Origin of the sequence: Cohnella phaseoli (assembly GCF_003386235.1) — a bacterium.
Classification (GTDB): Bacteria; Bacillota; Bacilli; order Paenibacillales; family Paenibacillaceae; genus Cohnella; species Cohnella phaseoli.
Window position 1 is genome coordinate 1 of sequence record NZ_QRDZ01000048.1, and the last position, 55,394, is coordinate 55,394.

Annotated in this window: 32 protein-coding genes and 3 CRISPR repeat arrays; of the genes, 7 read left to right on the forward strand and 25 right to left on the reverse strand. The window is 52.2% G+C overall.

What is annotated here, in order from left to right; all coding sequences use genetic code 11:
* Nucleotides 1-255 precede the first annotated feature (255 nt).
* From DFP98_RS35760 to DFP98_RS35795, 8 genes are all read right to left on the reverse strand, one after another.
* A complete protein-coding gene (locus DFP98_RS35760; RefSeq protein ID WP_116065431.1) occupies nt 256-1,602 on the reverse strand; it encodes a GH1 family beta-glucosidase in 1,347 nt (448 codons plus the stop codon).
* Between the two features lie 98 nt (nt 1,603-1,700).
* Complete coding sequence (locus tag DFP98_RS35765) at nt 1,701-2,738, reverse strand: hypothetical protein (RefSeq protein WP_116065432.1); 1,038 nt, start codon at nt 2,736-2,738, stop codon at nt 1,701-1,703.
* A gap of 755 nt (nt 2,739-3,493) precedes the next feature.
* A complete protein-coding gene (locus DFP98_RS35770) occupies nt 3,494-8,416 on the reverse strand; it encodes an S-layer homology domain-containing protein (RefSeq protein ID WP_181918152.1) in 4,923 nt (1,640 codons plus the stop codon).
* 56 nt (nt 8,417-8,472) lie between these two features.
* Nucleotides 8,473-9,420: a DUF1861 family protein gene (locus DFP98_RS35775; protein WP_116065434.1), complete on the reverse strand. Its 948-nt coding sequence runs from the start codon at nt 9,418-9,420 to the stop codon at nt 8,473-8,475.
* Nucleotides 9,421-9,436: 16 nt separating this feature from the next.
* The gene (locus DFP98_RS35780) at nt 9,437-11,164 is read right to left on the reverse strand and encodes a DUF3502 domain-containing protein (protein WP_116065435.1); all 1,728 of its coding nucleotides are present in this window, start codon (nt 11,162-11,164) and stop codon (nt 9,437-9,439) included.
* Nucleotides 11,165-11,225: 61 nt separating this feature from the next.
* A complete protein-coding gene (locus DFP98_RS35785; RefSeq protein WP_116065436.1) occupies nt 11,226-12,119 on the reverse strand; it encodes a carbohydrate ABC transporter permease in 894 nt (297 codons plus the stop codon).
* A gap of 73 nt (nt 12,120-12,192) precedes the next feature.
* Nucleotides 12,193-13,104 (reverse strand): ABC transporter permease, encoded by a 912-nt coding sequence (locus DFP98_RS35790; protein WP_116065437.1) that lies wholly within the window; start codon nt 13,102-13,104, stop codon nt 12,193-12,195.
* 12 nt (nt 13,105-13,116) lie between these two features.
* A complete protein-coding gene (locus tag DFP98_RS35795; protein ID WP_116065438.1) occupies nt 13,117-14,187 on the reverse strand; it encodes a glycoside hydrolase family 130 protein in 1,071 nt (356 codons plus the stop codon).
* Nucleotides 14,188-14,551: 364 nt separating this feature from the next.
* Here DFP98_RS35795 and DFP98_RS35800 point away from each other — a divergent pair, with 364 nt between their 5' ends.
* The 4 genes from DFP98_RS35800 (at nt 14,552) to DFP98_RS35815 (ending at nt 17,109) form a co-directional block, all read left to right on the forward strand.
* Nucleotides 14,552-15,565, forward strand: a complete 1,014-nt coding sequence (locus tag DFP98_RS35800) for a substrate-binding domain-containing protein (protein ID WP_116065439.1) — start codon at nt 14,552-14,554, stop codon at nt 15,563-15,565.
* A 351-nt stretch (nt 15,566-15,916) separates the two neighbouring features.
* Nucleotides 15,917-16,234 carry a PadR family transcriptional regulator gene (locus DFP98_RS35805; protein ID WP_116065440.1) on the forward strand — a complete coding sequence of 106 codons (318 nt, stop codon included), beginning with the start codon at nt 15,917-15,919 and terminating at the stop codon, nt 16,232-16,234.
* Nucleotides 16,235-16,244: 10 nt separating this feature from the next.
* Complete coding sequence (locus DFP98_RS35810) at nt 16,245-16,883, forward strand: DUF2812 domain-containing protein (protein WP_116065441.1); 639 nt, start codon at nt 16,245-16,247, stop codon at nt 16,881-16,883.
* A complete protein-coding gene (locus DFP98_RS35815; RefSeq protein WP_116065442.1) occupies nt 16,867-17,109 on the forward strand; it encodes a hypothetical protein in 243 nt (80 codons plus the stop codon). Before DFP98_RS35810 ends, DFP98_RS35815 begins: the two co-directional genes overlap by 17 nt.
* Nucleotides 17,110-17,190: 81 nt before the next feature.
* Here the strand turns inward: DFP98_RS35815 and DFP98_RS35820 are convergent, their stop codons facing one another.
* The 9 genes from DFP98_RS35820 to DFP98_RS35860 all read right to left on the reverse strand — a co-directional run bounded on the left by DFP98_RS35820 (nt 17,191) and on the right by DFP98_RS35860 (nt 34,736).
* Complete coding sequence (locus tag DFP98_RS35820) at nt 17,191-18,897, reverse strand: Imm51 family immunity protein (RefSeq protein ID WP_116065443.1); 1,707 nt, start codon at nt 18,895-18,897, stop codon at nt 17,191-17,193.
* Between the two features lie 241 nt (nt 18,898-19,138).
* Nucleotides 19,139-20,173 (reverse strand): LacI family DNA-binding transcriptional regulator, encoded by a 1,035-nt coding sequence (locus DFP98_RS35825; protein ID WP_116065444.1) that lies wholly within the window; start codon nt 20,171-20,173, stop codon nt 19,139-19,141.
* Between the two features lie 35 nt (nt 20,174-20,208).
* Nucleotides 20,209-22,926 (reverse strand): alpha-L-rhamnosidase, encoded by a 2,718-nt coding sequence (locus DFP98_RS35830; RefSeq protein ID WP_181918153.1) that lies wholly within the window; start codon nt 22,924-22,926, stop codon nt 20,209-20,211.
* A 106-nt stretch (nt 22,927-23,032) separates the two neighbouring features.
* Nucleotides 23,033-26,743: a hypothetical protein gene (locus DFP98_RS35835; RefSeq protein ID WP_220377221.1), complete on the reverse strand. Its 3,711-nt coding sequence runs from the start codon at nt 26,741-26,743 to the stop codon at nt 23,033-23,035.
* Between the two features lie 117 nt (nt 26,744-26,860).
* Nucleotides 26,861-28,747 carry an MGH1-like glycoside hydrolase domain-containing protein gene (locus DFP98_RS35840; RefSeq protein ID WP_220377222.1) on the reverse strand — a complete coding sequence of 629 codons (1,887 nt, stop codon included), beginning with the start codon at nt 28,745-28,747 and terminating at the stop codon, nt 26,861-26,863.
* A gap of 5 nt (nt 28,748-28,752) precedes the next feature.
* Nucleotides 28,753-31,467, reverse strand: a complete 2,715-nt coding sequence (locus tag DFP98_RS35845; protein WP_116065448.1) for an alpha-mannosidase — start codon at nt 31,465-31,467, stop codon at nt 28,753-28,755.
* A 24-nt stretch (nt 31,468-31,491) separates the two neighbouring features.
* On the reverse strand, nt 31,492-32,313 hold the full coding sequence (locus tag DFP98_RS35850; RefSeq protein ID WP_116065449.1) for a carbohydrate ABC transporter permease: 822 nt from the start codon (nt 32,311-32,313) through the stop codon (nt 31,492-31,494).
* A gap of 5 nt (nt 32,314-32,318) precedes the next feature.
* Entirely contained in the window at nt 32,319-33,203 is an 885-nt protein-coding gene (locus DFP98_RS35855) for a carbohydrate ABC transporter permease (RefSeq protein WP_116065450.1), read from the reverse strand.
* Nucleotides 33,204-33,287: 84 nt separating this feature from the next.
* Nucleotides 33,288-34,736 (reverse strand): ABC transporter substrate-binding protein, encoded by a 1,449-nt coding sequence (locus DFP98_RS35860; RefSeq protein WP_116065451.1) that lies wholly within the window; start codon nt 34,734-34,736, stop codon nt 33,288-33,290.
* Between the two features lie 317 nt (nt 34,737-35,053).
* Between DFP98_RS35860 and DFP98_RS35865 the strand changes: the two genes are divergently transcribed.
* The gene (locus DFP98_RS35865) at nt 35,054-36,070 is read left to right on the forward strand and encodes a LacI family DNA-binding transcriptional regulator (protein ID WP_116065452.1); all 1,017 of its coding nucleotides are present in this window, start codon (nt 35,054-35,056) and stop codon (nt 36,068-36,070) included.
* A 99-nt stretch (nt 36,071-36,169) separates the two neighbouring features.
* On the opposite strand, the gene DFP98_RS35870 is transcribed toward DFP98_RS35865, so the two are convergent.
* Both DFP98_RS35870 and DFP98_RS35875 read right to left on the reverse strand, forming a co-directional pair.
* On the reverse strand, nt 36,170-37,546 hold the full coding sequence (locus tag DFP98_RS35870) for a DUF4179 domain-containing protein (RefSeq protein WP_116065453.1): 1,377 nt from the start codon (nt 37,544-37,546) through the stop codon (nt 36,170-36,172).
* The gene (locus DFP98_RS35875; protein ID WP_116065454.1) at nt 37,518-38,090 is read right to left on the reverse strand and encodes an RNA polymerase sigma factor; all 573 of its coding nucleotides are present in this window, start codon (nt 38,088-38,090) and stop codon (nt 37,518-37,520) included. The genes DFP98_RS35870 and DFP98_RS35875 overlap by 29 nt, the downstream gene beginning before the upstream one ends.
* A 396-nt stretch (nt 38,091-38,486) precedes the next feature.
* Nucleotides 38,487-39,964: direct repeats of the CRISPR family, unit length 32 nt; unit sequence GTCGCTCCCGGTACGGGAGTGTGGATTGAAAC.
* A 402-nt stretch (nt 39,965-40,366) separates the two neighbouring features.
* Between DFP98_RS35875 and DFP98_RS35880 the strand changes: the two genes are divergently transcribed.
* Nucleotides 40,367-41,092, forward strand: a complete 726-nt coding sequence (locus DFP98_RS35880) for a Fic family protein (RefSeq protein WP_116065455.1) — start codon at nt 40,367-40,369, stop codon at nt 41,090-41,092.
* Nucleotides 41,093-41,259: 167 nt separating this feature from the next.
* Nucleotides 41,260-42,477: direct repeats of the CRISPR family, unit length 32 nt; unit sequence GTCACTCCCTATGCGGGAGTGTGGATTGAAAC.
* Nucleotides 42,478-43,137: 660 nt separating this feature from the next.
* Here DFP98_RS35880 and DFP98_RS35885 read toward each other — a convergent pair.
* From DFP98_RS35885 to DFP98_RS35910, 6 genes are all read right to left on the reverse strand, one after another.
* Nucleotides 43,138-45,543, reverse strand: coding sequence for a hypothetical protein (locus tag DFP98_RS35885; RefSeq protein WP_116065456.1), 2,406 nt, complete (start codon nt 45,541-45,543; stop codon nt 43,138-43,140).
* Nucleotides 45,544-45,605: 62 nt separating this feature from the next.
* Nucleotides 45,606-47,219 (reverse strand): extracellular solute-binding protein, encoded by a 1,614-nt coding sequence (locus tag DFP98_RS35890; protein ID WP_116065457.1) that lies wholly within the window; start codon nt 47,217-47,219, stop codon nt 45,606-45,608.
* 47 nt (nt 47,220-47,266) lie between these two features.
* The gene (locus tag DFP98_RS35895; protein ID WP_116065458.1) at nt 47,267-48,163 is read right to left on the reverse strand and encodes a carbohydrate ABC transporter permease; all 897 of its coding nucleotides are present in this window, start codon (nt 48,161-48,163) and stop codon (nt 47,267-47,269) included.
* Nucleotides 48,164-48,187: 24 nt separating this feature from the next.
* Nucleotides 48,188-49,132, reverse strand: a complete 945-nt coding sequence (locus DFP98_RS35900; protein ID WP_116065459.1) for an ABC transporter permease — start codon at nt 49,130-49,132, stop codon at nt 48,188-48,190.
* A gap of 155 nt (nt 49,133-49,287) precedes the next feature.
* Nucleotides 49,288-51,006 carry a sensor histidine kinase gene (locus DFP98_RS35905; RefSeq protein ID WP_116065460.1) on the reverse strand — a complete coding sequence of 573 codons (1,719 nt, stop codon included), beginning with the start codon at nt 51,004-51,006 and terminating at the stop codon, nt 49,288-49,290.
* Nucleotides 51,007-51,009: 3 nt separating this feature from the next.
* Entirely contained in the window at nt 51,010-52,545 is a 1,536-nt protein-coding gene (locus DFP98_RS35910) for a response regulator transcription factor (RefSeq protein WP_116065461.1), read from the reverse strand.
* Between the two features lie 841 nt (nt 52,546-53,386).
* A CRISPR array of direct repeats spans nt 53,387-54,731; the repeat unit is 33 nt; unit sequence GTCACTCCTTTTACGGGAGTGTGGATTGAAACT.
* 172 nt (nt 54,732-54,903) lie between these two features.
* On the opposite strand from DFP98_RS35910, the gene DFP98_RS35915 reads away from it, so the two are divergent.
* Nucleotides 54,904-55,134, forward strand: a complete 231-nt coding sequence (locus tag DFP98_RS35915; RefSeq protein WP_116065462.1) for a DUF3951 domain-containing protein — start codon at nt 54,904-54,906, stop codon at nt 55,132-55,134.
* Nucleotides 55,135-55,394: the final 260 nt, after the last annotated feature.

Genomic DNA, 55,394 nt, shown 5'->3' on the forward strand with positions numbered 1-55,394 from the left:
TTAAAATCCAAACGGATTTTTGGGGCGGGGGGTCTTTTTTTGTCCAAAATCCGTTACAACGCGCGTTTAAAGGTAGTCCGAATTTTCGTATTAAATCGTACAAAGCAGCTCGAACCAGGCTTTAATGATGGACGTTTGTTCGAAGAATCGTACAAAGTAGCTCGAACCAGGCTTTAATGATGGACGTTTGTAGGTCGCCGGGAGGTGCATCCCCCTTGCTTTATTTCTCAATGATCTCCAGCTTGCATTCGCATCTTAGACGTCGAATCCATTCTTCCCAATGACATCCTGAATAAAATAGTAGCTGATCTTCGGATGGCGCTCCAGCGTCTCGTAGTTCGTATAGACGATGCCGAAGCGTTTGCGGTAGCCTTCCGCCCACTCGAAGTTGTCGAGCAAAGACCAGGCGAAGTAGCCCTTCAGCGGCACACCGGAACCGATCAAGCGATGACACTGGATAAAATGCTTGCGATAATAGTCGGTACGCTGGACGTCATGCACGCGGTTGTCAGCGGTCAGTTCGTCCTCGTAACAGGCGCCGTTCTCGGTGATGTAGATCGGCGTATCGCCGTATTCCTCATGCACCCAGCTCAGCACCTTGTACAGTCCGTCCGCATAGACGTTCCAGTCCATATACGTCTTATCGAAGCCGATTTGCACTTCCTCGCAGTCGAACAGACCCTCGCCTTCCTTATAACGTCCGAAGCCGCCGCTGTAGTAGTTGACCCCGATAAAATCGATCTTCTGCGCGATCGTCTCCATATCTCCCGGAAGGATCGGCACCGTCGCCCCTTTGGTTTTGAACCAATCGACCATAAACTGCGGATAGCTGCCTTTGAACGTCGGATCCATAAACCATTCGTTGTTAAACGCGCGGTTGCGGCGAGCTGCCTCGATGTCTTGGGGCGAAGTCGTATACGGCTCAAACCAGTACAAGTTGTGCGTCGTGCCGATTTCTCCCGAAATACCGAGCTCGCGGAACTTCCTGACCGCCTCGCCATGCGCGACCATGCAGTGGTGGGCGACGTTGATCGCCAACTGAAGATCACGGTTGCCCGGAGCATGGGCGCCGATATAGTTGGACAGGAACGATACGCACCACGTTTCGTTAAACGTAATCCACTGCTTGATCTTGCCGTCGAATGCCTTGAACATGACTTCCGCGTAGTTCACGAACGCGTCGATCGTCTCGCGGTTGTCCCAGCCGCCTTTGTCCTGCAGCGCCTGCGGCAAATCCCAGTGATACAGCGTGGCGCAAGGCTCGATGCCCGCGGCAAGCAAGGCGTCCACGACCTTCCGGTAATACTCCAGCCCCTTCTCGTTCACGTCGCCCGTCCCTTGCGGGAAAATGCGGGGCCAGGCGATCGAGAAGCGATACGCCTTCACCCCCAACTTTTTCAACAGAGCCACGTCTTCCTCATACCGATGATAGCTGTCGCACGCCACGTCGCCGTTGTCGTCGTTGAACACCTTGCCCGGCGTATGGGAGAACGTGTCCCAGATCGACAGCCCTCGCCCGTCCTCTTGATATGCGCCCTCGATCTGATAAGAAGCCGTTGCCGTCCCCCAGACGAAATCCTGTGGAAATTGAATGTTGGCCATAAAAAATCCCTCCGTGCCCGCTTAGAATAGAAAACGTTTTCTAAGATGTGATTTCGACGGAGGGGAGAGCAATTCCTGTATGCGATTTTGGCGTGTCTTTATTGCTTTTTAGCGGTGGGCAGCTTGGAGACGGCTTCATCCTGCAGCTTGTCGCGAAATTTCTTGACGGCCGGCACGTCCGTCTGCTCTCCGTTTTTGCCTTTGATGAATACTTGATCCTTAGATTCCGCAAGAATGTCCAGGAACTCCTTGGCGTATTGGCCCGCGATCGTTCCTGAATGAGAAGTTGCCATCCGCTCGTATTCACTCTTCAGCTCGGGCAGCACGGCGAACGTCTCGTAATCGAAAATCGGCGTATTGTCAAGTCCAATAAAATAAAAGCTCAAGTAGCGGACGTAGTAGTCCTCTGCTTGTTTTCTCTCGGGGGTGTCCGGAAACGTAACGATGTAGCTCTCGCTCGCCAACACTCTCGTCGCCAGCTCATCCCAGGAAATCACCAGTCCCGCATCCTTCGCGGACGGCGCATCGGATTCCTTCGCCATCAGCTCCAGGTAAGCTTTCATGGCTACCGAAACTTTATCCCCGAAAGCCGTCAGCTTGCCGTAATCCACGATGGGAAAATAGTAGCCCTCCGCGGTGTCGATTTTGTAGCCTCCGGCTATCGTATTCTCGACGAGTTGGCGGACGTCATCGTCCTTCAGCCCTGCGATCGCTTCATCCGTCAGCGGCCAATCCAGCTTGGACAACGCTTGCTGCACCTTTGCATCTTCGAAGCTTTTTTCGGCTTTCGGCAGATCCTTCTTGTAGAAGGCTTCCAACGCGCGAATCAGCTCATCCGCTTGAGCGGGTTCTAGCGAATCCTGCCCGATCGCTTGTTTGAGCCCGGCGTACAGCTCGTTGGCCGGTTTACTGGCAAGCGTCATAGCGCGATACTCGCTCACGATCCGCTCGCCCATCTCCTGCGTCGATTCCTCAGGCGCTGCCGAACCTGAAGGTACAGGCTCAGTCGCCGTTGGGGACGGCGTCGAGGTCGCGGTAGGCGTATCGGGTGCGTTATTTTTGGTCCCGCATGCGGATAGCGCAATGGACAAAACCAGCACAGATGCGGCAAATTTAATTCTTTTGTTCGTACTCATGGGTATGACCTCCCGTAAAAATGCAATGTGTCTAGTGGAGCGATTCAGCGGATTTCCGGTCGCTCTCCTGGTTATTACAACGTTTTAGGGGGCAACGATGTTGCAAAGGATTGGCGAGAGCGGAAGAATGGGCCTATTCTTGCGCCATGATCTCCCTACTATTAAACTTGTGAGGCTAAAGTGGAAACAGGACGCTCTCCGCGAACCTTAAGCTCACACCATTTTCCCGGGAGGTTCACGCAAAATGCCGGATTCGATCCTCGCGAGCTGCTTACACAATTGAAACAAACCGGACGAACAGTCGAGGATATACAACTCCGAATTCTCGAGTTAGTTAACCTGGAACGAGCCGCAAGCAAAAGCGCCTTCGGCGTACCATAGGCGCTGAAGCAATGCGCATTGCTCAAATTTACTGGGACAGAGTGTTCGACTCGATCCGCTCAGGCAAAGCCTAAACGACTTGTTAGTCTAAGGCGGAAAAGCCGCGTTAAAAGTGCTGCCGCACTTTTTTGGAGGCGAATAAGACGGGTTATCCGCTTTAAATCCGCAAAATCGCTTATTCTGAAAAGATAAGCCCGATTTTCCTTCTTAAATCGCTTGTTTTCGCTCATTTTGGAGAATTACGGTGGATTTTCCGCTTTAATTTTCTGACTCGGTTGGCCGCCCGCACTCAGCGAATTTTATCCTAACTGAATCGTCAAAAAAAAGCCTGCGATGCCCCTTTGACCAAGGAGCTATCGCAGGCTTTTCTGCTGTTATCGCAGCTTCGCAATGTCCATTAGTTTCACCAACACGATCGCCGCTTCGGCACGGGTCAGCTTATCGTTAGGGCGAAGACGATTCCGATCGTCGCCTTGCAGCAATCCCGCTCCCACGGCTCGGCTCAGGCTGTTCGCGAACAAATCGGGAATGTCGGATTGATCCGCGAAATCCGCCGTCGCCCGGGCCCCCGTCGGCACTTGGACCGCCGTCTGCTTCAGCGCCCGCATTAACATAGCCGCCAACTCCGCCCTGGTGATCGTCTCCGTCGGAGCGAACCGCTCCTTCGATCTGCCCGAGACGATGCCCGCTTCGACCGCTGCCGCAACTTCATTCGCATACCAGCTTCGGGCATCTACGTCGGAGAAGCCAGTCTCCGACACGGAAACGTCGCCGCCCTTAATTCCCAAAGCCCTAACCAGCAAGGAGGTCATCTCCGCCCGGCTTACCGCCAAGTTTTTGCCGAAATCGGCTTCCGATATGCCGTTGACGATTCTCCTGGCCGCCAGTTCGGTGATTGCCGAATAGGCCCAATGAGAAGCCGGAACGTCGCGGAAAGCTCTGACGTATTCCAGCACGCCATAAACGCTAAAGTGATTCAGGTCCGCAACGACGAGCCCGCCGGGTTCGCTCCGGCCTCCCTCGTACTCCAGACTCCTGCCGTTCAGATAATAAATGCCGGACCAGCCAGGATTCACGTCCCTCCCGCTCTGCAGAACGATCCGCACGGGCTTGCCGAAGGTTCTAAGCGGCAAAGCTTCCCCGTCGGGCCTAGAGAGCGAGAGCTTCAGTTCGTAGAAATCGCTTCCCCGCTTCAGCTTCGCGTTAACGGACGAAGCGGCATCCTTCAACATCGCATCCGCGTCTCCATCCGCCAACCGTACGACCTCAAGGTCGAAGGCCCACTCCTTCATCCCCGCCGTTCTGGCTTGCTCGATCAGATCCGCAGCAAAGTCAGCAGGAAACGTCAGGCCGATCCCCTGCCCCGCGAACTCGATCGGACCGGACGCCAGCTCTTCCAAGAGCTTTTGCGGAATTCGAATCTCGTTCGTTCCTTCAGGAATTACGATCCGGGTGCCTCCTCCCTGACGAGGAAGCAGATGCGCCTTAGTGACTTCAAGCCTTCCGTCCGCGTTCGGCTCGGAAACCGGCGCAGAGCCTCCGCCTCCGCTCCCGCCGGAAGACCCGCTTCCGGAACTCCGGATCACTTCGAAGCCGACGCTCGCTTCGCCCGATGCGGTCGATGCTTTCGCACGATAGGCTCCCGGCGCGGTAGCGGCCGGGATGTCGAGCACCGCCGCGAATCGGCCATCGGCATCCGTCTTGGCCGACGCACTCCCGCCAAGCGCGGATACCGTTACGTTCTCACCTGCGACAGACGTTCCGCTGCCCGCCTGCGTCACCGTCCCCGCAAGCCGCAAGGCGGAGCCCGCGACTATGGCGGCCGTCGGCGAATCCAGCAAGATCGTTTGTCTGCCGTCCACCTGCGCCGCGGCGCCGACCGCCAGCGTTCCGGATAGACTGTCGCGCAGCGCCTTCGCCGATCCGCCGCCCGGCAACGTATACGTCGCATAAGAGATCGCCGGATACAATATAATCGCATCGATATCGGCAGGAACGGACTCATCGGGATTTTCCAGAACCAACGTCGCCACGCCTTGCGCCAGCTCTACCGAATCGATCCGCCGAATCTGCACGACATCGTTGCCCGTACCCTTGAGAGCTGCCGTCTTCGGTTCAAGCGCGTTAAAGCCGACATTCACCTTGGCGTTCGGATTCGCGATATAGCTCAGCATGACGTCGTATTTCCCGGCTTCGGGCACCTCGATATCGAAGCTTCTCCGTTGCCCGGAAGGGATCTGTACGTAACTCGACCCGGACAGATCGGTGTTCGAGTACCGGATCTCCGGCACGCTCATCCGGTAAAGCTTGCCTTCCGTGACCATCGCGTAGCCTTCATGCGGAGGGTTCTTCGTCGAAACGACATCGAAGCGGATTTCCAGCTTCGTCGTCCCCTCCGGAATTTTGGCGACCGGCGTCGTCTTCACCGAACTCGATCCGGCATACCACGTACGCGGATGATACTTCATGTCGTTCGCGTCCGCGACGCGGACTCTGTCTCCGTTAGGCAGTACCGCGTACACCTCGGCCTTCAACGACGTATCGAATTCCACCCTCGCCGCGAATTCCAGCTTGACCGCATCCCCGGCTTGGAATCCTCCTGTAGCTCCGCCAACCGGAAGCTCGGTTTTGAGCCAGCTTCCATTAAACAGACGCAGATTGTTATAACCCGTCGCGGCGACAAACAACGCCTTCGATCCCGTCCAACCGGGATAAACCTCCCGCTCTCCCGTCAGAGCTTGAACGTCCTCGTAGATTTTCGCTTCGTCCGTCCCCGAGTCCGCATCCTGCTTAACGAGCGCAGCGTTCGGATCGTTCAGATCGCCGTTCGGGAATACCAATCTTTCGTCCGGAGGGGCCGCTCGTTGGTACAACGCCTCCGCCTCCAGCGTCAATGCCGGATTGCCCGCCGTCTTGCGGGCGTACAGATAGGCTTCCGCGATCGGATTTTCCAGCACTCGGGCCAAGCCGCGTATGGCTTCGTCCAGCGATTCGGCTCCGCTGTTGATGTTGACCTCGCTGTCGTAGAAGCCGTCGTACGCATAGCCTTGCGTCTCATTGAACATCGGGAATCCGCGCTCGTTGTTCCCCGTCCACCACGATGCCGCGATTCCGGCTAGCTCCGCGTATTTCGCTTGGCCCGTTACTTCGTAGAGCGCAAGCAGGTTGTCGACGTAGCTGGCCGTTCCGTAGTTGATCTGCGGATACGGCTTCTTGTTCGGATGCATCGTCTCCGCTCGGCCGGAGATCAGCAGGTCGGACAGGAAGCTGTCCGCCGCGTGCTCGGCCGCTTCGATCCAGGCCGGAACGCCGACGATCCGGCCGGCATAAGCCATCGCCCGAATCTGAACGCTGCCCCACTCGTCCCAATTGTAGATTCCCGGCATGCCTTCGTAGCGGTGCATGTATCCGCCGTAAGGGTACTCCCGGAAATCCCCGGCCCGAGTGGCCGCGACCGCTTCGCCCAGCTTGCGAACGGATTCCTGGATCGCGGACTTCGTCGCGGCGTTGTCGGCTACTTTGTCATGCTCCGCCAACGCGTTGATCGCCGCCGATGTGAGCCAGGAATCTCCGTAGAGCAGCCATTTGGCCGTCCGGATTCCGCTGACATCGCCGTATTGGCCGTAATACGGGTCGGTCATCTCCTTAAGACGTTTCAAGCAAAGCGCAAGACGGTCCTTCACCCGGCCGGCCAACGCGGCATCGTCCGCTTGGAGCAGCGGCAAGGCCGTCGCGAACGCTTCGTAAGAGCGTACCGCCCACCAGCTGAAGCTTTTACGCGAAGAAGCGCTATCCTTCGGCCGAATCGTGCCGTCCGGATCCTGAACGACGAAGTTGTCGAAGTCTCCGTCCTCGTGCTGCATCCACATGAGGAACTCGAGTCCTCGTTTGATCTTGTCGTAGCTGAGCGCATCGCCGTACAGACCGAAGTGTTCCGCGTAAGCGATGACCGCGCGCGAAACGTCGTCCACCGCGGCGAAGCCTTCCTGGGGATCGCCTACCCAGGCGTACCCTTTGGAAGGGTCGCTCCGGTCGATCGGCTCGGAATACAGGTGCGTGACCATCATCGGCACGCCGTCGATCTCGACATTCTCGTTCATGAAATTAAAGTGCTTCAGGTTCAGATAGAATTCTTCCCCGATGCGAAGACCGAATTTCTTGAAATAAACGAGATCCTTGGCGGTCAATTGTCCGTCCTCGTCGAAGTCCCCGGCAGAATCGAACGTACCGCCGGCGATGCGTTCTTCGAGCCAAACTCCGTCCGCCTCGTCAACCGTTCCGTCGCGGTTCAAGTCGTAGACCGAGGCCGCGGATCTTTCCGCCGTTAACGTTAACCCCTTCAACCGGACGGGAACGTTCGTATCGTTGTGAAGCTCGATCCAGAGCTCCGTCGATGCCGCATCGATCATGCCCTCCGCCGCGATCACCCGGCCTGCGGCCGAGAACCATCGACCGCGCGGAGTCCCGGCGATGTCGTCGATATCTCGAAGCGTGTTGCTTCCGGCGTTTAAGCGAACGAACACACTGTCCGTACGGTTAACCGCCGTCGGGACGAACAGGTTCGCCTTGACGCCGACCTTGTCTCCGGCTTGCGGCAAAGCCGGCAAGTTGCCGATCGGAAGGCTGCGCCAAGCCGCCGCCCCGGGCTCCAGATAGACGCCGGTGCTTACGGAGACCTTGTCGTTATACTCCCAGTTGCCGGTCAGCGGCCCGGAGAAATCCCCGTTCGGAACCGCGTACGGCTTGACCCGGTCAGCGGCGTCTATCCCCCACGCTTCGACTCGCGTTACCTCGATTGTTCCCGCCGTATCGTTGTGCAGCTCAATCCAGAGCTGATCTTGACCTGGAGGAATCCTGCCGTTTAATTCCTTGGCTTGGGAGAGCAGTTCGACCGGCGCCTCTCGCGGCACGCCGGCCAGACTGCTCGCCTCCGCCAATTGCCCTCCCGCAACCAATCGCACCGTTACGTTGTCGTCCGTCGTAACGTCGCTGCTCAGTATCGCATACACCTTTGCGTAGACAGCGTCGCTTACACTAGGCCCATCTGCGTCGTTCGTGACGGATATCGGCTGCCAGACGGCCGCTCCCGGCTCCAGAATCAACGTCCGCTCGGCCCTGATTTTATCCGTCGCGCCGGGCGAATTGTTGTTGTCCCACCCGGTCAAGCCTTGGCTGAAATCGCCGTTATTCAGCGCGTATGAAACTTGAATCGTATCCCCCGTCGAAGCGATTGCCGTAGATGTCCATACAGGGATCAAGAGCGTTAAGGATAACAGAAAAGCCGTAAGCCGCTTCATGATCATCCCTCCCCATAGTCATGCGACGATTGTTTCTACGATAGCGATCGTTTGCGTTAATGCTCGTATTCCAGGAACGGGTCCTCGATCTCGATGCGGTAAGCTTCGGCGTCGCTCGCCCCGACGTACAGGTCGGCGAAACCTCCGGCTTTTCGCACGAGCCCGCCGCTGAAGACAACGTCTTGCAGATCCGGCCGCTTGGTTTCGCCCGGAGGGAAGCTGCCGCGCGACGCGATGATTTTCATCCGCGTGGCTTCGCCGCTTGCCGGGTCGACGGCGAACGTCATCGCCCGGTACCGTCTATCGCCTCCGTCGAACTCGGCGACGTGTCCGAGCACGCCGATCCAACCGTTCGAGAGCAGATGAGCCTCGTTGGCCCCGCCCCACTCCAGCGGAGAAAACTGTTCGTAGAAAGGCTGTGCGTCCGCGATCAGCTCGGTCGACACTTCCTCCAGCGAGCCGGCTTTCGCGAAGCCGATGACGCTGCCCGGCCCCCCGCCGAGCAAACCGCCAGGCCTGGAGAATACGCCGATCTCGCCGCTTGCGAGCTCGATCAGCCGGACATCCTTCATCCGTGCCGGCCCCGTCAGGAACGGCCGCAGGCTGCGAACGTCGCTCCCCCGATAGAAGCGGGTCTCCCAGGAGACGATTCGCTCCGGTTCGAGAGGATCGGCGATGACGGCGACTCCGCCGAAGATCAGTTCCCCATTAATCCTCGTATAGAAAGGGTCCTGAAGCTCGTAGACGGGGTAATCGGGATGCGGAGTCCAGACGTCGTCTTGCCGCCGGAAGAAAAGAACGTTCGACCTTTCGGTCTCCCGTCCTTCCACCCGGCCCGCCAGGATGACGTCTCCGCCATCCTTGAACGGCGCCGTAATGTTGTAGACGTCGCGGTCCCCTACACCTTCGAATACGAGCCGCCGCGCCGAGCGTCCCCCGTTTTTCCCGGAGAACTCTTGCATCAACTCCGCGCAGCTTTGAAATCCGGAACGTTGTATCAGCATATCGGTCTCTTGCTCCTTATTGTCCTTCGTACGGATTCGTCTTCAAGAACTCGGAAAACTGCTTCTCCAGCTCCTGACGCACCTTCTCGTAGCCGGCTTTTTCGAACTCCTTCTGCACCTTGGCTAGCGTACCTTCGATGTCGTCGGTGACGCCGTCCCCGATCGTCCGGAGGAGCGACTTCACGTCGTTCAGCTTCGCCGTCTCGTTCTTGACGTTGTCCGTCACGAAGTTAAAGCCCGCGGACAGCTTCTTGAAGAAGAAGTTCGTATCGCCCAAGTTATTCAGCGTCGTCACCACGTCGTCAGGCGTATTCCCGTCGTAACGAACCATCGTCGGGTTCCAGGTCAGCGTAAAGCCCGGGAAGTTGTAGTTGGCCGCGGCGTCCACGCCGGCCGGAATCGAGTATTTGCTGTCGCCCTCGGCCGTCCAATGCTTGCCTTCAATGCCGAACTCGAACAAGTCGTGATTGTTCAGATCGCTGAACAGCCAATCGAAAAACTGCATCGTACGCTCGATGTTCTTCGAGTTGGACGGAATAGCCGCGAAGTTCCAAGCCTTGAAGTCGCTGCCGACCGCTTTAGGCGTTCCGGTCAAATAACCGGGGTTAATAATGAAGTATCCCAGTTTCGCCCCGGGGATCGCCGTCTCAAGCTGCTGCTTCTGCGACGGATAAATGTCCAGAGTCCGCACGACGGACGCGGCTTTGCCCGACATAAACTGGCCGTCCGGATCCTTCTGGGCCAGTATGTCCTTCTCCAGGTATCCTTTCTTGTACCATTCTCTCGCCATTTTGAAGCCGGCGAGCGGATCGACGGACTTCAATTCGTCCGGCAGAAGCGCCATGAATTCGGGGTCGCTCCAAGGATTCACCGTCTTCGCCACGTACAGCGAACCGTCCGGCTTGATGGCGATGCTGCTGTTCGTGCCGGCCACATACGTCTCGAAGTTGTGTTTCGTCGTAAGCGGCGTTACCATCGTCCACAATACGTCGGAAATCAGATCCTGACTTCCGTTCCACGAAAGAGGGACCATGCCTTTCTCATTCGTCACGATGGCATCGTAATACTTCGTAAGATCCTCGACCGATTTGATCTCGGAGATCCCGTGCTTCTCCGCGAGGTCTTGGCGATAGTAGATGACTCCGCCGCCGTCGAACCCGTGCGTAAACGGAATACCGTAAATATGAGACTCGCCGTTGGCGTCGATAAAGCTGTTATTTTTCAGATATTCCGGAGTAAACGCTTTCTTCAAGCCCGGGTATTGATCGTTGTTAAAGTAAGAGTCCAGATTGGCCAATTGGTTCTTCGCGATCATCTGATTGATGTTCGGGGCCGTCCACTGTGCGACGAACGCGCTGTCGACCTGCTCTCCGCCCGCGATTTTCAGGGATACCTGCTGACCGATGTTGTCGAAGGTCGTGAAGTTGAATTTGAACTTCGTATTCAAGGTGTCCTTCGTGTCCGCGTAAAACCGGTCGAGCACCGCCTGCAAGTCGTTAACGTCCGCCGTTCCCGAAGGCATGTAAAATTCCAGCGTAACTTCCTCCGGCGGCGCTTTGGCGGATTCGCCCGGTTCGCTTGACTCGCTCGGTTTCGTCGCTTCGGATGCCGACGGGGAAGCGGGCGTCGAAGCGCTCGGGGAGCCCCCGCTTTCTTTCTCGTTTTTCGAGCATGCCGCCATAACGGATAGAAGCAGCAGTAACGCGATAGCCAACGCCGTGCTTTTTCTCGTTATTCTAGTCATCCCATTAACCCTCCCGTAGATTTGAATCTATGCTAACCGGCCATGCCGGCAATAGCCTTCCTTAACCTTTCACAGCGCCGATCGTCAGTCCCTTGATAAAATATTTCTGAAGAAACGGGTACAACAGGATGATCGGGCCGATCGAGACCATCGCCGTCGCTACGCGGATTCCGATCGTCGGGATCGTCTGTCCGCCCAGCGCGGCCCTGGCCGAGGCGCTAAGCGAGGAGTTCAGGAACTCCGCCTGCTGCTGAAGCCTCATGATGAGGAACTGCAGCGTGAACAGCTCTTTGTCGTTAATGAAGAGAAGCACCCGGAACCATTCGTTCCAATACCCGATTGCCGCGAACAACGCGATCGTCGCCAGAATGGGCATCGATAGCGGGAGAATGATTTTGAAATAAATATAAATCTCGCTCGCGCCGTCGATCTTCGCGGATTCCGCCAATGCTTCCGGGAGCGTAGCGAAGTAGTTTTTCATCAGGAACACGTTAAATCCGTTCAGGGCGGCCGGGATGATCAGCACCCAGAGCGTATCCTGAAGATGCAGGAAGCGGGTCGTCAAAATATAGGTCGGGACGAGGCCGCCGTTGAACACCATGGTGATATAGCAGAAAAATGAAAGCCTGTTGCGGTACTTCAGAGATTTCACCGAGAGCGGATAAGCGAACGAACTCGTCAGAAAGACGGTAAGCACCACGCCCGCAATCGTAGTCAGCACCGTAACCCCGTAGGCGCGATAGACGCTTCCCGTTCCGGTGAAGATCAGCTTGTACGCGGTCAGGTCGAAGCTGCGGACCCACAGTCCGTATCCGCTGCGAATGAGCTCCAGCTCGTTGGTGAAGGAAGCCATGAGAGCGATCCACATCGGGAGGACGCACAGGATGGAGAACAGGCCGATCGAGACGTAGAAGACCAGCATCATCGTCCGATCTCCGATAGATAGACGGTTCATAGAGGATTCTCCTTTCTCCCGGTCTCTTGGGAGTGTCTGCAAACCCGCTGTCCTCGGGGTATGCAGACACGCCCTAGAAGAGCGCCGAATCTTTCTCAATTTTTCGCGTAATCCCGTTTACGGAGACGACGAGAATAAAGCCGACGAACGCCTGGAACAGACCGACTGCGGAAGACATGCCGATATCGTTGTTCATTCTCAGCGCGCGGTAGACATAGGTATCGATGACATCGGTGGTCGGCCTGAGCAGCGGGTTGTCGCCGATCAAGGCGAAGATCATCCCGAAATCCCCGTAGAAGATGCCTCCGACCGAGAGAATGAGCAGCAGGATCGTGGTCGTCTTCAGCATCGGCAGCGTCAGGTAGAGGATCGACTGGAACCGGCTGGCCCCGTCGATCTTCGCCGCCTCGAACATCTCCTGATCCATGCCGGCCAGCGTGGCCAGATAGATGACCGTTCCGAAGCCGACGCCTTTCCACAGCTTCAGGAGCACGAGGATGAGCGGCCACTTCGACGCGTCTTGATAGAAGTTGATCGGCTCCAGCCCCAGCGCCGTCAGAACGGCGTTGACGACGCCCGTATCGGTCGAAAACACGGCGATGGAGAAAATCGATACGACGGTCCAAGACAGAAAGTTGGGCAGGAACATGAACGATTGCGCCAGCTTCTTGAATCGGTTGCCGGCAACCTCGTTGAGCCCGATCGCCATGAACATCTGAACCGCCAGACCGGTGACGATAAACAGGGCATTCAAGTAAAGGGTGTTGAAGGTAATCGCCACCCAATCGCCTGAACCGAAGAAAAACTCGAAATTGGACAGCCCGACGAACTCGCTCTTCATTCCATATAACCCGGCCATCGGGTTGTAATCCACGAAGCTTAAATACAAGCCGACCATCGGTAAATAATTAAAGACGATCAGGAACACGATTCCCGGCACGGTCAAAAGGTACAAATAGCGGTTCTTCGCAATTTCGTGCAGCATCCGATTCCCTCCTTAGGCCGTCGGCGAAGGTTCCGCAGAACCCCGCACGAGGTGGGCGACGAGGTCGTCCAGTGGAATCTCCGCGTATCCGACGCTCGTATCGCTCGCTCCGTAATACATTTTCACGACGCGGTTCTCGACGAGGACGCCGCAGGGGAAGATCACGTTGCCGAAAAAACCCTCGACCTCGAATGCTTCTTCCGGCTCCATGAACGGGAGGGCGCTTCGGGCGACGACTTTCCACGGTTCGTCCTTGTCCAGCAGCAACGCGCCCAAACAGTAGCGATTGTCCGCGTCGGCGCCGTGATAGATTTCGAGCCAGCCCTCTTCGATCTCGAAAGGCACAGCCCCGGCTCCGATCCGCCCGCCGTCCCACTCCCCTTCGCGCACGCCGATCAGATGGCGATGGTTGCCCCATAGCCGAAGATCGTCCGATTCGGCGATCCACATCTCCGGCTTGCCGTAGTGGGAGCACGAAGGCCGATGAAGCGCGTAGTATTTGCCGCCGATCCTTCTCGGAAAGATGACGACGTCCTTGTTGTCGGGATGAAACACGTTGCCTTCCCGCCGGAAGCTGACGAAATCCTTCGTGGACAGGAGCGCCGTGCAAATCCCGTACTCCGAGATCGCCGAGTAAGTAATATAGAAAGTACCTTCGATCAACGTGATTCGCGGATCCTCTATGCCATAGCTCTCGTAAACGGAACTCGGCAGGACTGCAGGCTTATCGTCGATCTCGAACAGAATGCCGTCTCGGCTGCGGGCGACCCGGAAATGAGAAATTGAAGTTAAGTAGTTTTTATCCGGCGTCCTGATGACTCTTACGTCCGAGAAATCGACGTTCGGTCCTCTTTCGATCGTCCGAACTCCCAATCGGTTCGTCTGAGCATCGTAGACAGGCGTATAATAGACGTCCGGGTTATCGTTGATCGGCCTCTCCGCGACGCGGAGCAACAGAATGACTTCATCCCGGTGCTGGGCGACCCCGGCGTTAAAGACGCCGATGACCTCCCAACCCGCTTTGGAAGCGTTAACATCTTGCGGCGTAATAATCGGGTTTTGCGGCGATCTTACGATCGGCATATCGCTTCTCTCCATTCCTGCTGAAATCGGAATTTGCGTCATTTACGGCCATGGGTAATTTTACCTTATGTTTGCGATTATAAATTAAGTTAAATTCAAATGTCAATCCCCATAAATAAAGTTATTTTTAAGTAACAAAACAAAGAGATTAAAGAGGGGAGAATTCTATCAGTCCTTGTTTTCTCTTGTCAGATCTAAGCGAACCGGGAATCTTCCCTATCGTTCGATTTCTCAGCTGTTCATGTCCTTTCGGCTGTTTTGTAAAGTAACTTTCTCGTCTCCATTGCTAATAATTGACTTGTAAAGTTACTTTCGTTTATATTTTATGAAAAGAGAACATTATTATTCTTAGGAGCTAGCCATTATGCAATCGAGAAAAGTAACGTTGGATACGATAGCAAACCGCTTGGGCATTACGAAGGTAAGCGTCTCCAAAGCGCTTAACAATCAACCGGGCGTTAGCGAAAGCCTGCGCAAAAAGATACTTCAAACCTCGAGCGAACTCGGCTATCTTCCTAAAAGCGCGTCCAAGCAAGCCAATAACGTCTCCAAGCTGGGGATCGTCGTGCCGAAGCGCTTCTTCCTCGACACCGACAACTTTTATACGAAAATTTACTACCACATGAATCAGGAATGCACGCAGCTGGGAATCAGCCTGTCCATCTATCTGCTCGATCCGGAGCAGGAACAAAGTCGCGCGCTCCCTCTCTCCCTGGCCCAGGACGCCTCGGAGCTGAGCGGCCTCTTCATTGCCGGCGAAGTGAGCGACAGCTACGTCGAACTGCTGGCCGCCCATGCTTTCCCGGTAATCGCCATCGATTTCTACAAAACGGATCTTGAGCTCGATTGCGTCATTCCGGACAACTTCCAGTCCGGTTACGCGGTCACTAAGTACTTGATAGACAGAGGCCACTCCCAGATCGGCTTCGTCGGCAACCCGCGCTATACGACCAGTGTCATGGATCGTTATTGCGGCTACTTAAAAGCCCTTAATACCTATCGGCTGGAGGCGCCCCCGGACTGGCTGCTCGTCAACAACGACGACGACGGGACTTATCAGGTCGACTTCGAGCTGCCCGCCGAGCTGCCCACGGCCTTCGTCTGCCATTGCGATATGGCCGCCTACAAGCTTTTGCTTAAGCTCCAGGCCGAAGGCGTGTCGGTCCCCGAGCAGGTGTCTCTCATCAGCTTCGACAATACCGATCTGAGCCGGACGATTTCTCCGGCCCTGACATCCGTCAACATCGGCAAGGAAGACTTCGCGGTCGAAGCCGTGTCCCGCATGCTGCACTGCATCAAACACCCGGAAGAGCCTTCGAAAAACATCTACTTGCCGAGCAAGATCATCGAACGGGACTCGGTTAGGAAACTGCATTAGCCACCGGACGACTATCGATTCGCAAAGTTCGCGCCGGGGATTCATCATCGGATCCCCGGCGCCTCCCATGAGCATCGACGAGACGACGTTCGTCCCGCTTCGGTGTGACTATTGTTCCAGTTAGAACTCCACAACTCCCCTTACCTGCTCTCGAATTCAACGATTCCCCCCTTTCTTTTTTCAATTCCATTGTGTACCGAACAATTGTCTTCATCATGCGCATTTATACAGTTGACATATACAGTCTGACTGTATAATATAAGTTATACAGTCAGACTGTATAGTTGAACTGAACTCTGGAAGCATCCCCTAACGGATGCTTCCAGACGCTTCAAGGAGGTTAGGTTAGCCATGAACAGAGACAAAAATTTGCCTCTGACAGAAACCGTGTATTATATTCTGCTCTCCCTGATCGAGCCTGCGCACGGGTACGTGATTATGCAGAAGGTCGAGGAGTTCAGCGACGGCCAGGTGAGGCTCGCTGCAGGAACGCTATACGGTGCAATCGAGAATCTGCTGAAGCTGAAATATATCCAGCCGGTCTCCACCGAGGACAAGAGAAGAAAGGTCTATCACATTACTCCCAAAGGTCAGGAAATTCTGCAGATGGATATGCAGCGCATGGAGCACATGATCAACGTAACGAAGCAAGCCCTAGCGAAAATGTGAGGTGAACGCAATGAAGAAACTTAAACTGTTCCGAAGCTATCAAGCGGAAGAGAAATGGTTAAGCGAACAAGCTGCGGCAGGTTGGAGGCTCGTAAAGAAAGGCTTATTCTATACCTTTCGCAAGCATTCTCCGCAGCAACAGACGTTTAGCGTCGATTACCGCACCTTCAAAAACAAAGCCGATTACGAAAGCTATCTCAGCTTGTTTTCGGACGCAGGCTGGACTCATGCAGCGGGCAAAATCCGTTCCGGCGAACAATACTTTACCGCTCCTGCTCAACAGGACAGCGAGTTATCCATCTTTTCCGACAAAGAGTCCTCGCATTCCCGTTACACCAAGAAGGCTTGGCATAGCTTGTTGAAAGCCCTGTTTATCTTTGTTTTCATGATCCTTAGCAGCTTGTCCAATAGTCTCTACGATATCGGGATTATTGTCCATCCCAGTCGCGCCTTTCTGACGCCGGGAATCTGGGAGAAAACCGGAGGAGCGTTCTGGCAAGCCTTCTTCTTCGAGCTCCCGTTTGCAGCCTTGCGCATCGGTCTCTACGTTCTGCTGATCGGTTACGTCCTGCTATTTGCGTTTTACGCTGCATGGGCCTTGATCTGCGCAAAAATCGATAGAGGAATCGACAATGAACAAATGGAATAGCGGAGCTGCGATTGGCGCCCTTGGAACCTTACTGCTGTTGTCGGCTTGTTCCCCCAAACCGATCGACCAAATTCGATATCCCGACAAAAAAATCATCGCTCTGGGCGAGGCCACGCATGGGAACAAGGAGTTCACCGAACTGAAGCTGAAGGTTTTCCAGCAGTTGGTCGAACAGAAGCAAGTACGCCACTCCTTCAACCATGTTGGAGTGAATGTTGGCCAATAAACGAAGAGCACCGCTTCAAGCCGTCAGTGATCGATAGTCCATCACCAGGCAATCGAAGCGGTGCTTCTGTTGGTATTTACTTCAATCCAATATCGCTCTGGAAAATAAATCACGGATCAGCTCATTATTTTCACAAGCCTGCTTGAACTCAGTAGCAAATCGAAGCAGCGCTTCCCTATCTTTGGAATAAGCACAGAACATGCCTGCCTCCGGGTCGAAACGCACAATCCCCTCCAACTCGGGCAGCTTCTCCTCCAAATAAACGGCAGCCAGCGAACCCCAATCGTAGCCGTTGCCTTCGAAGCCTTCGTCTGCACGCGTATCAAACAGTTCCTGCTTATAGCTTCCTGCATTTAAGATAATCGAGACATTCCCGCTGTCATGCTCGATCCAAACAAACGGCTTAAGCTCCTCTTCGAAAGAATTCGCCCCTTGATCCTCCAAATCGGATTCAATAGCCGCCAGCTTGTCCACCAAACGCTTGATTGCAGCCTCCGTTAGGCTTAATATGCCTCCGTCGTCCACAATATCGCCTTGCTTGATCCGTTCGTCCAGCCAGTCCGTAATAAAACCGGGCGCATAGCCGCCTGTACCGAAGCCTTTGGCAAAGACGATGATCTCCGAATAATCCGCTAAATATTGCTCTCGCGTTACCGCCGGGTTAACATTGGCGTACAACCAGAACTGGATATCATACATCAGCGCAGACAGCTCGTCCGCATGAAGCGAGAAATGTCCTTTATCCCCTACAATCCGGGTACAAATATTGCGGATTACCGCTTCAATCTGGCTGATTCCCTTTGCCTTCTCGCATAATGATTTCAACAGAGGTGAGAAGGGTGCATTTTCCACCTTGTCCAAATCATCGGCCTGGTCCTGCTCGGAAGTGTCGAATGCCTCCTCATTAACCAGTCCTACGATAAAAGTCGCAATGCTCGGGGCAAGGAAGGTAATCCGGTAATTGGCCTCCTGATCCACATGAACGACAGCGGGCTCGCCGTCCCGGCCGCATGCGCGATAATCCAACATAATCACATCGTGCCCTGCCGACGGGCAGTCGCATAGGACCACCCCAATGTCCGGATAACCCCAATCATCCAGCATAAACTGGCTGCCCAAATCGCCGCACAAACTGTACGTTTTTTCGCGCCCGATCCCCATAATACCGGTAATCGCTACGTGATCCTCCGCCCATGAGGTCGCAATTGCAGTTGGAAAACAAGTATTTACCGGCACGCCGCCATTCTGCTGCTGCATCAGCCAAATATAATCAGCGGGAAGCTTGTAGCCAAGCTCCTCCTCTATGGATGCAATCATCTCTGCAGTAGGCGGCGCCTCTACATAGTTCTCGTCCGCATAATCGCTCCGCTCCCAAAACTGACTGAAATCGCGCTCTTGAAAGGGCACACGATTAATTTCCTTAATCGCCTCGGCTTGCCTCTCCATAGTATCGCGACAAGCTTCTATAAACTCCTGTGTTGTTTCATCAGGCTCTAGTTTGTCGGCCTGCTCAAATGCAGATAAAGCCTCTTCCCATCGTTGCAAGAAAAAATAAGAATAGCCGATGCGCCAGTGCCACACTGAATCCTGTCTTCCCTGCTGTTCGATCGACAACAGCTGCTGCAACGCTTCGCTGTAACGTCCCAAATTGTTAAGCGCACGGCCATAGTGACTTACAATTTCATAGTCCCTCTCCGACTCGGGCAACTGTTCGATTGCTTCCGCAATTTGGTCATGCTGATCATCTTCATACCAGCTTTTCAACTTGTTCAACAATTCTTTTGACATTACTCCACTTCCTCTCGTCCAAAAAAGCAAGCAGGCGCCAGTTGGTGTCCGCCTCTTCCAATCTATTCTAGTTCATCATTTAGAATGAGTGAAGGAAGAGAAGCTTCCCGAGGGTTAATCAAGCAAAATTACCTATGATTTATTGATCGACTAAGCTGAAAGTCTATGTTAAATGTTGGACAATCGCATCTTCTGAACTATACTTGTCTGTAGATTCAAGCTGTCTTCCATCCCAATCCTCTCATACAGGCACTGCAATTCGCGCACACGTTCCTCCAACTATGAGTTCCGGATTCAGCTTTTTCTGCATAACATGTTTTTTTTCAGGCTCGAAAATGGTCTGTAGCATGTATTCGGCGGATAACGTTCCTAAATCCTCAAAGGTAGCGTCAATGTATGTGAGGGGCATAGGCAGCAAATCGGCCCAGCCGTTTTTAATCACAGATATGACGGAAAGATCGGAAGGGATGGATAAATTCAATAGATCCATTGCCTTTTGGGCACCCAACACAATCAAGTCGTCGGCGGTGACGAAGGCGGTCGGGCGATCCTCCCAAGACATAACATGTAACGTGGCTTCATAAGCCGATTTCAAGGTGAGGTCGATGTGTATTTCGCTTAAGTCTCTAATAGGCATCCCTGCATCACGGTAAGCATCTTCTGCCCCTTTACGAATATCCACTGCTAATGTCATGGAAGAAGGTGCGTTTAGAAGACATATCTTGCGGTGACCGAGGCCAATCAACCTTTGAACCGAAAGGTAAGCCGCCTTGACATTGTCTACATCCACGTAATTGATTTGCTCCAGTTCCAAACCGGGTCGACCGATGATGACAAACGGAACTTTTGCAGCTAGCAACTCCATTACGTCCTCATTATTCACGGATGGACAAGTTAGGATCAGTCCACCGACACGCTTCTCACGATACAGTTTTTTAAACAATTCGCTGTAATTACGCTCGTCCGGTGACGTAAACAATTGAAGCACAAAGTCCTGTTTCGCATAATAATGACATATTTTAGCGGAGATCGTAGAGAAGAACATATTTTGTCTCACTTGTTCCACGTCGAAAGGCATGAACAAACCGACAGTTTTTACCGTTTTAATCGCCAAATTACGAGCTGCCACGTTGGGATGATAATCGAGCAACGCAATTGCTTTTTGGACTTCCACGATTGTCTCGAGTTTGACAAGCGGTGAGTTATTGATGACCCGGGAAACCGTTTGTCTGGATACACCTGCCAACTTTGCGACATCGTTTATTGTACTGGACATGAAGCATGCTCCTTAGACTACTGATATTTCAGAGATTATCTGCTTGCGAATGCGTAACGACCTGCTTCGATTTCATATACCCGATATCCGTTTTCGTCTTTGATATATCGTATGCCGCTGGCCTGATCAGCCGGCAACCCATTTTCCGTTATTTGCCCTGCCGGTAATACAGGAACGTGAACCCTTGCACGCGATTGAACTGGGACATGCACCGTCAGTTTGAACGAGATGTCCACCGTACGGGTCCATGCAACATGAATGATCCCTTTGACCGTGTCAAGCGTCGCTTCGGCCGACGTTAGGTCGCCAAGCGGGTAAGGCTTGACCTCCATTTCGGACCAACCGGCTGCAGTTTGCCGAATGCCGGCTATATACTCATAAAACCATTGCACGATGGTCCCGAACATATAATGATTTCTCGAACGTGTGTTAACATCCCAATATTCCCATAACGCAGTCGCTTCCTGTTGAAACCATAGCCCTATGCTCGGATAAGTAAGCTGCGTCGCTGCCCGATAGGCTGCCTCTCCATATCCCAAACGTGTCAGAGTCGGGTAAAAATACTTATGCCCAATAATACCCACATCGGCATGACCGTTCGATCGTCGTTCAATATCATGGAGCAGGCAGTTCTCGACCACTCTTTCAACATTCGAGGGTACGACTGAGAGTGCAAGCGGCAGTATATTTGACGTTTGCCGATATCCCGTTGCCTTATTCGTATAGTAAAGTCCATTCTCCAGATCGAGACAATCGCGGTTTATGGCTTCAGCCGTTTCTTCAGCTAATTTCCCGTACCGCTCGCTATCCATCGAAAATCCCAATATGCCCGCAATGTCAGTCATCGTTCGCAGCACCAAATGGAGGTGGAACGAGGAAGTCAATTGACCTCCCTCCGGGGAACGTCCTTCCGGATAACCGGGAGCCAGCCAATCACCCAAGTCGCTGCTGGACATTCCTCTGTCAAGCAAGGCGATCTCATATTCGACGTATCTTTTCAAGTTGCCGTAATGCTCCCGAAGCACCTGGACATCGTCATAGTACCAGTACAAACGCCAGGCGATCAGGACATAGGCGCTACTCCATTCAGGTGCGTGAAAGTCCCCCCATCCGCTATCGGGAATCATAACGGGAATATACCCGTCATCCCGTTGGGAATCGCGCATGTCGATCAGCCACTTTTCCCAGAACAAGGCCATATCAAACTGAAAGGCAGCCGTTTCGGCAATCAACTGGGCATCGCCAAGCCAGCCATTTTTCTCATATTTGGGCGTATCGGTAATAATGCCGTGAAAATTGTTCAACAGCGTCTTACGGGTTGCCTCGTGAATCCAATTAAACAGAATATTGGAGCACTGAAAATGTCCCGTTGACCGCAAATCGGTATGAACGCGTTTGCCAACCACATCCGAAAGACTCAGTCTGATTCCTTGCCCAATAATCTCTACATACCGAAAGCCCTTATAGCTGAATTTAGGCTCCCATTTTTCAGCCCGCTCGCTTGATTTTATGTAGTGATCCGTTTGTATTTCCGCCTCGATCGCAGTCTGACGGTTATCGACACGGCCGGTTTCATCCAGCTTTTCGCCGTAAATAAACGAGACGGATTGTCCCGATCCCCCACCTTGAATATTCGTTTCCACCCACCCGGCTATCGTGTCGCCCATATCGAAAACATAATGGCCCTCCCCCAAAACGGTCATTTTTGCAGCATCCACTTGACCTACGACTCGAATCGGCGGCATAGACTGGGTTTCGAGCCGTCGCGATGGTGCGGGAACTACCTTCGGTTTAATGGTCTCCGCGGCATTAAAACCGGCTTTACTCCAATTCGTCCGGCACTTTCTTGCGTCGTACTGCTCACCGGCAAATATGGAATCGGATATGGTCGGTCCTTCCCCAATCAACTCCCAACGATCGTCCGTCTTGACGAGAAGCACGGTACCGTCTATGTATTGAATGACCAATTGGGCAATAAACCGGGGATTGTCATTCCACTTGACCCTATGCCAGTTCCAGACATTGGGTGTTTGCAATCCGTAAAACCCTCTGCCAAGCTCAACGCCGACACAGTTCTTTCCCGCCACCAGCTGCGCTCCGACATCATAGACATGATATAAATTTCGTTTATTATAAACGGTAAAAGCCGGTTCCAACTTGTAGTCCCCAACTTTGCTGCCGTTCAGATACGCTTCGCAATAACCGGCAGCGCTTATATACAGCCTGGCTTGTTTGAGGAGCTTGTCAACTTGGAACTCGCTTCGAAATAGCGGTGCATGTTCGCTGTCAGATGAGAGCCACACACCGGACCAATCCTCCGTATGAAGGAAGCCCGTCTCCCACCAAGCGATTGGACTCCATGTGGAAATACGATCCTTCTCGTCCCACACGCATACTTTCCAGTAATAGCGGGTAGCCGATTGCAGTTTTTCTCCTGAGTAGTCGATAGAAACACAGCGGTCGCTCGCGCATTTTCCGGAGTCCCATACTTCTCCGATTTCGGAATCCAGATTCTGTGCAATTGCGGAAACCAGAATGCGATAGGCCGTTTGACGTTGCCCACGCTGCATAGACTCGTTTATCCATCCAAGCCGGGGATTGGACTTGTCCGTTCCCAAGGGGTTCATTGCGTATTCGGTTGTCAGCGAACTTACCTTAATCATAGGAATAGCTTCCTCTCTTATATGAGAACAAGGGGATGTCCCATAAACCAGCCAAGTTGTTGTGAAAGATAATCGATGATTAAGGTTCAAGGGGGGGTACATCCCCCTTTCTTTGTCTATCGATCATCTCAAGCAACTCTGCTTATGGGACAGCCCCTTGCCCATCGGGTTACAGCCACTTCTCTCAATTGTGTTTTTATTTAAACTCCACGTTAACCGTATCACCGGCAGTATGGGAATAACTGAACTGTCTTCCTGTACCGTTAGCCGTTGAGGAAACCAATGATCCATTGACATAAACCTGGTTGGATCCGATCGCACTGGTTGACTTATAAGTGACCGAGCCGGATGCCGTTGAGCTTGCTGTAAATTCCAGTTCCGAACTGCTGTTCACCGTAACCACAATATTCGACTTGGCACTGGAAACCGCCGTAACTTGTAACGGGTAAGGGGATAATGTCCCCTGTGTTCCCGATACTACAAAAGGTGCCGGCAAGAGAGAAGCCGCCGCGCTCTCTGCTTCAATATAATTCCGATAAGCTCCATTAAAGTCGCCGGCATGATAAGCTGTATCTCCTGCAGTCAGCTTCGTTGAGGCGAGTGTATCTCCCGGAAGAAGCGTGAACGAATTTCTCAAACGAACCGCGTCTCGTTCGGCAGCTATCGTCAAATTCTTCCTGCGTGGATTGACTAATGTAGCGATGCGAATCGGGTCGCCGGAAAAGGCGCTTACTTTATCGTTAAAGGCAATAAAGCTTGGGCTATGATACGGACTGGATATGCTCATGACATTGTAAAGCGTTACATACCTGAGGCCCAGCATAAATGAACCGGCCATATTCTTGTCATAGCCTTCGAGCGGCAATCCGCTGTGCTCTTGGTTCAAGTTGGCCGTTCGGCCGACATTATTGATGATTCGCTGTGCATGGGAGTAGTCGTGACTCAGAAAGTAGCTTTCGATTCCGGTTGCCGCTTCGTTCACGACTGCAGCCTCATAGCCGGAATGATAATTATCAAATAAAGGATAAGTCGGATGAGTCGGATTTTGCGTGAACAGATTATGTTTGACCCCATCCGTCGCGTAGGTAATCGTGTTGTTGTGGATCTTCGTGACCGGTTTATAAAGACCTTTATTGATGTTGCCATATATAAACTGGTTGTAGTTATTCAGATTGGTCTGCCACCACTGCTTCATCGTATCCCAGTTGCCGGTATAGGGGTTCAGGGTCACGCCGTCCGCACTGGCTTGTGCAACGGCATCCGGTCCGAAATCTCCGGACCCCCGTACGCGCATATTCCCGCTGTTGACGGAAGCATACCCAAGTGTTGGATCCGAATCGGTGTCCATCTGATAGGCCCAGTAAGCCGGTTCGTTGTCGCCCGATACGCTTAGTAAAAGATTGTCTTGGTTACTGTTCGCCAAATCAAGCATGTTCTTGTTTAATTGATCCGTACTCAACCCAAGCCGATCCTTCTTGAATCCGTTTAAGGTACCTGAGGCGGGACTCGTGAATCCGCCATTATTAAAAGTAAGCCATGGAGTACTGCCCCAGATATTTGGAATTGTCCTTCCATAATGCGGGTCCGTTGCGTAATTCAGCGATTGCGTCAGCAGATTAATATTGGGATCTCTGTAATTATCCGTGCCGCTGAATAGGATCTGATCATAGAGGATGGAATCGTAAGGGCTGTTCGGCGTTCCGCCCCAAGTCGAGTTCAAATATAGATTCACGGGTATTCCAGCGGTTTTAGCTACTCCCAGAATATAATCGATATCGGTTTGCACGTTTAACGTATTTTTGGCATACCATTCTTCCAATGAAAAACCGGGCTTTATGGAATTGCCGCCAAGATAATTGTCGGTGCGGGTAAGCACGTTGTTCTTAATGACATCGACCTGTTCCGGATAATGCTGAGTTGTGGAATCCTCACTGGCACGCCCGAGCAAGGGCGAGAAATACAGGGGAACGTCGTACCTCGACGCATAGGTGTCGAAGCCTGCATAATTCCACATTTTATCGATGTACGCGTTATTAACCGAACCTGGCAATTGGTTGACAACTTTGACCGAAATTGTGCTTCCGGCGTACAACTGCTGCAAGTCCACAAAATAGGTAAGCGCGCCAATTCCGCGATCATACAGATTTCGTGTCTTGAACAGCGGGTTGTGGGAACTTTTGAAAGACAGGGTCTGTCCGCTTTGAATCGAACGGTTCGTATACAAAGAGCCGCGATTGTAAGTGCTCGTCGGATAGAACCCCAATACAAATCGCTGGGACGAATCGAACGCTTTTACAGTCGTCACTTCGAAATAGTAGGTTCTTCCTGGAAAGACAAGCACTTTTTGCGGAAATACGAAGGTCGCCCAGTTATAACCTCCCGGTACCTCGTCAGGGGAAAGAACGGCTTGACCGATGACATGCGTATTCCAAGGCTTTGTAGCCAGATAAGAACTGTCACTTGTCGTCGGTGTGTCATAAAGCGTCAGCACCAAGGCATTATCCGCCGGGATTGAACCCGCCTTCTCTACTTGCAGGGCGATAGCCTGAAGTTCCGTTGTGTTTCCAACGGCAAAGGTTTGACCGGGAGGGGTCGAGTTGTCAACATCAAGCGCCGTAAAGCCGCTGCCTGTCGCCAATTGATCGATACCTCCAACTTGTTGCCCATCCACCTGTATATCGTATGAGGCGGGAATATTCGGACCGGTTTTGAAGGATAACGTTTTTCCGCTGATCGGGGATCCGCCGGAGTAGAGCGTACCACCCGCATACGAACTGGTGTTGTAACCATAAAGAATGTACCGATTATTCATATCGAACGGCTTGCTCGTCGTAAACTCCATGTAATACTGGCTGTTGGGAAGTACGCCGACATCCTCGGCAAAGTTGAAAATCTCCCATGCATACCCCCCTTGAACGGATTGAGCCAACAAGGTGCTTTCAGCAAGTTGTTGATGCTTATAGGGGGAATCCCACAATGTCAACGTCAAATTCATACTTGTGGAAGTGTAGATAAGTCCGACCTTCTCAATCTGAACCGCTATAGAAGGAATGTAAGTCGTGTTCGGTCCGGTTGTAAACGTCTGACCGGTCGCGTTCACATCAAGGGGAATGCCGTTGCTGCCCAAACCCGTCTGATCCGGATTGTCTAGCACCTTACGATAATTCGCCGAACCGACCGGATGGATCTCCCTGATTGCAAGCGTTCCGTAACGATTTGAGTTGTTGGCTATGTTAACGCTGAACCAGTCTCCCGCATTGCTGCCGGTATTTCGGTAATTATAGGTCTCGGCAATTTTTCCGATGCTTTCATGATAAGTCCCCGTTCCACCGCCATTAGATGAAAGTCCATGGCTCGTTTCGCTGCCGCTATTGCCCAAATCAACGGTATCCAGCACACCGGCAGTCGAATCTGTCACTACAGCCGTATAGATCCAATGATTGTTTGGCGCAGACACATCGCTGTAATCATTTACGATTTCATATTGAATCAAATGGTTGCCATCTTTAGTCGGGGTCCAGGTCCAAGTTAAATATCTTAAACTCCAAGCTTGACCGGACGCGTTCACCGCCATATTAAATCCCCCTCCTGGGGGAATGATTTGCTGTGAGCTGATGTAATCGCCGTCAATATAGAGCTTCACGGTAACGTTCTGACCGGCGGGCGTAGGCGTATCCCCATTATTCCCGATCTGCGTGGTTAGGGTCATGGATGTTCCGACTGTACCGATTCCGGACTTCACGACCGTCTTATCTATCGAGGATACAGTCGTATTAACGAATAATTCAATGCCGCTCACCATAGCTGCACTCTTGCTCGCCGGGTAGACAAAGGATGTGAGAATTAGAGCTGCTATCATAACAACTGTCCACGATTTGACTAACAACTTGGATCGTTTCATAATCAAGCCCCCTCGTAAATTGATTTTGCATATTATCAGGACCGTTTTTTGTGTATTCGCTTTCAATCCTATCTCAGAAGCAACGGTCCATTTATATCCATGAACCGTTGCTTCTGTTATTGTCTATAGAGACTCTTTTTTCAACTCTTGCGGGGAAACGGCATACCCGCGATCCATCAAGGCGATCAGGGCAAGCAAGCCTCCCCAATGATAATAACGATCGCTTGTGATTACGTCGCAGCCCTCGCCGGTATTGCCGTTGTAATTTTCATGAACATGGCCGTGCGCCGCCCATTCCTTGAGAATGAGCTCGGCCGATTTGTCCGCGAGAAGTCGAGCCGTCTCTGTTTCACCCTGGCTGCGCAGACCGAGGTAGACGAGTATATTCATCGGCGCCCATATTCGCCCACGCCAGTATTCCTGATCCGGATAGGCCGGATCATTCCGCGAGATGGACGGCAATACCCAATCCCCCCAGAACTCCGCCGGATTTAATAAGTGCTCGTCAATCATGCGCCTTACTTGCTTATCGGAAACGTAAGGCGTCAGCAACGGATAGAAATTCGTCGGAGACAAACGTTCGCTGAAAGCTCCGGTATCGGTCCGCAAATTATGGAAAATGCCCGTTTTCTCGTCCCATAAACGTTGCATGCCTGAACCAAACCGATCCGCCGATCGGCGAAGCGCCTCAGCTTGCTCACGATCATCGAGAATATCGGCGATCTCCGCCAAAGCGAGACAATCCCAAATATACAAACCCATCAGACCGGCATCGGCAAGTTTAAGCGTGTTCTTGGCTTTATCAAACGGAATTTCGTCGTACATCGGCGAATTATCCAGCCCGGATTCAAGCGCAGCCCCGAACGTATCGTGAACGCCGGCCGTTTCCCAGAAGTTATCCGCTGCCGGCGTCATCGGATCCGAGCCCCAGGCCAGTAACCCTTCCTCGATCTGTCGGTTATCCGGCCACCAAGCGTTCCATGCGCAAAGCTGCTCGTATACTTCTTCCAGAAACCAACGATCGCCGTACTTGCGATAGAGCTGCAGGACAATAAACGAGCCTACCGGCGGTTGTGAGCGATCCCGCGAAATGACCGTTCCCGACCAGTCGAAGTTTGGCACGAAGCCGTCAGCCACAGCCGCACGGGTGATCTCGACCGCATTGGCATAAGCAAGAGGTCGATTGTCCTCCATACACATGTAAGCGGCAAAGTAGGTATCCCAGCAGAAAAGCTTGTAGCCTTGGTCGTTCCAGATCCGACTTACCGGTGTGACGACCCGTTGAAATTTGGGTTCGTAGATCGTATCCCATGCCATGCAAGCCTGCATGGAGGCGTACAAATCCGCTTCATCGCCAAATGCCGATCGGCGCGCTTCCGCAATTCCGCGGCGCCGCTGATCAATGAGCTCCTGGATAGTCGCCAACTCGCACGGCTTGCCAGTCGATAAGCCGACCGACTCATGGAGGGACAAAGCCATATAGGGTCCGGATGCGGAGACATGATATTCCTCGACGACGGAGCCGGTCGGATAGAGTCTAACGTTCCGATCCGGAAAGACAGCTTCGATGCTTCCGTCGTTCGCGTGCTGGACATAGCCTTTGCCGTTCCACAGGATGCCGCATTCGGCGATCAGAACGGCGGGCTTGAGTTGGTTGCGCAGCGGAGTGACCAACAGGAAAAGTTCTCCGTTCTCTACCGCGCTTTCAACTCGCAGCTCGATGTCGCGCCATTGTAAGGTCAGTTCGGTATACGCCCCATCGTAGCTGCGCAATCCGGGCCGCACGACCTCCTGATCCTTGCCTTGCCGTCCAATCAAGGCTTCGGCGAGAAAACCGCCTTCCCGGTATTCCTTGATGCCTAATTTGACCGCGGCGCACTCCGGAAGCAGCACATGCGTCAGGACGCTGCGGGTATACCAGGTGTTCCAGCCGGACGACAAGTTCTCTTGAACTCGATCGTACTCGGATGGCGATACGGGTCGAACTTGGCTTTTGTGAATGTCTGACATTCGATTCATTCCTTTGTCTTGAATTGGATCGTGACAATTTCCTTCGGCTTCAACTCTACGGACAGAGAACGATCGGTGCCGTCCGTCTTCAACGTTAGCTCGCGGCGAATTTCGCCATTCAGACCGATTGTATGGGCGCTGAGAATCGGCAATCGGACCCGGATGAAGCCGCTGGCAGCCGTTTCTCCGAGGTTGACTAACCGAAGCTCGATGCCCTCTCGGTCATCCGGTGCCGGACGAAGGCTGGTCACCTGCAAGAGCGCATTGTCGATCTCCAGCCAACCGAGTTGTCCGCTTTGTCGATATTCCGTCATCGCCGGAGCGGTTTTCACCTCTTGGCGGGGAATAGGGATGCTGCGACTTTGAACTGAAATCGCCTGTTCATCCGCCACACGCCAAGGTGCGATTGCGCGATCGCGACGATCGACAGTCAAACCATAGTGGAAGGTCAGCACCCTTTGCACTTGTCCTCCCGGAGTCTTTAAGCCGGGCCCGGGGCGATTGGTCGTCGCCATCCCGCGATCTCCGCCGCCGAGATAGGCGACGCTCCGCAGCAAGGTAATCGCCAATGTCCCTTCATCATTCGCGCGGTCGGAAGGAATCCATTCGTATTCATGCAGGCCATGCGCGTTAACGATCGTTCTGGTTCCACCATGGTCGGCAAACACGTAATGATGAAAAGGAAAAGTCGTCGGTTCATTCTCCACCCAGACGTCCTCGGGGGGCTGCTGCACGCGGTCCGGACGTTCCGACACATCGAACGCGCCTCCCGCCTGAATTGGCCGAACTCCTTTCCTCATTGGAAACAACAGACGCAAGCGATGATCAAGCGCGCGGTTGTCCACCGTCGTTTGGACAGACGCGGTGCGGCTGCGCGATAAAAGCGTCACTTCTGTCTGGATGTCCAATGCCACCAAATCCGAACTTCTCCTTCTGGCACCCGGTTCCGCCGAGTGCGGTACGAGCAGCTCGTAGGATACGGTCATACGCTGCCATCCGCGGCTTTCTCCCGATACGCGAACGCTTCGGACGGTCGCGGACGTGAAATGTTCGTTCAGTAACGGGCCGGAGTATACATATTCGTCGCCAACGTCGCCGCTGTCCTCGAATCGATGAAGACCATGCATAGACTCTCCAGTCTCCAAATCGAGCCAGGTCAAGGTGCCGTCAGGCTCTGCCGTAATCCGGATGAGCTCATTTTCAATCGAGTTGGAGATCGCCTTCGCCGGGATATGCGCAAGTTCCGGTATTTTTCGTAATTGAGCGGCAATCGTCTTATAGCCAAGCGGCGGCAATTGACGAACGAGAATACGGACTTTGTGTCTGTAAGTCTCCCCTTTGCTCAGGGGGTACCGCAAAGAATCGTTTTCAATCGGACAAACCTTCTCGTATCCGACGATTTCCGCCTCGTACGATTCGCCGGCCTCGTCCGTGACCTTGACGGATCTGTATAGCGTGGCGTCATCCGCGTCAAGTTCGATTTCGGCTAGCGCATCTCTGCGCCAAGGCAGCGGATTGAACAGCAGCACCGGCTTGCTGTCCGGCGGCAGCCACGACAGATCGACTCTGTCGGACATCCGCGCAAGCGCCTCCGTGACCAGTTGTTCGCCGATATGACCGGCTTTGCGGTTGCGCGTCTCCATTTCGTCATGCACATCGTCGATACTGCAGCCGCAAATGCTGTCATGGGGATGATTCTGCAATACGTATTTCCAAGCTTGTCGGACAAAGGCGGGATGATGCCTGTCTCCGGCCGCAAGCGCCAATGCCTCCAGCGGCTCGACCAATCTTTCCAGCAAATTTTGCGCGGTCGCGTTCTGCTGCTTGAGATACACTCTGGCCGAAAGCACGTTCGGAAGGATCGTGTTGATTACGCCGCCCGGCGTATGGCTTGTACGTCTAAATTCTCCGCTCAACACCGGAACGTCCGGCAGTTCGCCAAAGCAGTCTTGAACATAACTTTCTATAGAAGAGAATTTCATCGGAGATTCATTCGGCTTTGCGTTCCATTGTTCGATCATGGCGGAAATATGGCGCTGGGGCTCCATATGATCGAAACCATTCATCAACAGCACATGTCCGCTCTTGGCATGCGGACCAATATGGCCAATCAACTCGCGCAGCCGGTCCTCGGCTTGCTCCTGATCGACAGGCAAGTTCATGGCACTCGTATATCCGTACATATGTGACAGATGTACGGTCTTGACCCGGTGCCCGCTCGGGCTCTCCCATTCGAATTCGGTAGGTACTTGTTCCGGAGTTCCGTTTAAACCACGCCAGACGAGCGCGTACTCAAACCCGTATTCCTTCAATAGTTGAGGCATTTGAGCAATGTGGCCGAAGGTGTCCGGCAAGTAGCCGATCTCCAACATCGGTCCAAAGGACGAGCCGATTCGCCTTCCCTCCTCCAGATTGCGAATCATGGATTCCCCGCTGACGAGAAACTCGTCCACGAGCACGTACCACGGCCCAATCGTCAATCGGCCTTCTCGAATAAGCCGCTCAAGATCCGCCCGACGCTCCGGTCTGATTTCAAGGTAATCCTCCAAAGCGATCACTTGACCGTCGAGATGAAAGCGATAGGCCTTGTCCTCGTCCATCGTGCGCAGCAAACGGTCAATCAGGCCGACAAGCCGAAACCGAAAAGTTTCAAACGGCAAATACCATTCCCTGTCCCAGTGGGTATGGGCAACGATATGAATCGATTTGTAGGTGCTCATATCAACTGTCTTTCCTCCTGCTTCTTATGCTTTTACCGCACCGGATGTCATGCCTTGAACAAAATATTTCATGGTGAAGGCGAAAAGTACCATCAATGGGATCGAGGCGAGTGTCATCCCGGAGAACATCGAGCCGTAAATGATTTGTTGGGGATCCATGAACCGATATAAGCCTACAGTGACAGTTAGCTTGGATTGATCGGAAAGGACCAGCAGCGGCCATATAAAATCGTTCCATGTCGACAAAATATTCACTAGACCCATCGATAAAAAGATCGGAAAAGCAAGCGGCAGCACCAGCCGGAAAAAGACAATCGGTTCGCTGCCTCCGTCCATTCGGATGCTCTCCGTAAGTTCTCTGGGGATTTCTTCAAAGAAGGTGCGAAATACGAAAATGACGACCAACTGTCCGCTTGCGATATAAGGAAGAATCGCTGCCCAGGGACTATTGATTAATTTCAAATTCGTCACCAGAACGAACTGCGGAATGAGCGTCAGAATGCCCGGTATCATCAAGAAAGACAACAATACCAGAAACAGAGCCGATTTTAACGGAAAATCAAATCGAGCAAACACATAAGCACTAAGACTGGAAACCGCCAAAACGCCAAGGACAGTGGCCCCGGACACGATAATGGAATTTTTCAAATACAAGCCGATCTTGGATGCAGCATCGCTGATAAATTCCACATGCGGGTTCAAGGGAAGACCAAAATAGTTGATCGATAACTGATAATTCGTTTTAAACGCTGTTACAAGCATGAAATACATGGGGAACAACGTGAAAAACAACAGTGCGAACAGGAACACAATGACAATGATGCGCGCAAACCTTTGGCGATCCATCCGCGTTACCTCTTTTCTCGCATAAACTTCATATTCAGCAAGGTCAATCCAAGCGTAATTACGAATAGAATGACGCCGATTGCCGAACCGGTCCCCAGTTTGCCGTAAGTAAATGCGTTATTAAACATGTACAATCCAGGAACCATGGTGTCGTAACCCGGGCCGCCCTTGGTCATGATAAGCTGATCGCTAAACTGTTGCGTTCCGCCGATTAATACCAATACCGTTGTCAACCTGATTTGCGGCAAGATCAATTGCAAATCCACGGTCCAGAAGATTTTCCATGCAGAAGCGCCGTCTATCCTGGCCGCTTCCCTTAAAGACTCGTCGATATTTTGAAATCCAGCCAAATAGATGAGGAATCCCAGCCCGCTTACCCATGGAAATCCTTTCATCATGATGGACAGCATTGCCGTCAATTGGCTATCGCCCAGCCAGATTCTTTGCCAGTTTTCCAAACCGAGCAAGCCGAGCGTATGATTTAGCATCCCGTTTCCAGGTTCGTAGAAGAAAAGCCAAAACATCGTCGTGACCATGCCCGGAAGCACCATCGGAATTGTGAAAGAAACTTTAAAAAATCCAGCCAATCCGGTATTGCCCAAATAGTTGATCAGGTACGCCCCCAAGATGGATGCGCCTTGCAGGATGATAATGTTCCACAAAAGAAATGCCAGTAGAATAATAAAACTGTTTCGGAAGATGGGATCCTGCAACAACTCGACATAATTGTCCAAGCCGGCGAAAGTCGGATTTAAGTAATTGCTCATGTTCCAATCCAGAAACGACATTCTGAAAGCTTCTATAGACGGATATAACAAAAACAAACCGACAAAGAAAAAAGTAGGAAATAAACAAGCGTAAAGCCACATATAGCGCATCGTCTTGCTCATGATTGCCTCCCCGGCCGAAATCCGGCGCAATCGACCTACCCTACATCTGCCGAATGCGCCGGAAACGATCCCAAGTTCAAAATACTACTGTTCTGCGTTCCATTCCGGATGATTTTTGACGGCTTCTTCCGCAAACTTCTTCAGGTTTTTTCCGAAGTCCTCCAGAAATTCATCCGCCGTCGCTTTGCCTGCCAGAAATTCCTGCTGTTTCTTCAACCATCTGTCTTTTTGCTCCGGTGTGAATTCATGAGCGTAGAACCCCATATTCTCGTCATTTCCGAAGGACTCCATGATCGGCTTCAAAATTTCAGGAACTTCAACGTCCGATACGACCGGAATGAGGTTGAGATCCTCGGCAAGCACCTTGGCCCCCCCATCGGGGGCAGTCAAGTATTGCAAGAATTCAACAGATGCCCCGTCCGCCTTATTGTCTTTGGCATTTCGGCTAACGGCAAAGCTCGGCGTCGAACCGATCTTGTATTTATAGCGGACATCTTGTCCGAACTTCGAATAAGCAGTGTCCAGATAAGGCATCGGCGCCACGCCGTAGTTGACGGGGTAACCGCCTTGCTGATGTTGATTCGGATACCAGCTGCCGTTCAGCACCATCGCGGATTTTCCGTCGTTGAAGATCCCCTCAAACTCCCAGCTGGCGCTGTTGAAGCCTTCGTTAAAGAAAGGCTTCAAGTCGTTCATAAGCCGCAAGTATTCTCTCAATTCCGGGCTGTCCTTCGTCACTTTGTCTGCAAGGACGGCTTCTGCCCATTCCTTCGGTTCCACTTTGCCAGAACCGTTCGTATCCAGTTCGGCCAAGCGCGATTTCCACAAATAGCCGAATACGTCGGAAGCCAGCCAACCCAGATTCCAATCCATGGAGTTTTGAATGCTGAATGGAATGTAGCCCGCATCCTTGACTTTCTGTGCCACTTCAAGGAATTCAGAAATGGTAGCCGGCGGCTGCGCAACGCCGATTTCGTTGAAAATATCTTTGTTGTAATACAAGTTTACCGTGACGACCTGCGTCGGAATGCCGAACAGACGGGGATTGTTCGCATCGGTCTTATCAATCGCCGATTCGATCAGTCCTGGAAGAAACGATTCTTTCCACGGCTTGTTCGTGTAGGGGCTGACTTCGTCCAAATAAGGGAGCAGATCGACAATCCAGCCGTTTTTGTATGCATCCGCAAACTTCGAAGTGCCGCTTACAATTTCAGGTTCGGAGTGGGCGATGAATTGAGCTTGTAACCAGCTCTCTGATTCCTGCGCCGGGATGTACTTCAAGGTGGCCTTATTGCCAGACTTTTCATTGTAATCGGCTACAATTTTATCGTAGGAGGGCCACGCGTATTCCCCTTGGTTATGAACGATAGTAAAGGCAACAGGCGATTTGGATTCGGCAGGTGCAGAGCTCGCGGGTGAAGCGGAAGTCTCGGACGAACCTGGAGATTCGCTTGAACCGGAATTACCGCTGCATGCGGACAGAGTCGTCACGATCAGCGCTGAAGTCAAACAAACGGTACCGAACTTTTTCATTGGCTGTCATCCCCTTATGAGTTGTGTCTCTTGTTAAGCTTTTTGGAAATCTGGTTTGGTACAGATCAAATTCTGACGCGTTCTTCTGTCTCCCCTTCCCGTTTCATCAAAATGTTAACGTTAACACTCGAATCGATCATAACAACAGGGGAAAGCGTTGTCAATAACCCCAACACTGATTTTTTATAACGAAATTGTGCATGTTTCTGCCGTAAATACTTGTAATTTCACGCCATAACGCGTAAGCTTAGTAAAGAAATACGATACGTTCCAATACAAATGTTAACGATGACAAATATAGAATGGGGCTTCTGTAAATGGCTAGTACAATTACCGACGTTGCCAAATTGGCTGGCGTGTCTGCGCAAACGGTATCCAGAACAATTAATACCCCTGAACTGGTCAGCAAAAAAACGTTGGACAAAGTTCAACGCGCTATCCATGCGCTCGATTATCATCCCAATCTCACTGCCCGTCTTCTTGTTAACAACAAAGTACGATCGATTGGCCTCTTCATGCCGTTTTCGAGCGATCAGGTCAAACAAAGTCTGTTTTTCTCTACCCTTTCGGCCGCCATTTGCCAGTTTTGTTCCCAGAATAATTTAATTATGCAGATGTTTACGTCCATGTCGCGAGAGGATTCCAGCCGGTTATTTGTGAAATTGTTCAAAGAACGGCAAGTCGGAGGTCTGATTTTAACTTGTCCTTCCGTCAGCAATGAAGAATTGATTCATCTTCTGTCAGAGAAAATTCCGTTCATCATCGTGGGTCGGCCGGGTATCCTGACTGCACAAATTCCCTATGTAGACGTCGATAATGTCAAAGCCGGCAGTATTGCCATAGAACATTTAATAAAATTCGGGCATCGGAGAATCGGATTTCTGAATGGGCCGTCTAATATGACGCTTTCTACCGACCTCCGCGAGGGTGTAACGGCCATTTCCCGAACTCTCCCCGAGCTTGAAATGATGGAATCAGAGACAAATCTAACACTGGAATGCGGCTATATCGAAGCACTAAAGCTTCTGCGATCGGAACGTCGCCCTACGGCGATCTTCACCGCGGACGATCTTCTGGCGGTCGGAGTCAAGAAAGCGGCCGATGAATTGAACCTTCGCATCCCTGAAGATTTATCCATCATCAGCGGTGTACAAAACGGTTGGGGACTTATTCTGCCATTCAAATTAACGCATGTGGATACACAATTTGAAAAGTTGGGGGATATTGCGGCCCAGCACATGGCGCGCCATATTCTAAATGAGGAACCCATTAACCTTTCTAAGTTGCTGGAAGTTCGACTGGTGGAAGGGCAGTCTTGTGGATCCGTTCTCTGATCGAATAGGTTTCTGCGGTTTAAGGGGATTCATGAAGGCTTCCATTTCCGCCACAGCCACAGTCAAAAGGCGCTCCCACCGGGAGCGCCTTTTTGTGACCTACTCACGAACCGCAACACTTACCACAAGTTCCTCCTGCAACTCAAGATCCGTCTGAGGCATTGTCCCGAGGAAATAGGGCTGCGACGCATCCAATGCAGGATATTCCAGAATGTACTCGTAAGAGGTATCGCTGACTCTAGTCCGCTTCCCATTATCCGAGATAAACCGCTGTCCATCCGGCGTCTCCAGCCAAAGCGAGGCGTATTGCGAATACGGGTTCTTACCTTTCACTTCGTAGTGGATCAACGTTTTATTCTGCCTAAACTCGACGTTCTGAACAACAATCTCTCCTACCTCTCCCTGTGACAACACGATCGGATAATCGGTCGTTAGCTTGGCCGTAACTTTCTTCTCTGTATCCTTTTTTCCCACCAACAAGTTGTAAGGCGTGACCTCCACCCTTGTCGTACCTGGAGTAAGCGGAACAAATCGAACTGTCCCTTCCACCGTTCCATTCTTGCCGACTGTAAAAGCTATATCCAGCATTTCAATCAACATTCCTCTATCATCCTTAAGCTGAAAACCTAACCAATCCGTATTGCCGGAATAGAGAAAATCCACCTTCGTCGTCACCGGAGTCGCCAAATATCCGGTCAGTTGAAAGCGATCCCCTTCCCAACTCGCCGAGTAGCCGTCGGCAAGCGAAGTATATTCGCTGTCAGCGATACGATTTTCAACGTTCATCTTAAAGCCCCATTCGCCGCTGACTTTCGTTTGGTTTCCTTCATTCATACCGCTCACACCGCCAATTAGAAGCTCTAGCTCGAAGCGGTCCTCTTTCTCCGGCTCATCCAGATCGATCGTCATAATTCCAGCAGCATGTTTGGCATCAAGAAGATGAGGTTGGGCGCTTGGTCGGGCATCGGGTCGAAAAACACCATTAACGCTAACTCTGACATTCTCCAAAAAGATCAAATTTTCCGCCTGTTCCGAAACAATCTCATAACCTATTGACAATCTCGCACCGTCATAAAGAACGTCTTGCAGCTTAATCGTGACTCCCTGATCATTGGCTTCCTCGTTTACCCCAGAAGAAAGTCCAGACTTTTGACCGATTACGATTCCGCTATCTCCTGCAAAATCAAAAATATTCCCCTCAAATACCTTCCCGATAACCGGAATTTTTCGCAATTGCTCTGCCGAAGCTGGGAAAATGGACAACAGGCTAATTAGCGCAACTATAGATAAGACCATGCTGATCGCGGCGAGAAGTCGTCTGGAACGGAGAGAGTTAGCCTTCGCAGGAGAAACCTTTTTTGTGGTACCCAGCTCCTCCAATACCCGAGCCTTCAACTGAATTTGAGGCAATCTGGTCTCGCCGAATTTTCGTTGCAGCTCCTGCTCCTCAGTAAGAAAGACTTCGGCTTTGTTCATCGGACTCTCCCTCCTTTTCAGTCAACCCGTTTTTAAGCTTCCGTTTCGCCCGCTCGTATCTTTTGCGAACCGCAGCATAGCTCATATTAAGCTGTTCCGCGATATCCTCGAATCGATTCTCTTCCACAATCCGCAGCAAAATAATATGCCTGTCCTCCGGATTCAGACGCAGTATCGCCAGACGAAGCTCGGCATTGTATTCTACATCTGGCACCCGATCCGACTCCACCGTTGGAGCCGTCCTCATAAAAAGGCGGATTAGACGCTCATAGGTTTTAGCCCGCTTCAGTTTGTTCAGACACTTGCGATAAGCGATTTTATACAACCACGCCCCAAAATTAGTCCCTTCCTGATACTGCTCAAGTCGTTCAAACCCTTTGATGAACACGTCCTGCGCAACATCCTCCGCTTCCTGCATTTGCCCCAACATATGAAAACAATATCGAAAAATTCGCTGCTGATAAGCTTCAACCAGCCTGCCGTAGCTTTCCCTATCTCCTTGCTTAACTGCCTTTACAATTTGTTCCGCCTCTGTCCGTTCCACGCGCTGCCTCCTTTCTCATTGAATTGATTCGTTTATGTAACAATCTCGCTCACGTTTTTGGGACACCCTCGTCTCTGTTTCTTTTAACACGGCATAGCTTTGCACCCCAGAAGTATATCTCCCACAACCCTTTAGGAAAAGCTTATAATAGGATTAAAAGTTCGCATCAGCTATTAGGCCGACCATTTTCCATAGTGAATTTGTTAGATTGTTACTTAAAGCTTCTGTAGTGCGAACCCCAGGCTCACATGTTTTTCCTGGAGCATTCGCACCTCTTACATAAGAGGGATCAAAGCTCTTCTGACCTATTTTCTCATTTACTTTTCTCGCCAATTGTAACGATTCGCACTTTTGAGCCTCTAATCCCTTGCCCCGCAAGGGCTCAGACTGTTCGCTGTCGCTCCCGGTACGGGAGTGTGGATTGAAACAATTATATCATCAAAGGTGGACGGACGCATGGAGTCGCTCCCGGTACGGGAGTGTGGATTGAAACATATATAAGTCCTCCCATGATGTGATAGAGAAAGGTCGCTCCCGGTACGGGAGTGTGGATTGAAACATTACTGGATGTATCCAACGCAGTCACCGCAAAGTCGCTCCCGGTACGGGAGTGTGGATTGAAACATTAAGCTGATCAATCCATGTCTTTTCATTTGGGTCGCTCCCGGTACGGGAGTGTGGATTGAAACACGCAGGAATGATTTCTTAGGAGAGCCGACTAACGTCGCTCCCGGTACGGGAGTGTGGATTGAAACTAGACCAGAAAAGGAATTTCGCGAAGAGGGTCAAGTCGCTCCCGGTACGGGAGTGTGGATTGAAACATCCGCTACGCTGTTGTGTAGAATCTCGACGAAGTCGCTCCCGGTACGGGAGTGTGGATTGAAACCCTTAAGTACGGCAATTGCTTCGTCATCGTGTCCGTCGCTCCCGGTACGGGAGTGTGGATTGAAACGACCTTGGTATTCGCTGGCGTATTCGTTGGCGAGTCGCTCCCGGTACGGGAGTGTGGATTGAAACGCCCGAATATAAAGGCCGGTATCGTCCGTCTTCGTCGCTCCCGGTACGGGAGTGTGGATTGAAACCAGTGCCTTGTTAGCGAGTTTCAACCATTTTTTGTCGCTCCCGGTACGGGAGTGTGGATTGAAACGATTCCTACATTCTCAAGTGATTTTCTAAGCACGTCGCTCCCGGTACGGGAGTGTGGATTGAAACGCAATTTCAAATTCTGCTTCGTCGTCAAATGGGCAGTCGCTCCCGGTACGGGAGTGTGGATTGAAACAATAAGATTCGTCAAATGATGTTCGCTACAGATGTGTCGCTCCCGGTACGGGAGTGTGGATTGAAACGACAACGGGGCCGAAGAACGTGCGAAAGGCGGCTACGTCGCTCCCGGTACGGGAGTGTGGATTGAAACTACAATGCCGAGACCAATCAGGCGCTCCGCTTCCGTCGCTCCCGGTACGGGAGTGTGGATTGAAACCTCCGCCGAACTTCGGCAGCTTACGCATGAGCCGTCACTCCCTGTACGGGAGTGTGGATTGAAACAGTATGCTCAGCGCGCGCCTGGCGTTAAATCGGGTCACTCCCTGTACGGGAGTGTGGATTGAAACATTGCACTTAATTCGGCAATGGACCCGATCGGGTGTCGCTCCCTGTACGGGAGTGTGGATTGAAACACACACTGGGTCACTCGTCTCCTTGCGGAGAAGGTCGCTCCCTGTACGGGAGTGTGGATTGAAACATTTTGTTCATCAAGCTTTTGGCGATGGAAAGCCCGTCGCTCCCGGTACGGGAGTGTGGATTGAAACTTCGGCGCGACGATCAGCGTTCGGCGGATCTCAAGTCGCTCCCTGTACGGGAGCTTGGATTGAATCCGGAGAAGTTATTGAATATTATTAATAGAGGAAATTCACTCCCTGTAAGGTAACACGTATCTAATCACGGTCACCTATCTTCCTTATAATATGAGTGTGAGATTATCTTTCAAGAATTGATGAAAGAATGTTAATTGTGCCGCTTTAATAGAGGATTAACTTAAAACAAAATGCGCATTATAATTTGTCTTTAGAGTTTGCAGTCTCATCCTTCAATTAAGCATAAATTTATTTAACAAAGGTAGTTCATCTAGAATATACCAGTCAGTCACTCTGGGCCCAAACACAGATCCACGCCGCTTCATAAGTTTACTAACCTCACTCCTTTTGAAAAAGTCACAATAAAACTCTTTAATTAACAAATATGAATCCCCAATTTATTGACTTTGTGAGGTGAACTCTATGTTTGATGTCATTGATCAGAAAAAACAATTGCTTGATGCCAAGAGATCCTTCCCCCCTCACACTTTACAAAGCATCCGCGAGCATCTAATCGTCAACTGGACCTACAACACTAACGCCATTGAAGGCAATACGCTGACCCTTTCTGAGACCAAAGTTGTACTGGAAGGCATCACCGTCGGCGGAAAAACAATATCCGAGCACCTTGAAGCGCTCAACCATCGAGAGGCCATTTTATACGTGGAAGAGATCGTCAGACAAAATCAGGCTTTATCAGAATGGCAGATCAAGAGCATCCATAGCCTTATCTTAAAAGGAATTCTGGACGATCAAGCGGGAGTCTATCGCACGCAAAATGTCCTGATCAGCGGCGCTCGCCATTTGCCTCCGGATTGTAGCCAGGTTCCTGAGTTGATGATTCATTTTACACAGTGGCTTGAAAACGAGGGGGCAAGATTGCACCCAATTGCCCGATCAGCCGTTATCCATAGTGAATTTGTAAAAATTTATCCTTTTGTAGATGGCAATGGCCGTACCGCCCGGCTTCTGTTGAATTTTGAACTGATGAAAAACGGGTACCCACCAATTGTTATCGAAAAAGAACAAAGACTCGCCTACTACACCGCCTTGGATGAAACGCATGTGACGGGTGATTTCACTAGCTTCATCAACTTCCTTGTCCCAATTGTAGATCAAACATGTGATTGGTACTTGAAGTTGCTGTAGTGCGAACCTCAGGCTCACATGTTTTCTCTGGAACATCCGCACCTCTTTTCTCAAAAGGTCTCCTCACCCTTTGGGTACGTTTTCAAATATACTTTTTACTCTAATTGTAACGATTCGCACTTTTGAGCCCTGAATCCCTTGCCCCACAAGGGCAAATTAGGCTCGCTGTCACTCCCTATGCGGGAGTGTGGATTGAAACTTTTTATGTGCTTCGTGCAAATCATTAGGGAAAGTCACTCCCTATGCGGGAGTGTGGATTGAAACAGGAAAGCGACACAGAGCATGGATTGGTTGGAGAGTCACTCCCTATGCGGGAGTGTGGATTGAAACTCCGGCCGCAATTGCAAAGCCATAAGCCCGCCTGTCACTCCCTATGCGGGAGTGTGGATTGAAACTTAACATGGATCGGGTACTCTTCCGGCGGGATCTGTCACTCCCTATGCGGGAGTGTGGATTGAAACATAATGCTCGATTGATTGTTGTAGCTGATCGTGGGTCACTCCCTATGCGGGAGTGTGGATTGAAACTCCTTTGCCCGATTGGGCTTGAATAGTACCAAGGTCACTCCCTATGCGGGAGTGTGGATTGAAACAGATCGGAGTATACCCTACAAGCTTCGGTAAGTGGTCACTCCCTATGCGGGAGTGTGGATTGAAACAAGCGTTTTGATCCATGATCGGACCGTCTTATCCGTGTCACTCCCTATGCGGGAGTGTGGATTGAAACTACGTATGGTTGAAGCTCGGGATGATGCTTTGCAGTCACTCCCTATGCGGGAGTGTGGATTGAAACTTCTTGACCCTTGGTGTATCGAAGCAGTTGCTCGTCACTCCCTATGCGGGAGTGTGGATTGAAACCGAAAACCCATAGCAACGTACAAATCTGACTCTTGTCACTCCCTATGCGGGAGTGTGGATTGAAACGCACTTGAACCTTGTGTGAACAGAGGGGAGTGAGTCACTCCCTATGCGGGAGTGTGGATTGAAACTTGAACTCCTCCTTGGTGATCCGTCCCAGCGCCAGTCACTCCCTATGCGGGAGTGTGGATTGAAACTTTAGCCTATCCTCAATAGCCCCCAGCGCCATCCGGTCACTCCCTATGCGGGAGTGTGGATTGAAACGGCCTCTGTGAAGTCGCTGCTGGCATTATAGGTGGTCACTCCCTATGCGGGAGTGTGGATTGAAACACGAAATATGGTGGAACTCAATTCCTGAAGGCGAGTCACTCCCTATGCGGGAGTGTGGATTGAAACTATGCTTGGCATCAGCATCCCGACTACCGCCTCGGTCACTCCCTATGCGGGAGTGTGGATTGAAACAAGCAGCATTGGAACAACTGCTGTGGTTTGTGGAATCACTTCCTCTGTAGGAGTGTGGATCGAAACGGAATCAAAATCGAAGTCATGCAGGTCCATGCCGCCGAGCCACCTTTGCAAAAGTATAGACTGGACACTAAATCTTCGTATTGTTGATTACCTAACGTGTAAAATATTAACAAACACTTGCAACTAGGAGGATCACATGATTATTCCCGGCAGGTCTATAGTTTGCTTCGTTTTTGCTATTTTAGTTTTTTTGTTTGTGTGGCTATCTCCCCGGTCAAAAACTTTATCTAAAAATCACTCAGACTCATCGAGGCGTACAGTTAAGTTTAAACTAATTCCGGCCGGCATCGTTCTTTTATTTATGGGTGTATGGGAGATACTTTATCCCCTCGAATAAATACTTTCCTTAAAGTGGAAGACGTTTCAAACCTATCAATCTCCTCTCACAAAATGGGGCGTTAGTTCATAAGTCTATCAATCCCCTTAAGGAATGTGGATTGAAACCCAAAGAAGAAAAAGAGAATGTACGAATGGCAAAGACGCCTCCTTTGCGGGACTGTGGATTGAAATTTTGTTTCCAGACGGGTGATGTGGACGCGGGCTGGTCACCCGCAATGCAAAAGAGTAACCCCAGCTATCCGCCCACGATGGCACACACCAAAGCAAAGAGCCGACCGACAGGGCGCCCGAAGATCGGGGACTGGCGATCGGCTCTTCTCATTAGTCGGCGGAGACCGTCTCAGGGTCTCCGTACAACCATACTTTAACGGCGACGTCGGGCTTCGGATCGCCTGTGAACTTGGCGCTGAACGACAGCGTCTGTCCGCCGTGACGGATAGTCGGTGCTTCGGCCGAGGCTTCGACGACGCGGAGCAGGTTGCGGTTCGCGTCGTAGACGCGTCCGGTCCGGGTCCCGTCGCATTCCAGATACTGATTCGCGGCGACTTCCGTATCGAACGTCATGTAGACGCCGTCAGTATAGAAAGTGGGCCTCTGCACCGCGGCGTCCTCGTTGCCGTAGGATGGACGCACGCGCATGGTGAAGCGAAGCGGCTGCTCGGCGTACTTGTTGAACATCGCCCAATCCGAGCCGCCCGGCTGTCCCGGCTGCTGCTCGGCCGGGGTGCAGACGAGAGGCTTCGTCGCCTGTACCGGATACAAATTCCAACGCTGCGGTCCAACCGGCTCGAGATGCCAATCTCCTTTCGGTTCGACGAGTCTCTCTCGTTGCTCCGCGCTGAACGCGCCGAGTCGCCGCGCCGTCTCCCATTCCCGCACCGCCGCCAGCAGCGCTTCGATGTTACCGTTACGCTCCAAAACCTCGTAATCCGCAACAAGCGCGAACCCCGCTCCGAAGCCGGCCGCTTTGGACAGCACCCACTCAATCTCGTCCAGTGCCGTCGACTCGAAGCGGTCGGACGACGAGCGAACGAGGAACCATCCGAGCATACGCGGAATAAAATTACGCTCGAAATACCGCTGATTGCTGAGCCGCCACTCCAACTGCCCTTCGCGTGTCTCCGCTCCCCACGGCTCGCCCCAGTTGAAGCGGGTGGCCATATGCCACAGGTAATTCGGCACGACGATGCTCGCGTCGTTGATCACTTCCCGCCCCCAACGCCGATATTGCCGCTCGACGAAGCGGATGACGCCGTAATCGTCCTGCCCGGTCGCGTACAATCCCTCCAGACCGTCGAACGAAACCTGCCGAATGTCGGCCCCGTTCATCAGCTCCGCAAGCCGATCGGCATATTCGTCCTGCAGCTCCAAATCCGGAAACACGACGTCATACGGATGGTCCCATAGCCGAGCCACCTTCTTTCCTTTGTCATGCTTCGATGCGACCGTGCCATGCATGCCCCGCTTTACGCCAAGCAATCGCCATGGCTCCGTCTCCGATACCGCTTCGTATTCCACCAGTTCGCTGCCGATGCGCGCCGTTTTGCGATATATCGCAACGGTAAACGGCCAAGGCTCGTCGATCGTCAGACTGTCGTCCCGCTCGTCCGCCTCCTCAGCAAGCGCGGCCGTTCCAAGAGGCTGCAGTCGTACGTCCGGCACTGGCGTAACGTAAGAATCGTTTAGCGTCGTAAAATTGCTGAGCGTATGGATGCCGAGCGATACGCCTTCCGACCTTGCAGCCTCCGAGCAAAGCCGCAACCCTTCATCGCCTCTCGGGAAGCTGCCGCGCTTCAGCTTGAAGTGCCCCCATTGCTCGAAAGGATCGGGGTGATAGACGTAACTCAGTCCGGCAAGCTTGGCGTATTGGACCGCCTCCCCGATCGTCTCTTCCGTAAAAGCGGTAATCAAGTAGGATTGATTGGCTGCCGGAGACGTCTTCCCCCACTGCCCTTCGATAATCGGGTGAGGAAGATCTTCCCCCAACTCGATCTGCTCTATCGTTTCCAGCACCTCTTCGACGGGACAACCGAACAAAGCAATCCCGCTCCCGACAATGACCGCATCCTCGCCCTCAAACGGCAGAACTTCGGTGGCCGGCACGTTCCACGCCTTGCGGACCGAGCGCTTCGTCCGATCGCGGGCATATGCTTGCAGTGCGCTGCCGCCGTCCACCGTCGGCCAGGCAGTACAAACCGGATATTCGAATTTGTTGTCCGACACCCGACGACCGTTCGGGTCCGGAGCGTCCCCCTCGCTGTACGACGGCGCCATGTACGCCAATCTTTCCAGCTCCAGCGGCCAGCCGCCAACCGTCTTCGCGTTCAGCACCTGAAGGCCGATCGCGAATCGGCCGTCGTGCACAACGCCGACCGACTCTCCGATTGAACCGCCGATACATGTACGGAACGGCCCCCATATAACGGCATCCGGGCTGCCCGACTCGATGGTCAGCACCTCCAGCACCGCGTATCCATCCCGAACAACAACGCCCACCTTGATCTTCGTCCCGTTCGGATACGTCAGCATCAGCGCTTCGGTTCTGCCTTCCTGTACACAGACCGCCGGCGCCTGTATTTCCCCGTCCTGCACGAGCTGCAGCAGCGGCGACGCATACATCGTCATAGGCAAGCCGTCGGAAGCGCCAACCTTGTCGGCCTGAAGCCGAACCTCTCCGCGCTCGTTGATCTCCAGAACAAGCTGATCTGCTCGAATGTGATAAGTCATCGAAGCTCCTCCTCCAGAAGAAGGCTGCCGCCATCCAGGGGACAGCCTTCCGCGAAGCCATATTATTTCAAATATTGATCATAGATTTGCTGGGCCTCTTCGAGCACTTTGTCTCCGCCCATCTTCTTCCACTCGGCCACAAATCCGTCGAACTCGTTCAGCGATTTGCGTCCCGTAATAAAATCGATATAAGTCGTCAACGTAAATTGCTTCAGCTTATCCTGGTTTTCGTTGTAGATCGGCTTGCTGAACGGCGCCAGGATATCGATCACGCGCGAACCCTGAGCACGGGTATCCTTGGCCAGCTGGCGCAAGCTCTCATCCGACGTGTACGATGTTTGAAAATCGTAATCGTTAAACGATCCGGCCATAGAATAAGCAACGATGCCCGCTTTCTTGCGCTCGTCTTCGTTGTCGTACGGCGGTAGGAACTCGATGGTTCCCTTGTCGCTCCGCTTCCAATGCGTGCCTTCAATTCCGAAATTCATCGCCTCGTACGAATCGGGCTCGAACTGAGTCGCTTCGAACACTTGCATGTAGCGAATCATTTTCGCCTGATCCTGCTCGAGCTGCTTGCCGAACATGACGCCTGACGCGAACGCCGGATTGTATTGCGAAATGCCCCAATTGCCGTCCGGTCCTTTGACGCCGCCCGTAGTCGAGAAAGCGAAATCCGGATTTTGCGCCTTGAGCTTGTCGTACCACTGCTCGCCGCCAAGGAACGCGCTGCCCGGCAGGAACGCCCACCAGTAAAACTCGATGGCCCCAATTTTGCCGCCAAGCACTTTGTCCTCGACGTTATTGCCTTTGTTGACGACGAATTCCGGATCGATCAATTCGTTCTTGTACCAGCGGTTGAGCACTTCCAATGCCTGCTTCGCTCCCGGTTCGATATCACCGCGAACGATCTTCCCGTCCTTCTCGCGGAAGATGTTCGGATAGGCATCGAATGCGCCGAAGACGGTGCTCATCATCGACTCGATGTTGTCTCCGGCCGAGGTAATGCCGTACGTATCCTTCTGGCCGTTGCCGTCCGGATCGTCGTTGCGGAACTTCGTGAGCGCTTCTTCCATCTCCTCCAGCGTTTCCGGCGTTTTCGCTATGCCGACCTTCTTCAGCCAGTCCTCGCGGAAAGCTAACTGCAAGCCGTCGATGCCGATGTCCCAGATAACCGGGAGTGCGTAGATTTTGCCTTCTCGGCGCACGTACTGGAACGGATCGTCGCCAAGGTAGCGCTTCAGCCAGGCCACGTATTTCGGCATGTACTGCTCGACGAGCTCCTGCGGAATTTCCGCCGCCACGCTCTGCTGCAGCAGCTTGTCGTAATCCGGGAACGACGGCTCCTTCCACCAGTCCGGAATGTCGTTCGAAGCCAACATCAGATTCAATTTCTCTTTCATCGCTTCCCGGGTCGTCGAGATGTAGTCGACCTCGATGTTCAGCTTCTGCTGCAGCGCCGTGACCCCTGGGGAGCTCTTCACGGCCGTTCCGTCGAGATCCCAGAACGTCAACTTCATCGGAGCCTCGGGAGAGGCGCTTTCGCTAGAACCCGCGCTGTTGCTTGGCGAAGCGCTCGGGCTCGAGTTGCCTCCGTTATTGTTCCCGCTGCACGCCGACAGCAACGTTGCCGTAAGCGCGATTGCCAATGCGAGGGACAGCCAGCCTTTCTTTTTCATCTGTAACCAACCCTTTCCCTTATCATGGTTATCTATTAAATGGGGCCTTACCCCTTAATAGCGCCGATCATGACACCTTTGACGAAATACTTCTGAATGAAAGGATAAACGACCAGCATCGGAATGATCGAGAACATAATAACAGTGGCCTGCAATTGCCTGCCCGAGAAAGCTGTCGCTTTGCCGATGCTGTTGATCACGTTGTTGATGTCGGACATATCGTTCTGGATGACGATTTTACGTAAAATGACCTGCAGTACCTGCTTGCCCGGATCGTTTACGTAGATCATCGCATCGAACCAGGCGTTCCAATGGCCGACTCCAACCCATAGCGCGATCGTGGCGAGCACCGGTTTAGAGAGCGGAAGGACGATTCGGAAAAAGATCATCGCATAGCCTGCACCGTCGACGCGAGCAGATTCCTCAATCTCCTCGGGAATGCCGCGAAAAAAGTTGCGCATGATGAGCACGTTAAACGCGCCGATCATTCCGGGAATCACGAGCGCCCACAGCGTATTGATCATGTTCAGCTCTTTAATGAGCAGGTAAGTCGGGATCAACCCGCCCCCGAACAGCATCGTGAACAAAATAATGCCGGTAAAAACGCCGTTAAACGGCAAATCCCGTTTGGCTAGCGGATACGAGGTCAGCGCGGTGAAGAATACGGCCAGCAGCACGCCCACTACCGTTCTCAGTATCGTGTTGCCGTAGCCGGTCCACAACTCGGCAAAATCGAACGCCAGTTTATAGCTTGCGAGCGTCAGCTCCTTCGGCCACAAAATCATCCCCGACGCATAGGCGGCTCCGCCGGCTCCTCCTCCGTCCAGCGAAATGACGACCTGAGTCCAGAACGGATACACCGTAATTATCATAACGACCGCCATCGCTGCATACAGCACTACATCGACCACCCGGTCTCCGCGCGACTTTTTCACGTTGATCATCGTCCTCTGCCTCCCTCTTCCGGCTTACCACAGCGCATGATCGCGTCCGCCCAGCCGCTTGACGACCTGATTCACGACAACGATCAGGACAAGCGCCACCGCCGACTTGAACAATCCGACTGCCGTCGCGTAGCTGTAGTTCATCTCCAGCAGACCTTTGCGGTATACGTACGTGTCGATAATGTCCGCGACCCTGTAAACCTTGACGTTGTACATATTGAAAATTTGATCGAAGCCCGCGTCCAGAATGCCCGACATCGAGAGGATCAGCATGATCGCGATGACCGGAGCCAGCATCGGAATCGAGATGCGGATCATTCGCTGGAACCGACCCGCTCCGTCCATAATGGCCGCTTCGTGAAGCTGCGGATCGATGTTCGTAATCGCTGCGAAGTAGATGATCGAGCCCCAGCCGAAGCCTTGGTAGATGCTCGTCGCAACGAGAATCGAACGGAAATACCGGTCGTCCGCCAAGAAGAGAACGGGATCGCCGCCAAGCAGCTTAACGATCGAGTTGACCGGGCCCTCAAGCGAGAAGACGGTGAAAAAAATACCTCCGAGCACCACCCACGACATAAAATGCGGCAAATACGAAACGGTCTGCACCAGCTTCTTGTACTTGGCGCTCACGATCTCGCTCATCAGCAGAGCGAACATAATCGGAATCGGAAAACCGAAGACCAGCTTGTATAAGCTGATGACAAGCGTGTTTTCCAGAATCGTGTAAAAGTAGCTGTCCGAGAATACGGTTTCAAAATGCTTCAGCCCTGCCCACGGGCTGCCGACGATGCCTTCCGTCAGCTTGTAATCCTTAAACGCCAGCAGAACGCCGTACATTGGGGCATAGTGGAAAATCGCATAATACGCCATGGCCGGAACCATCATCAGCAGAAGCACCCGATATCGCTTGATGAGGCGCACTCGTTCGGATTGTATCCGCTTTCCGTTAATCGATGCCGTTTTGTTCATCCTGTCGCCTCCCCCTGCGTTTCACTATATCAGCGGCGAAGCCAAAAAGAATTATCAAAGAATTTAGAAACGCTTCGGTTTTTTACGCACTTTCCAAAAAGTCCTCCAAAACGAAAGGATCTCGCCTCCCCGCAGCCCGGCGGAGATTGGAGATCCTATTTGTCGTCGGTATCCGGAAAATAAGGAGGAACCGTTAGTTCAATCGTCGTTCCCTCCTCGGGTTCGCTCGCGATGGAGATTCCGTATTCTTCTCCGAATTTCAGCTTGACCCGTTCGTTCACATTCTTGAGACCGTAGCCGCCCGATTGCGTGGAGGCTGCGGCGCGAACCAACTCCTCGGGCATTCCCGGCCCGTTGTCGCGAACCGTGAATACGATCGCTCCCTCTCGGGCGGCGGCGGAGACGCGCAGCGTTCCCCGGCCGTCGCTCTTCTTGTTCACCCCGTGCTGAATCGCATTTTCGACCAACGGCTGCAAAATCAAATTAATCGTCGAGTAGCGAAGCACCGCCTCGTCAATCTCGAATACAACGTCGAAGCTATAGTCCTGCATAAGCTGAATGACTTCCAGATAGGAGCGGACGTTGTCCAACTCGTCGCGTACAGAGATGATATTGCTGCCGCGATTCAGCGCCGTCCGGTAGAAGCGCGACAACGAAGTTACGGTATGGCTAATATCGTACGCGTCCTTGCGCAGCGCCTTCCAGTTGATGAAAGAAAGCGCATTGTACAGAAAATGCGGATTGATCTGCCATTGCAGCGCCTTGAGCTCGGCTTCCTGCTGCTTGATTTTCCCGTTGTACGATTCTTCGATCAGCTCGTTAATCCGTCCCAGCATGCTGCCGAACCGGTTGGTTAGCTCGCCGATCTCGTCGCGGTCCACGCTGCGCACGTCCAGCGTCAGATTGCCCATCTCGACTTTTTTCATCATCACGTTCAGTGCCAGAATGCGCCGGATCATCGTCCGGGAGAACAGCGTAATGACGGCGAGCATAATCGCGACACAGATCACGATCATGCCGACGGTGGCGCTTATGATTGAGCCGGCCTCCGTAGCCGCCCGGTCGGCCGGAACGAACCAATAGATCGTCCAGTCGCTTTGCCGCAGCGGTTTCCGGGCCAGAAACAGTCGCGTATCCCCCAGCTTAACCGTCCCGTCCTTCTGCTTAAGCATCTCCTCCGCCGTAAAGCCGGGAAAACGGGCCGCGAAGGCGTTGGCGTAGATCGGGCGTCCTTGCCCGTCGGCGATTACGATGCCATTGTCATGCTGCATGTCGGCCGCGCCGAAAATCGATTCCGCCTTCAAGCTCATATGGACGACATGCGTGTAGGCGCTCCCCAGACTGCGCGGGAATTTCGCCGTCACGAACAGCCCTTCGTCGTAGAACCAGCGGTACTCATTGGGAGGAGCATCCAGCGTCTCCCGGTACCAAGCCTTATCGTCTACGCGCTCGGAAGAGAGTAGAAGCGTGTCGTATTCCGGTACGTCTCCCTGCGCATAGAGCGTTATTTTGGCAATATCGTTGTCCAGGTTTTTCATCATATTGAAGTAGGGAGTCAGGTAGCCGTTCAGATCGCGGGACAGATTGACCAGGTCCAAATAGTCGTTCTCGACGATTTTCTGGAAGGTGACGTTATAGGTAATCGAGCGAAGCGTGTGGCTGTATCTCTCAAGCGAGCTGTCGATACTGCCGGTCACCGTCGTTATGTTCTTATCGATGCCTTCAAGCGTCCGGTAATCCAGCATCTGCCGCGACTGGTTGTACGCATAGATGCCCAAAATCAGGATCGGAATAATGACGACGACCATGTATGAGAGAAACAGCTTGTTCTTGAACCGCATGCGGTTCAACAGTCCGGGCGACGTCCGGTTCATAGACTACGACTCCTCCCGGAATTGCGCGGGCGTTTTGCCGAAATGGCTTTTGAACAGTGATATAAAATAGGGTACGTTACCGTAACCAACCTGCGGCGCGATATCCACCACCTTGGCATTGGTCGTCAGCAGCAGTTCCTTCGCTTTGTCCATTCGGTACAGCGTCATATATTTGTTTAAGCTAATGCCCTTCTGCTTCTTGAACAGGTAGCTCAAATAGCTCGGCGACAAATACACCCTCTCCGCCAGCCGCTCCAAAGACAGATCCTGATCGTATTCGCGCTCGATCCATTTCACGACCTCTTCGATTGCTTTCGAGGAGCCTTCCCCAAGCCGGGCGGCGCTTGCAGGCGAATGCTCTTCCAGAATCGTCCTCATGACCAAGCGCAGATCGGCGAGCCTCGTCGTTTTGTGTACGCTTTCAAGATGCTTGTTGAAGAGCTCGAAGTTTTTCCGCGCCGAAGCGTCGAACAACGCCTTTACCACTTCCATGCATACGTATTTGACGTAAATCGACGACAGGCGGTCGCTATTCTGCAATTGATCGAACAACTGCTCGAATCGCAAATAAGCGAAGTCGAAGCGTGTGCGCTCGATGTGCTGCTTCACCTCGTCCAGCATCTCCTGAACGCCGGCCGTCACCTCGTCCTCCGACGTTCGATTCGTCTGCACGATTGTCCCTTCGCCCCAGAAAAACTTTCCCTCCAGCATCGTCTCCATCGTCTGGTATTCGCGAATCAACTGGTCTAGCGTCTCTACCGGCCCGCTGACGACAACGGCGACGTCCTGTCCGTACTCGGTCAACAGCCTCTCCGACAACGTTTGCGCGATACGCACGAATTCATCCGCGTTTTCTCCCGGCTGCGCCTCTGCAAACAATAGCGCCTGGAATTCGTTGAGATGAAACCATTCGCGCCACCGTCCAACAACGCTGTCGAGCCGCTCCTCGAAATCCGGCGGAGTGCGATCGAAGAACCGGCTTCGCGCATCCAGCATCAACAGACGCAGATTCGGCTCGTAACCGAAATCGGCCAGCCTCATACCCGCATACTCGTCGGGCTGAAGCCGCCCGGAGAGCAGATCGGCAAGCAGCCGATGCTTCTCCATCCGCGATTCCCGGTTGTACGCCATCTCCATCCGTTCCAGCTGCGCCTTCTCTTGCCGCTCCTCCTCGCACTGTTGAATGGCCTGGGAGAGCACCTTCAGCGCGTCGGTCACCTGAATCGGCTTCAGCATATAACGAATAGCGCGCACATCGATCGCCCGCTGAGCATATTCAAACTCTCCGTAAGCGCTCATAAATATGATTTTGATCGGCCAGCCGGCCTCCCTGATCCGATCCGCGAATTCCAGCCCGTCCATACCCGGCATCCGAATGTCCGACAACACGATATCGACCGGATTTCTCTGCAAATACTCCAGCGCGCTCTCGGAGCTGTCGGCCTCGGCCAACTCCAATCCCAGCCCGAACTTGTCGACCAGAAACCGCACACCCTCCCGCTCAAACTTATCGTCGTCCACTACGAGCATCCTCAACATGCCGCTGCCCCCTTCTGCTGGCTCGAATGTTCAACATCTTGTTCGACACTAGTTTACTATCCTCCTGCTGTCAAGCATCTGAACAAAGAGTACGCTTCATCGCCAAAGTTTCGAACATCTCTCTTAAGGCTAATCATACCCCCACAATGTTTCTAGGATGATTGGAAATTCAACTTTTTACGGCGGCCCTATTTTCATCCATGAGCTTACACCCTACGCCAGGACTTCCGCGAGGGAATTTAGTCGAAAAACCATACAACGCAACTCGAATCAGACTCAAACGACGAACATTTGTCCGAAAAATCGTACAAAGCAATCCGAATCAGGCTCAAACGACGGACGTTTGTCCGAAAAACCGTACAACGCAATCCGAATCAGGCTCAAACGACGGACGTTTGTCCGAAAAACCGTACAAAACGACCAAAATCAAGAATTGCATGTCACTAAAGCATCTTGGATGATTAAACGTATAAATTCTGGGATTTATCCGCCACAAAACCAAGATGCCTTGCTATCCTTAACAGCACATTTCATTAACAGCTCCATCGTTTCATACGACTTCCTTCTTCCCTTCAGTTTAAACGTCCTACCGTGCTATTAACTTCAATGTAAATGAATGTCTAGCTTTAAGTATTGGAGAATAACACTTCCTGAACTATACTGAAAATATCTGGTGCGAACCCTAGGCTCACATGTTTTTCCCGGGAGATTCGCACCTCTTACCGTGCAAGGCTTTTCAGCATTTCGAGCTAATTTAAAACTCGCTTTTCCCCATCAAAAATGCTGAGTCGCACTTTTGGGCTCTAAATCCCTTGCCTATCAAGGGCTCAGCATGCTCGCTGTCACTCCTTTTACGGGAGTGTGGATTGAAACTGCCATAGTGAGGTCTTTAGCGCTTGTCTTAGGGTCACTCCTTTTACGGGAGTGTGGATTGAAACTTCAAAGAGGAGCAGGTTCCGGGCCGCTACGATGGTCACTCCTTTTACGGGAGTGTGGATTGAAACTATTTCGCCGCAACTTGCCGGTTTGTCGCCGTTGTCACTCCTTTTACGGGAGTGTGGATTGAAACTCCCGATTGAATAGCATCATAGAGATTTTCTAAGTCACTCCTTTTACGGGAGTGTGGATTGAAACTGCTCTTATCGGTGCTGATTCTCAATTCCGATCGGTCACTCCTTTTACGGGAGTGTGGATTGAAACTACTTCGTTATCTTGGTCTTGCGACCTCGATTGAGTCACTCCTTTTACGGGAGTGTGGATTGAAACCATTGGACGTTTTTTTGCTGCGCAAAAATCGCGGGTCACTCCTTTTACGGGAGTGTGGATTGAAACCCGGTCGCCGTGGCCGGGTACGTGCTTATCCGCTTGTCACTCCTTTTACGGGAGTGTGGATTGAAACAGAAATAGCAGGCTGTTCCACCTGCTGCGACAAAGTCACTCCTTTTACGGGAGTGTGGATTGAAACATCGTCTTTAAACAAGTCCTTTGCTTTGTTTAAGTCACTCCTTTTACGGGAGTGTGGATTGAAACGGGATTACCTGCGTCCTCCGCGATCTCCTGAACCGTCACTCCTTTTACGGGAGTGTGGATTGAAACCACCTGTACTAGTCCCAACCTTTAACCCGTAGCTGTCACTCCTTTTACGGGAGTGTGGATTGAAACCACCTGTACTAGTCCCAACCTTTAACCCGTAGCTGTCACTCCTTTTACGGGAGTGTGGATTGAAACCACCTGTACTAGTCCCAACCTTTAACCCGTAGCTGTCACTCCTTTTACGGGAGTGTGGATTGAAACCGTTTGTCCCTTATCGGATCAACGCGCATCTGTGTCACTCCTTTTACGGGAGTGTGGATTGAAACTCTCAAATCGGGGTCGTGGATTCGATAAGACAAGTCACTCCTTTTACGGGAGTGTGGATTGAAACTCATCGTAATCACTCCTTCGTCGCTTTGAGGTAGTCACTCCTTTTACGGGAGTGTGGATTGAAACCACCAAAGCCGTAATGGCGGCGGGCAGCGCGAAGTCACTCCTTTTACGGGAGTGTGGATTGAAACAACAGGTCGCGCAGAAGGTCATTACGTTTGTGAGTCACTCCTTTTACGGGAGTGTGGATTGAAACGACGCTGAATACGACACGGCGCAGCAAGCCGCTAGTCACTCCCTTTACGGGAGTGTAGATTGAAACGGTAGCGCGGACTTGGGCGGACTGATCGATACTCCGTCACTCCCTTTACGGGAGTGTGAGAAAACAAAGGAAATATTCTCCTCTTCCTATTAATGTCCCTCGTTATTTTACCGAAACCTTGTCCCCAATCAGATCGTATTCTTTATAACGATATTTTTTTGGAGGATATTGCCATGAATTACGGAGTTTACGGTATTTTTATATTTTATGTTCTCATTTTTGTAGTACTAGGAATTATAGCTGTTAAAATAGTTAGAAAAAGGGAGCTACCAACCTCTCATTACACTCCGTTTGATTACATAACAGCCCACACAACAGCTGAGTTCCATGAAGAAAAAGAAGAACATGAAGATGAGGATGACCAGGGTGACGACAAGGATAAGTTTCGATACAAGTTGAAATAGGGATGTACTCCCGGCGTATCTGAAGCAATTCTGAATAAAGTCTGCCTCTGCTTGAAGCCGCTACGGTCGGGTTGCAGCTCCGTTACTTTATGTTTCTTACTCTAACCCGACTCAGTCTGCTTGCAGCCCCATCGATCCATCATTTACCTCGCTAACCTCACTCAGTGGAGTTGTCAAAAAAAGTGCAGTTTGAAAACACCCTCATACAGAAATCCCTGCTAAGCTGCTTGTGACAGCATTCTTTCGCGATAAATAGCTGG

Excerpts from the sequence above, each read along its gene's own strand:
- DFP98_RS35760 (WP_116065431.1), bottom strand. The coding sequence starts at position 1,602 with ATGGCCAACATTCAATTTCCACAGGATTTCGTCTGGGGGACGGCAACG.
- DFP98_RS35765 (WP_116065432.1), bottom strand. The coding sequence starts at position 2,738 with ATGAGTACGAACAAAAGAATTAAATTTGCCGCATCTGTGCTGGTTTTG.
- DFP98_RS35770 (WP_181918152.1), bottom strand. The coding sequence starts at position 8,416 with ATGAAGCGGCTTACGGCTTTTCTGTTATCCTTAACGCTCTTGATCCCT.
- DFP98_RS35775 (WP_116065434.1), bottom strand. The coding sequence starts at position 9,420 with ATGCTGATACAACGTTCCGGATTTCAAAGCTGCGCGGAGTTGATGCAA.
- DFP98_RS35780 (WP_116065435.1), bottom strand. The coding sequence starts at position 11,164 with ATGACTAGAATAACGAGAAAAAGCACGGCGTTGGCTATCGCGTTACTG.
- DFP98_RS35785 (WP_116065436.1), bottom strand. The coding sequence starts at position 12,119 with ATGAACCGTCTATCTATCGGAGATCGGACGATGATGCTGGTCTTCTAC.
- DFP98_RS35790 (WP_116065437.1), bottom strand. The coding sequence starts at position 13,104 with ATGCTGCACGAAATTGCGAAGAACCGCTATTTGTACCTTTTGACCGTG.
- DFP98_RS35795 (WP_116065438.1), bottom strand. The coding sequence starts at position 14,187 with ATGCCGATCGTAAGATCGCCGCAAAACCCGATTATTACGCCGCAAGAT.
- DFP98_RS35800 (WP_116065439.1), top strand. The coding sequence starts at position 14,552 with ATGCAATCGAGAAAAGTAACGTTGGATACGATAGCAAACCGCTTGGGC.
- DFP98_RS35805 (WP_116065440.1), top strand. The coding sequence starts at position 15,917 with ATGAACAGAGACAAAAATTTGCCTCTGACAGAAACCGTGTATTATATT.
- DFP98_RS35810 (WP_116065441.1), top strand. The coding sequence starts at position 16,245 with ATGAAGAAACTTAAACTGTTCCGAAGCTATCAAGCGGAAGAGAAATGG.
- DFP98_RS35815 (WP_116065442.1), top strand. The coding sequence starts at position 16,867 with ATGAACAAATGGAATAGCGGAGCTGCGATTGGCGCCCTTGGAACCTTA.
- DFP98_RS35820 (WP_116065443.1), bottom strand. The coding sequence starts at position 18,897 with ATGTCAAAAGAATTGTTGAACAAGTTGAAAAGCTGGTATGAAGATGAT.
- DFP98_RS35825 (WP_116065444.1), bottom strand. The coding sequence starts at position 20,173 with ATGTCCAGTACAATAAACGATGTCGCAAAGTTGGCAGGTGTATCCAGA.
- DFP98_RS35840 (WP_220377222.1), bottom strand. The coding sequence starts at position 28,747 with ATGTCAGACATTCACAAAAGCCAAGTTCGACCCGTATCGCCATCCGAG.
- DFP98_RS35845 (WP_116065448.1), bottom strand. The coding sequence starts at position 31,467 with ATGAGCACCTACAAATCGATTCATATCGTTGCCCATACCCACTGGGAC.
- DFP98_RS35850 (WP_116065449.1), bottom strand. The coding sequence starts at position 32,313 with ATGGATCGCCAAAGGTTTGCGCGCATCATTGTCATTGTGTTCCTGTTC.
- DFP98_RS35855 (WP_116065450.1), bottom strand. The coding sequence starts at position 33,203 with ATGAGCAAGACGATGCGCTATATGTGGCTTTACGCTTGTTTATTTCCT.
- DFP98_RS35860 (WP_116065451.1), bottom strand. The coding sequence starts at position 34,736 with ATGAAAAAGTTCGGTACCGTTTGTTTGACTTCAGCGCTGATCGTGACG.
- DFP98_RS35865 (WP_116065452.1), top strand. The coding sequence starts at position 35,054 with ATGGCTAGTACAATTACCGACGTTGCCAAATTGGCTGGCGTGTCTGCG.
- DFP98_RS35870 (WP_116065453.1), bottom strand. The coding sequence starts at position 37,546 with ATGAACAAAGCCGAAGTCTTTCTTACTGAGGAGCAGGAGCTGCAACGA.
- DFP98_RS35880 (WP_116065455.1), top strand. The coding sequence starts at position 40,367 with ATGTTTGATGTCATTGATCAGAAAAAACAATTGCTTGATGCCAAGAGA.
- DFP98_RS35885 (WP_116065456.1), bottom strand. The coding sequence starts at position 45,543 with ATGACTTATCACATTCGAGCAGATCAGCTTGTTCTGGAGATCAACGAG.
- DFP98_RS35890 (WP_116065457.1), bottom strand. The coding sequence starts at position 47,219 with ATGAAAAAGAAAGGCTGGCTGTCCCTCGCATTGGCAATCGCGCTTACG.
- DFP98_RS35895 (WP_116065458.1), bottom strand. The coding sequence starts at position 48,163 with ATGATCAACGTGAAAAAGTCGCGCGGAGACCGGGTGGTCGATGTAGTG.
- DFP98_RS35900 (WP_116065459.1), bottom strand. The coding sequence starts at position 49,132 with ATGAACAAAACGGCATCGATTAACGGAAAGCGGATACAATCCGAACGA.
- DFP98_RS35905 (WP_116065460.1), bottom strand. The coding sequence starts at position 51,006 with ATGAACCGGACGTCGCCCGGACTGTTGAACCGCATGCGGTTCAAGAAC.
- DFP98_RS35910 (WP_116065461.1), bottom strand. The coding sequence starts at position 52,545 with ATGTTGAGGATGCTCGTAGTGGACGACGATAAGTTTGAGCGGGAGGGT.
- DFP98_RS35915 (WP_116065462.1), top strand. The coding sequence starts at position 54,904 with ATGAATTACGGAGTTTACGGTATTTTTATATTTTATGTTCTCATTTTT.